Raw genomic sequence first — 57,671 nt, 5'->3', positions numbered from 1 at the left:
GAACTCGCCGACCACGCCTTCACCGGATGACGACCCCGCGGACCGTTTGGAGCCGATCATGATCCCACTGTTCAGCGTGTCGATGTCCGCCGCCGCGCCCGCCGCGGCCGCCCGGGTCCTGGGCAGCGGCCGGATCGGCCAGGGCACCGAGGTCGATGAGTTCGAGCGGGAACTGGCGGGCAGGATCGGCAACCCCAGGGTGGCCACGGTCAACAGCGCCACCTCCGGGCTGCAGCTCGCCGTGCACATGGTCGCGGGCGGCCCCGCGTCCGCGGGTCACGCGCACGACCCCGAGGGCGAGGTGCTGTCCACGCCGCTGACCATGGAGGCCACCAACTGGGCGATCCTGGCCAACGGGCTGCGCATCCGCTGGGTCGACGTCGACCCGGCCACCCTCAACGTCGACCTCGACGACCTCGCCCGGAAGATCTCCCCCCGGACGCGCGCCATCATGGTGGTGCACTTCGCCGGTTACCCGGTCGACCTCGACCGCCTCGCCGCGATCCTGGACGAGGCCGAGGCCAGGTTCGGGTTCCGCCCGGCGGTGATCGAGGACTCCGCGCACGCCTGGGGTGCCACCTACCGCGGCACCCCGATCGGCACCCACGGCAACATCTGCGTCTTCAGCTTCCAGGCCATCAAGCACCTGACCAGCGGTGACGGCGGCGCGCTCGTGCTGCCCACCGACGAGCTGCACCGGCGAGCCCGGCTGCTGCGCTGGTTCGGCATCGACCGCACCGCCGACCGGCTGCGCAACCCCCCGGACGTGCCCGAGTGGGGCTTCAAGTTCCACATGAACGACATCAACGCCGCGATCGGCCGGGCCAACCTGGCCGAGGTCGACCGGGTGCTGGCCCGGCACCGAGACAACGCCGCCTTCTACGACCGCGAGCTCGCCGGGATCCCCGGCCTGGAGCTGACCGAGCGGGCCGGCGACCGCGAGTCGTCCTTCTGGATCTACCCGATGAAGGTCGAGGACCGTGAGTCGTTCATGAAGCGCATGGACGACGCCGGGATCATGGTCAGCAACGTGCACGAGCGCAACGACCTGCACACCTGCGTACGCGAGTACTCCGCGCTGCTGCCCAACCTCGAACGCGTCGCCCCGCGCGTCGTCTGCGTCCCCGTCGGCTCGTGGGTCACCGACGAGCAGCGCGAGCACGTCGTCGAGACGATCAGAAAGGGCTGGTGACGGCCCCCGCGGCGGTGACCGGCCGCACAGCGGGGGCCGGGCACGCAAGGGTGCCCGGCCCCCGGATCCGCCGCCCGACCGGACCCGCCCGCCCCGGATCCCGGCGGGCGGGTGCCCCAGCGACTCCGGCACGGGCGGCCGGCGCGCCGACCCGGTGAGGTAGGTTCACATGTCCATCACCCCCACCACCAAGGGGACCGTGCCCTTCGGCGAGCACAAGACCTGGTACCGGGTCACCGGCCACCCCGGCTCCGGGCGGCCGGCGCTGGTCGCCCTGCACGGGGGGCCCGGCAGCACCCACGACTACCTGGTCGGCCTGACCGCGCTCGCCGAGTCGGGCTGGCCGGTCGTCCTCTACGACCAGCTGGGCAACGGCGGCTCCACCCACCTGCCCGACGCGCCTGCGGACTTCTGGACGCCGCAGTTGTTCCTCGACGAGCTGGACAACCTGCTCGGCAGGCTCGGCGTCGCCGACGACTACGTGCTGTTCGGCCAGTCGTGGGGCGGTCTGCTGGCGGCCAAGCACGCCTCGGCCCGGCCCGCCGGGCTGCGCGGCCTCGTGGTCGCCAACGCCCCCGCCTCCTACCCGCTGTGGCTGCGGGAGATGCGGGTCCTGCGCGACCGGTTGCCGCCCGGGGTCGACGAGACGTTGCGCAGGCACGAGGCCGCGGGCACGACGGACTCCCGGGAGTACTTCGACGCCATGATGGTCTTCTACAACAGGCACGTCTGCACCCTCCAGCCGTGGCCGCGCGAGTTCATGGCCACGTTCATGGAGATCTACAACGACCCCACCGTCTACTACGCGATGAACGGGCCGAGCGAGTTCCACGTGATCGGCTCGCTGCGCGACTGGGGGGTGACCGACTGCCTGCCGGACATCGCGGTGCCGACCCTGCTGATCTCCGGCCGGCACGACGAGGCCACCCCCGCCACGGTGCAGCCCTACGCCGACCTGGTCCCGGACGTGCGCTGGGAGATCTTCGAGAACTCCAGCCACATACCGCACCTGGAGGAGCCGGAGCGCTTCACCGACGTCATGATCGATTTCCTCAAGAGTTTGGGATAGCCATATGGAGACCGGTGCCAACGCCCGCACGGCGATCGTCTTCCCCGGTATGGGGCCCACGCGCTTCGCCGACGTCGCCGCGTTCATGCTCGGCAACCCCTCCGCCCGGCGGCTGGTCGCCCGCGCGGACCGGGCGCTCGGCTACTCGCTGACCGACCACTTCCGCGACTCCGGCACCGACTACACGGAGGCGGCGCAGGTCGCCTTCATGGTCAACTGCCTGGCCCTGGCCGACTGGGCGGGGGAGGCGCTCGGCATCGAACCGCAGGTGTGCGCGGGTCCCAGCTTCGGCGGCAAGGCCGCCGCCGCCTACTCCGGCGCACTGCCGTTCGAGGACGCCGTGCGCATGACCGCCGCGCTGGCCCGCTGCACGGAGGACTACTTCAGCCGCGAGCACACCGACATCGTCACCCACTCCTTCGTGCGCGTCCCCGAGCCCCGGTTGCGCGAGCTGCTGGCGGAGCTGGAGGGCCAGGAGGAGTGGTACGACCTGTCCTGCCGCGTCGACCACGACTTCCACATGGTGTCGCTGCGGGAGGGAAAGGTCGACTGGCTGCAGGCCCGGGTCCGCTCGGCGGGCGGCCTCTCGCTCTACACGATGCGGCCCCCCATGCACTCGGCCGCCTTCGAGCCGCTCCGGCGGCGGGCCGCCGAGGAGGTCCTCGACGGCCTGGAGTTCGCCGACCCGAGGCTTCCGGTCGTCGACGACCACGACGGGACGGTGCTGACCACCGGGGAGGGCGTGCGGACGATGTTGCTGGACGGCTTCGTGCGGGCGCTGCGCTGGCCGGTGGTGGTGGAGACGCTGCTGCGGCTCGACGTGGCGCGTGTCTGCGTCGCCGGGCAGGACAGCCTGTTCGGCAGGGTCCCGGTCACCACGAAGAACTTCACGGTGGTCCCGGTGAACCCCCGGGTGGCGATGGCACCGCAGCCGGTCCGGTCGTCCGGCGTGTGAGCGGGACGGGACGTCGATGACGGGGCCCGCGGACTTCGAGGGGGATGCGTCCGCGGGCCCCGGCGCCGCCGGTCAGGCGACGGGTCTGAGCATCTCCGACAGGGTCTTCCAGAGCGTGCCCGGAGTCCTGAAGGTCTCCATGGTCAGCGCCTCGTCCCGGAAGTGCACGCCGTACTCCTCCTCCAGACAGGAGAGCAGCTCGACGATGCCGAGCGAGTCGAGACCGAGGTCGGACAGGCCCGTGCCCTCCTCGATCCTCTCGTCGGGCGGCAGAAAGGGAAGCTGCCGGCGCAGGATCTCCTCGAACCGATCATCCCACATGGAAATCGATTTCCCTTCTCAGCGGGGAGTTCGTGTGGAAGGGGGCCGCGATCCGCGGGATTCACCCCAGGAATGGCGCCCATGCCGGGCGCGGCTGCGGTATCGGTTCCGCTGCCGTTCAAGCTAGCGCGGCGCCGGGGGGATGTCCACCGTTCCCGATGAAATACAGGAAATTGTTCCATCGCTTTCCGAGGAGGACGCCGAAATGACCGCGGACACTAATCCATATCCTAGGACGGAAATGAACGTGGAAACCTCATGTGCTCTCTACGCGCGTTTCCTGCGCGGTCTCGCGGCCTCCCCCGGCGGGGCGGCCTTCCGGGTGGGTGCCGACACCGCGACCTACGCCGAGGTGCACCGGACGGCGCTGCTGTGGGCCGGCGCGCTGCTGCGCCGGACCCCGGTGCCCCTCGGAGCCGTCGGGGTGCTCGCGGCGAAGGGGGCCACGGCCTACACGGGCCTGCTCGCCGGCCTGTACGCCGGGGTGACCGTCGTACCGCTCCAGCCGGACTTCCCGGCCGCCCGCACCCGGCAGATGATCGAGGCGGCGGGGGTGTCCGCGCTGGTCGTCGACGAGCGGGGCCGGGCACGGGCGGACGAGCTGCGCGCCGTGGGCCTGGACGTCGCGATCCTGGACCCGGCCGCCTCCCCGCCCGACCCCGCGCTCGCGCTCGCCCACCCGCGTCCGGTCGAGGCCGCCGACATCGCGTACGTGCTGTTCACCTCGGGGTCCACCGGCCGGCCCAAGGGGGTGCCGATCACCCACGGCAACACCGCCCACTACTTCGCCTTCCTGGACCGACGCTACGACTTCACCGCGGACGACGTCTTCTCGCAGACCTTCGACCTGACGTTCGACTGCGCGATGTTCGACCTGTTCTGCGCCTGGGGGGCGGGGGCCACCGCGGTCGCCGTGCCACCGCACGCCTACCGGGACCTGCCGGCCTTCCTGCGGGAACAGGAGGTCACGGTGTGGTTCTCCACGCCGAGCGCGATCGCCATGGTCCGCCGGAGGGGCGGCCTGGAGCCGGGCTCCATGCCCGGCCTGCGTTGGAGCATGTTCGCGGGTGAGGCGCTGAAGTGCGCCGACGCCACCGACTGGCAGCGCGCCGCGGACGCCTCGACGCTGGAGAACCTCTACGGGCCGACCGAGCTGACCATCACCATCGCCGGCCACCGCTGGAACCAGGAGACCTCCCCCGGTCTGGGCGTCAACGGCCTGTCGCCGATCGGCGCCGTCAACGACGGGCACGACCACGTCCTGCTCGACGAGGCCGGCCAGCCCTCGGACACCGAGGGCGAACTGTGGATCGCCGGGCCGCAGACCACCCCCGGCTACCTCGACCCGGCGGACGACGCGGGCCGGTTCGCCGAGCGCGACGGACGCCTGTGGTACAACACCGGTGACCGGATCCGCCGCGCGGCCAACGGCGAGCTGGTCTACCTGGGCCGGGCCGACGCCCAGGTCCAGGTGCAGGGCTGGCGGGTCGAGCTCGCCGAGATCGATCACGCCGTGTGCGGCTGCACGGGCGTCACCGACGCGGTGACCGTGAGCAGCACGATCAACGGCGTCACCGAGCTCGTCGTCTTCTACACCGGGACGCCCACGCGGCCGGCGGACCTCGCCGCCGAGCTCCGCAGGGTCCTGCCGCCGGGCATCATCCCCCGCCACTACCGGCACATGGACGAGTTGCCGCTCAACCCCAACCGCAAGGTCGACAGGGCGGGCCTGCGCGACCGGGCCGTCGACGTCCTGTCCGGTGCGGGAAAGGGCGCCTGAGCCGGCCGGAGGGCAGGCGCCCGAGCCGGCAGCGGGGCCGGTGCGGGCTCAGATGCCCGCGCGGGTCGCGGGAAAGGACACCCGACCCGGCCGGGAGAGCACCTTGGGCGGCATTCACGGAACCGTGGAAAGGAAATCGGCGAACCGACCCCGAAAGGTGACCTCCAAAGGCGACCCCAGCGTGATCCGGTGCCGGCCGATTTCTTTAGGGGGGCCTAGGGGTGTGGCTCACGCCAGGGGCCGGGGTAACGTTTCCGTGGATTTGTCTGGCCCCACCCGGTCGTATACGTGTGGGCCGCCGGAGGAAATTCCTTTCTCATTCGGAGACTGGAGAGTCATGGTGGACGGCTTGATTCCCGGGGCGCGGTCCCCGCGGTCGGATCTCATACACCAGTTGCTGGACGACGCCGCGGCCGACCGCCCGGCGGACCCCGCGGTCCGCGACTCGCGAGGCGGGTGGGACTACCGGCGGGTCGTCGAGCTCAGCCACGCCGTGGAGCGCTGGCTGGCGGACAACGGGGTGGACCCCGGCGACCGCGTGATCGTCCAGCTGCCCAACCGGCGGGAGACGGTCCCGATCGTCTACGGCGTCTCCCGGCGCGGTGCCGTCCTCGTGCCGCTGAACCCCGGGATGAAACCTTTCCATCTGCGCTCGGTGCTCGGCGACTCCGAGCCCGCGCTCGTCCTCGTCTCCGGCCAGGCGGGCGACGCGGCGCGGGAGAACGCGACCGTGCCGGTGCACGACATCGACGACGTCTGGGCCGATGTCGAGGCCCGCGTGGAGTCCTCGGGGTCCCCGGGGTCTTCGGGCCCGTCAGGGCGGGACGAGCCGGCCGGGGCCCGGGGCGAGGACGTCGCGATCCTCATCTACACCTCGGGCAGCACGGCCGCACCCAAGGCGGTGGTCTGCCCGCACGCCAGAGTCGTCTTCGCCGCCTCCGCCATCAACGCGGTGCTCGGCTACCGGCCGGGCGACGTGGTCTTCTGCCGGCCGCCGATGTCCTTCGACTACGGCCTGTACCAGATCTTCCTGTCCGCCCTCGGCCGCGCCGAGCTGGTGCTGGCCGGGGACGAGCCGGACCTGGTGCTGCTCAAGCAGATCCGCGAGTGCGGCGCGACGGTCGTGCCGATCGTGCCCTCGCTGGGCAGCATGATCGCGACCCTGGCCCGGCGGGCCCCCGGCTCCGCGCCCGCCGTGCGGATGTTCACCAACACCGGCGCCGCGCTGCCCGCCGCGACCATCGCGAACCTGCACGAGTCGTTCCCGGGTGCGCGGGTGGTGCGGATGTACGGCATCACCGAGTGCAAGCGCGTCACGATCATGGAGCCGGAGCTGGACCGCGAGCGTCCCGGGGCGTCCGGCAGGCCGCTGCCCGGCACCCGGGTGCTGATCCTGGACGATGCGGGACGCCCGCTGCCCGCCGGGGAGGTCGGCGAGATCGTGGTGGACGGGCCGAACGTGATGGCCGGCTACTGGCGCGACCCGGAGCTGTCCGCCCGCGCCTACCGTCCCGACCCGGAGACCGGCCGGACGCGCCTGCACACCGGCGACTACGGCTGGCTCGACCAGGACGGCTACCTCTACTTCGAGGGCCGGCGCGACGACATGTTCAAGCGCAGGGGCACCCGGATGAGCACCGTCGAGATCGAGGCCGCCGCGATGGACATCCCCGGCGTGCGGGCGGCGGTGGCGCTGCCCCCGGCCGGGGAACGCGACCTGGTGGTGTTCGTCGAGGGCGAGCTCGACCCGCACGCGGTCCTGCGCGAGCTGGCCCTGCGGCTGGAACCGCCGAAGGTGCCGGCGGCCTGTCACGTCCTGGACCGTTTCCCGCTGACCCTCAACGGCAAGAACGAACGCAAGCAGCTGACGCTGCTTCTGGAGGGGAGTGCCCCGTGAGCCGCCACGCCGACCTCGTCGCCCGCTACGGTTCCCCGCTGTACGTCTACGACCTCGACCGCGTCACGGCCGCCCGCGACGCCCTGCTGTCCTCGCTGCCGGAGGGCGTCGAGCTCTTCTTCTCCTTCAAGGCCAACCCGCACCCGGAGATCGCGCGGGCGTTGCGGGGGGACGGGCGGAACGGCTGCATGGCGGAGATCAGCTCCACCGGCGAGCTGGCCGCCGCGCTGGAGGCCGGCTTCGACGGCTCCCAGGTGCTCTACACCGGGCCGGGCAAGACCTACGCGGAGATCGAGGCCGCGGTCGACGCCGGGGTGGCCATGTTCTCGGTGGAGTCACCGACCGACCTCCAGCACGTGGGGGAGGTGGCCACCGGTCGCGGCGTGGTGGTCGACTGCCTGCTGCGGGTCAACAGCGCCACGTCGAGCGCGGCCACCAGCATCCGGATGACCGGCACGCCGTCGCAGTTCGGCATCGACAGCGAGACGCTGCCGGAGCTGATGCCCGAGCTGCGGACGGTGCCCGGCACCCGCCTGGCCGGGGTCCACCTGTTCTCGCTGAGCAACTCCAAGGACGAGGAGAGCCTCGTCGCGGAGTTTCGCAACACCATCTCGGTCGCCGCGCGGCTCGAACGGGAGGCCGGGCTGCCCATCCGCTTCCTGGACATCGGCGGGGGCTTCGCCGCCCCGTACCTGACGCCGGGCGAGCGGCCCGTCTACCCCAACCTCCGGGCGGAGCTCTCGGCCATCCTCGACGAGCACTTCCCCGCCTGGCGCGAGGGCACCCCGCGGGTGGCCTGCGAGTCCGGCCGACACCTGGTGGGCGACTGCGGCGAGCTGCTGTCCACCGTCGTCAACATCAAGGAGAGCCGCGGACGCAAGTTCGTCATCCTCGACGCCGGCATCAACACCCTCGGCGGGATGTCCGGCCTGGGCCGGCTGCTGCCGGTGTCGGTCCGCCCGGCCGAGGACGACCTGCCCGAGGGGGCCGGCCCCGCCGAGCAGGAGGTCGCGACCCTGGCCGGGCCGCTGTGCACCCCGGGCGACATCCTCGGCAAGAACGTGCGGCTGCCGGTGCTGAAGATCGGCGACGTGGTGGGCATCCCCAACGCCGGCGCGTACGGGATGACCGCGAGCCTGCTGATGTTCCTGGGGCGGCCCGCCCCCGCCGAGGTCGTGGTGCGCGGAGGCGAGGTCGTGTCCGCCTCCCGCATCGAGTTCGTCCGCACCTACCAGTGAGCGCTCCGGCCCCGGTGTCCCCGGGGCCGGGACGCGCGGAGCGAGACGGCTCGCTCCTCCCCGCCCGGGCCACGTGCCCGGCGCCTCTCATGTGACTTTGCCGTTTTATACGACTTTTCCATACGACGTGGAGTGTACGGATGAGCGAGTCCGAGCAGTTCGTTTCTGGCACCTCCGGCGCCCCGGACGGGGGATGGGGAGAGCCCTCGGCGTTCGCGCTCCGGCTGGCGGAGCTCCCCGCCGAGCGCCGGACCGGTTTCCTGGTCGAGATCGTGCACGACCTGACGGTCGAGATCCTGCGCACCGTGCTGCCGGACGCGCCGGACGCGGTCGATCCCCACCAGGCGTTCCAGGAGCTGGGCTTCGACTCGCTGGCCGCCGTGGAACTGCACGACCGGCTGGCCGAGACGCTCGGCGCCGAACTCCCGATGACCATCGCCTTCGACCACCCCACCCCGGCCGCCGTCGCCGCCTACCTGTACACCGAGGTGCTCGGCCTGGCCGGCGAGGAGACCGCCGAGATCCACGCCGCGGCCGGGTCCGACGAGCCGATCGCCATCGTCGGCATCGGCTGCCGCTACCCGGGCGGCGTCGCCACCCCCGAGGAGCTGTGGCGGCTCGTCGTCGAGGGCGGCGAGACGCTCACCGGGTTCCCCACCGACCGCGGCTGGGACCTGGAACGCCTCTTCGACGACGACCCGGAGACGCCCAACACCAGCTACGCCCGGGTCGGGCACTTCCTGCACGACGCCGCCGAGTTCGACGCCGCCTTCTTCGGGATCAACCCCCGCGAGGCCGAGGCGATGGACCCGCAGCAGCGCCTGGTCCTGGAGACCGCCTGGGAGGCCCTGGAGCGGGCCGGCATCGACCCGCGCTCGCTGCGGGGCAGCCAGACCGGTGTCTTCATGGGCGCCGAACCGCAGGACTACGGTCCCCGCCTGGACAAGGCCCCCGGCGACGTCGAGGGATACCTCGTCACCGGCAACGCCCCCAGCGTGGTGTCCGGGCGTGTCGCCTACACCTTCGGGCTGGAGGGCCCGACGCTCACCGTCGACACCGCCTGCTCGGCCTCCCTGGTCGCCATCCACCTGGCCTGCCAGTCGCTGCGGACCGGTGAGACCTCGCTCGCCCTGGCCGGCGGCGTGACCGTGATGTCCACCCCCGGCACCTACACCGCGTTCAGCCGCCAGCGCGTGATCGCCGCCGACGGCCGCTGCAAGGCGTTCGCGGCCTCCGCCAACGGCACCGGCTTCTCCGAGGGCGTCGGCGTCATCGTGGTCGAGCGGCTGTCGGACGCCCTCCGCCGGGGTCACCCCGTGCTGGGGGTCATCCGCGGGTCGGCGATCAACCAGGACGGCGCCAGCAGCGGCCTCACCGCGCCGAACGGACCGTCGCAGGAGCGCGTCATCCGCCAGGCGCTGGCCAACGCCGGGCTCTCCAGCGGGGACGTCGACGCCGTCGAGGCGCACGGCACCGGGACCAAGCTGGGCGACCCGATCGAGGCGCACGCGCTGCTGGCCACCTACGGACGCGACCGCGGCGACGCCCCGCCGCTCCGGCTGGGCTCGATCAAGTCGAACATCGGCCACACCCAGGCCGCCGCGGGCGTGGCCGGCGTGATCAAGATGGTCATGGCGATGCGGCACCGGCTGCTGCCCCGCACCCTCCACGTGGACGAGCCGTCCCCGTACGTCAACTGGTCGCTCGGCGCGGTCGAACTGCTGACCGAGCACCTGCCCTGGGACAAGACCGGCGCCCCGCGCCGGGCCGGCGTCTCCTCCTTCGGTGTCAGCGGCACCAACGCCCACGTGATCATCGAGGAGCCCGTCGCCCAGGACGAGCCGGCGGCCGGGGAGGCGCCCGCCGCCCCCGCCGGCGTGGCCGTCGCCGAGGGCGAGGCCGTCCCGGCCGCCGGCGACGGGGCACGCCCCGTCGCGGTGCCCGTGGTGGTCTCGGCCAAGGGCAGGCAGGCGCTGCGGGCGCAGGCGGCCCGCCTGGCGGCCCACGTGGCCGCCCGGGAGGACCTGACGCCGATCGACCTCGGCCACTCGCTGCTGACCACCCGCTCGGAGTGGGAGAACCGCGCGGTGGTCGTCGCCGGCGACCGCGAGGAACTGCTCGCCGGCCTGGCCGCCCTGGCGGAGGGGGAGTCCGCCCCCGGCGTCGCCGAGGGGGTCGCCACCGCCGAGCGGCGTCCCGTCTTCGTCTTCCCCGGCCAGGGGTCGCAGTGGGCCGGGATGGCCGTCGAACTGCTCGACTCCTCACCGGTCTTCGCCCGGCGCATGCGGGACTGCGCCGCCGAGATCGAGACCTACGTCGACTGGAAGGTCCTCGACGTGCTGCGCGGTCAGCCCGGCGCGCCGTCCCTGGACCGGCTGGAGGTCCTCCAGCCGGTGCTGTTCGCGGTGATGGTGTCGCTCGCCGCGCTGTGGGAGTCCTTCGGCGTCCGCCCGGCCGCCGTGGTCGGCCACTCGCAGGGCGAGGTCGCCGCCGCGTACGTGGCGGGCGGCCTGACGCTGGCCGACGCGGTGCGCGTGATCGTGTTGCGCAGCCGCCTGTTCGCCGAGACCCTGGTCGGCAAGGGGGCGGTCGCCGCGATCGCGCTGCCGTCCGCCGAGGTCGAGCGGCGGCTCGCCCGCTGGCACGGCAAGCTGTCCGTCGGCGGCAAGAACGGCCCCTTCTCCTCGACGGTGGTCGGCGACGCGGACGCGCTCGCCGAACTGGTCGCCGAGTGCGAGGCCGCCGGGGTGCGCGCGCGGATCGTCCCGTCCACGGTCGCCTCGCACTGCGCGCAGGTCGAACCGCTGCGCGAGCGGCTGCTGGAGATGCTCGCCCCGGTGTCGCCCAAGAGCGGGGACATCCCGTTCTACTCCACGGTGACCGGCGGCCTGCTCGACACCGCGGAGCTGACCGCCGAGTACTGGTTCCGCAACGCCCGCCACCCCGTGGAGTTCCACCAGGTCGTCCAGACGCTGCTGGCCGACGGGCACCGCGTCTTCCTGGAGTCCAGCCCGCACCCGGTGCTGGCGATGAGCGTCCAGGACGCGATCGACGAGACCGGCGTCGAGGCCGCCGCCTCCGGCTCCCTCCGCCGTGACGAGGGCGGGCTCCGCCGCTTCCTCACCTCCGTCGCCGAGGTCTACACCCGCGGCGTGCGGGTCGACTGGGAGCCGGTGTTCGCCCCGTACGGGCCGCGCCGGGTCGAGCTGCCGACCTACGCCTTCCAGCACCGGCGTTACTGGCTGGACGTCGCGACCCCGGTCGGCGACGTCACCTCGGCCGGCCTGGTCGCCGTCGAACACCCGCTGCTGGGGGCGGCCGTGATGCTCGCCGACTCCGACGGCGTGCTCCTCACCGGTCGGTTGTCGCTGCGGACGCATCCGTGGCTGGCTGATCACGCGGCGTCGGGGACGGTGTTGTTCCCGGGGGCGGCGTTCGTGGAGCTGGCGGTGCGTGCCGGTGATCAGGTGGGGTGCGGGGTGGTGGAGGAGCTGACGCTGCGGGCGCCGTTGGTGCTGGGCGAGGGCGGCGGGGTGCGGTTGCAGGTGTCGGTGGGGGCGCCGGACGGGGCGGGGCGTCGTGCGGTGGGGGTGTATTCGCGGTCGGAGGAGGCGGCGGTGGATGCGCCGTGGGTGTGTCATGCGGTGGGGGTGGTGGTGGCGCCGGGGGTGGCGGAGGTGTTCGATCTGGTGGAGTGGCCGCCGGTGGGGGCCGAGCCGGTGGATCTGGCGGGGGTGTATGAGCGGCTGGCGGGGCGGGGGTATGGGTACGGTCCGGTGTTTCGGGGGTTGCGGGCGGCGTGGCGGCGGGGTGGGGAGGTGTTCGCGGAGGTCGCGTTGCCGGAGGGGGTGCGTGGGGAGGCGGAGCGGTTCGGGGTGCATCCGGCGTTGCTGGATGCGGCGTTGCATGCGGAGTCGTTGTTGGAGACCGCGGATCAGGGGGTGAGTCTGCCGTTCGTGTGGTCGGGGGTGTCCCTGTACGCCACCGGCGCCGCCACCGCACGGGTACGGCTCTGGTCGGACGGCCCTGACACGGTGTCGCTGCGGCTGGCCGACGCCTCGGGTGCCGCCATCGCCTCGGTGCGGTCGCTGGTGTCGCGGCCGGTCTCGACCGAGCAACTGGCCGCGGCCTCCGCCGCCCACCGTGACGCGTTGTTCCGTCTCGACTGGGTCACCGTGCCCGCGGTGGAGGAGGTCTCCGCGGGGGGTGTGGCCGTGCTCGGTCCTGACTCCTTCGGTCTGGCCGCCGGGTTGCGGGCGGCGGGGGCGGAGGTCGCGGAGTTCGCCGGTCTGGACGCCCTGGCCGGTGCCGGGACCGTCCCCGGCGTGGTGTTCACGACGTTCGGCACCGGGGACGATCGCGACGACGTGGCGGGTGCGGCGCACGCCGCCACCCGGCGGGCGCTGGAGCTGGTGCAGGGGTGGCTGGCCGAGGAGCGGCTGGAGACGGCGAAACTCGTCGTCGTCACCCGCGGCGCCGTCTCGACCGGCCCCGGCGAGAACGTGCACGACCTGGTGAACGCCCCGGTGTGGGGCCTGCTGCGTGCCGCGCAGTCGGAGAACCCGGACCGGGTCGTGCTGGTCGACGTGGAGGACGGGCCGGTGCCGGGGTCGGCGGTGCGGGCGGCGGTGGCGTCGGGTGAGCCGCAGGTGGCGGTGCGGTCGGGGGCGGTGCTGGTGCCGCGGTTGGCGCGGGCGGCTTCCGGTGGTGGGCTGGTGCCGCCGGCGGGGGTGGCCGAGTGGCGGCTGGACGCTCCGGTGAAGGGCAGTCTGGCGGATCTGGCGCTGGTGCCGGCTCCGGAGGCGGCGCGTGCGCTGGGGCCGGACGAGGTGCGGGTCGCGATCCGCGCCGCCGGGCTCAACTTCCGCGACCTGGTCGTCACCCTCGGCATGGTCCCCGAGAACGACGAGCCGATCGGCGGTGAGATCGCCGGAACCGTGCTGGAGGTCGGGGCGGACGTCGCCGACCTGGCCCCGGGCGACCGGGTGATGGGCCTGCTGGACGGGGCGTTCGGTCCGGTCGGGGTCACCGACCGGCGGCTGCTCGCGCCGATCCCCGACGGCTGGACCTACGAGACGGCCGCGTCCCTGCCCGTCGTCTACCTGACCGCCTACTACGGCCTCGCCGACCTCGCGAAGCTGCGCGCCGGCGAGTCGGTGCTGGTGCACGCGGGTGCGGGCGGGGTGGGCATGGCGGCGGTGCAGCTGGCCCGGCACTTCGGTGCCGAGGTGTTCGCCACCGCGAGCCCGGCCAAGTGGGAGGTGCTGCGGTCGCTGGGGCTGGACGGGGAGCACATCGCGTCCTCGCGGGATCTGGAGTTCGAGGGGCGTTTCCTGGAGGCGACCGGCGGGCGGGGGGTGGACGTGGTGCTGAACTCGCTGGCCCGCGAGTTCGTCGACGCCTCGTTGCGCCTGCTGCCCCGCGGCGGCCGGTTCCTGGAGCTCGGCAAGACCGACCTGCGCACCCCCGGCGACGTCGCCGCGGCCTGCCCCGGTGTCTCCTACCTCCCGTACTCGCTGATGGAGGCCGGCTACGACCGCCTGCACGGCATGTTCGCGGAGGTGCTGGGGCTGTTCGGGCGTGGGGTGCTGGAGCCGTTGCCGGTGCGGTCGTGGGATGTGCGCCGGGCTCCGGAGGCGTTCCGGTTCCTGTCGCAGGCCCGGCATGTCGGGAAGATCGTGTTGACCGTGCCGGGGGTGTTCGATCCGGCCGGGACGGTGCTGGTGACCGGGGGGACCGGGACGCTGGGTGGTCTGGTGGCGCGGCATCTGGCGGGGGTGCACGGGGTGCGGCATCTGGTGTTGACCAGCCGGCGCGGGCATGACGCGCAGGGGGTGGCGGAGTTGGAGGCGGAGCTGGCCGGGCTGGGGGCGGAGGTCACGGTGGCCGCGTGTGATGTGGCGGATCGGGAGGCGTTGGCCGCGCTGTTGGCGGCGGTTCCGGCCGATCGGCCGTTGACCGGGGTGGTGCACACCGCCGGCGTCCTCGACGACGGTGTGATCGGGACGCTCACCGCCGACCGGCTGGAGACCGTGCTGCGGCCCAAGGTGGACGCGGCGTGGCACCTGCACGAGCTGACCCGCGGTCTCGACCTGTCGGCCTTCGTGCTCTACTCCTCGGCCGCCGGGGTCTTCGGCGACGCCGGGCAGGCCAACTACGCCGCCGCCAACGCCTTCCTCGACGCGCTGGCCGCGCACCGCAGGGCCCACGGGCTCCCCGCCACCTCACTGGCCTGGGGCTTCTGGGAGCAGCGCAGCGGCATGAGCACGCACCTCACCGACGCCGACGTGGCCCGCATGGAGCGGTCGGGCGCCCGCGCGCTGTCGTCGGAGGAGGGCATGGCCCTGTTCGACGCAGGCCGCGCGCTCGACGAGGCCCTGCTGGTGCCGATCCACCTGGACCTCGCCGCGCTGCGCACCCGCACCGACACCCTGCCCGCGCTGCTGCGCGGACTCGTCCGCACCTCCACCCGCCGTGAGGTGACGGCATCCGCGACCCCCGCCGACGGCTCCCCCCTGCAGCAGCGGCTCGCGGGCCTGCCCGAGACCGAACGGGACCGCATGCTCGTCTCGCTGGTCCGCGCGCAGGCCGCCACCGTGCTCGGCTACTCCGACACCGACGCGGTGGAGTCCACCCGCGCCTTCAAGGAGCTCGGCTTCGACTCCCTCACCGCCATCGAGCTGCGTAACAAGATCAACGCCGCCACCGGGCTCCGCCTGCCGGCCACCCTCGTCTTCGACTACCCGACACCCGCCGCGCTGGCCGAGCACCTGAAGGAGCGGCTGCTCGGCGCCACCGCCGGCACCACCGCCACCGCCCCCGCCGCGCCGGACGCGCGGGCCGTCACCGCCCCGGCGGACGACGACCCCATCGCCATCGTGGCCATGAGCTGCCGCTACCCCGGCGGCGTCGACTCGCCGGAGGCGCTGTGGCGGCTGCTGGCCGAGGGCGGGAACGCCATCTCCGAATTCCCCACCGACCGGGGCTGGGACCTGGAACGGCTCTTCGACCCCGACCCCACCCGGCACGGCACCAGCTACGCCCGCGAGGGCGGCTTCATGCACGACGCGGGACAGTTCGACGCCGGCTTCTTCGGCATCTCGCCCCGCGAGGCCCTGGCCACCGACCCGCAGCAGCGGCTGCTGCTGGAAGCGTCCTGGGAGGTGCTGGAGCGGGCCGGGATCGCCCCGGACACGCTCAAGGGCAGCGCGACCGGCGTGTTCGTCGGAGCCACCGCCACCGGTTACGCCACCGGGCTGGCCACGCTCCCTGAGGGGGTCGAGGGCTACCTGCTGACCGGCAACTCCAGCTCGGTGATGTCCGGCCGCGTCTCCTACGTGCTCGGCCTCGAGGGACCCGCCGTAACGGTCGACACCGCGTGCTCGTCCTCGTTGGTGGCGCTCCACCTGGCATGCGACTCCCTGCGCCGCGGCGAGAGCACGCTCGCGCTGGCCGGCGGCGTGACGGTGGTGTCCACCCCCGAGCTGTGGGTGGAGTTCAGCCGCCAGCGCGGCCTGGCCCCCGACGGCCGGTGCAAGGCGTTCGCCGAGGGCGCCGACGGCACCGTCTTCTCCGAGGGCGTCGGCATGGTCGTCCTGGAGCGGTTGTCGGACGCGCGCCGCAACGGCCACCCGGTGCTGGCGGTGGTGCGCGGCAGCGCGGTCAACCAGGACGGGGCCAGCAACGGCCTGTCCGCCCCCAACGGCCCCTCCCAGCAGCGGGTCATCCGCCGCGCTCTGGAGAACGCCCGCCTCACCCCCGGCGACGTCGACGCCGTCGAGGGCCACGGCACCGGCACCACCCTGGGCGACCCGATCGAGGCGCAGGCGCTGCTGGCCACCTACGGCCAGGACCGCCCCGCCGACCGGCCGCTCTGGCTGGGCACGGTCAAGTCGAACATCGGCCACACCCAGTGCGCCGCGGGCGTCGCGGGCGTCATCAAGATGGTGCTCTCCATGCGCAACGGCGTGCTCCCGCGCACCCTGCACGTGGACGCCCCCTCCTCCCACGTCGACTGGTCGGCGGGTGCGGTGTCGCTGCTGACCGAGCCGGTCGAGTGGCCCGACAGCGGCCGTCCCCGCCGGGCCGGGGTGTCGTCCTTCGGCATCAGCGGCACCAACGCGCACGTCATCCTGGAGCAGGCCCCGGCCGACGTCCCCGGCGAGGCCGACACCGCCGGGGACGGGCGGCGCGACGGTTCGACCGCCAGGACCGCCGCGACGCCCGCCGCCGAAGAGGCCGCCGCGGAGACCGGGACCGTGCCGGACGGGGCCGTGCCGGACGCGACCGCCGGGCTGCCGCTGCCGGTGCTGGTCTCCGCGCGGACCGAGGACGCCCTGACGGCCCAGGCCGAGCGGCTGCGGGAGTTCGTGACGGAGCGCGGGGACCTCGCGCTCGGCGACCTCGCCTACTCCCTCGCGACCACGCGCACGGCCCTGGACCACCGTGCGGTGGTCGTGGGCGGGGACCGTGCCGGGGTGCTGGAAGGGTTGTCGGCGTTGGCGGGCGGCCGGTCGGGCCCCGGGGTGGTGCGGGGCCGGGCCGGTGAGGGCCGGTTGGCGGTGTTGTTCTCCGGGCAGGGCAGTCAGCGTCCCGGGATGGGCCGGGTGCTGGCGGGGGCGTTGCCCGGGTTCGCCGCGCACCTGGAGGAGGTGTGCGCGCATCTGGACGGGCATCTGCCGCGTCCGTTGCGGGAGGTGATGTTCGCCGATCCGGGTAGCGCGGAGGCGGCGTTGCTGGATCAGACGGTGTTCACGCAGGCGGCGTTGTTCGCGGTGGAGGTGAGCCTGTTCCGCACCCTGCAGGGGTGGGGGCTGGTGCCGGACTATCTGCTGGGGCATTCGATCGGGGAGCTGGCCGCGGCGCAGGTGGCGGGGGTGTTCTCGCTGGCCGATGGGTGTGCGCTGGTGGCGGCGCGGGGCCGGTTGATGCAGGCGCTGCCGGAGGGTGGGGCGATGCTGGCGGTGCGGGCGGCCGAGGCGGAGGTGGCCGGGGTGCTGGCCGAGGTCGATCCCGAGGGGGTGCGGGTCGGGATCGCGGCGGTCAACGGCCCGGCCGCCGTCGTGGTGTCGGGGGATGTGGACGTGGTGGAGCGGGTGGGTGCGCGCTTTGCGGTGTTGGGCCGTAAGAGTCGCCGGTTGCGGGTCAGTCATGCGTTTCATTCGCCGCGGATGGAGCCGATGCTGGCGGAGTTCGAGGCGGTGGCCGCGGGGGTGGCGTACGGGCCGGCGCGGTTCCCGATCGTGTCGAACGTGACCGGGCGGGTGGCGGGGGAGGAGTTGGGCGGCGCGGGGTATTGGGTGGCGCATGTGCGGCGGGCGGTGCGGTTCGCCGACGGGGTCGCGTCTTTGCGTGCGGCCGGGGTGGGGGTGTTCGTGGAGGTGGGTCCGGACGGGGTGTTGTCGGCGATGGGCCAGGACTGTGTCTCGGCCGGGTCCGATACCGAGACCGAAACCGCGGCCGGTTCCGGCCTCGCCGCTGCCGGGGCTGCCGGTGAGGTGGTGTTCGTGCCGGTGTTGCGTCGGGATCGGGACGAGGTGGCGCAGGTGGTGTCGGCGGTGGGTGCGGTGCACGCGGCCGGGCACGCGGTGGACTGGGAGACGTTCTTCACCGAGGTGTCCGGGCCGCGGGCCCCGCGCCGGGTCGAGCTGCCCACGTACGCCTTCCAGCACCGCCACTACTGGCTGGAGACCGGCGGCGCCGTCGCCGGGGACGCGACCGGCTTCGGGCAGGTCCCGGCCGAGCACCCGCTGGTCGGTGCGGTGGTGGCGCTGCCCGAGTCCGGCGGCGCCGTCCTCACCGGGCGGGTCTCGCTGACGAGCCACCCCTGGCTCGCCGACCACACCATCCTGGGCACGGTGCTCGTGCCGGGCACGGCCTTCGTCGAGCTCGCCGTGCGGGCCGGCACCCAGGTCGGCTGCGAGACGGTCGAGGAGCTGACCCTCCACGCGCCGCTGGTCCTGCCGGCCAAGGAGGGGGTCGCGCTCCAGGCGGTCGTCGGCGCCGCCGACGACACGGGCCGCCGCACCCTGTCGCTGTACTCCCGGACGGGCACCGGAGAGGAGTCCTGGACCCGCCACGCCACCGGCGTGCTGGCCCCGGCCTCCCCGGCGCCGTCCTTCGACCTGGCCGAGTGGCCGCCGCCCGGCGCCACCCCCGTGGACCTCACCGGCCTGTACGAGCGGCTCGCCGCCGAAGGCGCCGGATACGGCCCGGCCTTCCAGGGCATGCGCGCGGCCTGGACCCGTGGCGAGGAGGTGTTCGCCGAGGTCGCGCTGCCCGACGACCTCGCCGCCGACGCCGCCGGGTTCGGCATCCACCCGGCCCTGCTGGACGCCGCCCTGCACGCCGTCGAGCTCGGCGGGCAGCCGGCGGAGGATCGGCCGGTGGAGCTGCCCTTCGCCTGGAGCGAGGTCGCGCTGCACGCGACCGGTGCCTCCGCGGCGCGGGTGAGGGTCGTCAGGGACGGGGCGGACGCCGCCTCGCTCCAGGTGGCCGACGGCACCGGTGCCCCGGTGGTCACGATCGGCTCGCTGGCCATGCGTCCCGTCTCCGGCGACCAGCTCGGCGCCGCCCGGGACGCGCACCGCGAGTCGCTCCACCGGGTGCGCTGGACGTCCGTGCCCGCCGGTGCCGCCACCGGCGACTGGGCGATCCTCGGCACCGGGCACACCGGGCACACCGGGGACGTCGGTGACGTCGGGGACGAGCTGGGCCGGGCGTTGCGCTCCGCCGGGTTCGAGGCCCGTTCCGTCGCCGATCTCGACGCGCTGCGCACCCTGCCCGCCCGGCCGGCGACCGTGCTGCTTCCCGTCCCCTCCGGCGGGGACGGCTCCGGAGGGGACGGCGACGCCGCCGCGCCGGAGGCCGCGCGGGCCGCGACACTCCGGATGCTGGACCTGCTCGGCGCGTGGCTCGCCGACGAGCGCCTCGCCGGGACGAGGCTGGCGGTGGTGACCCGCGGCGCCGTCCGCGCCACCTCCGACGACGGCGCGCCGGACCTCGCCCAGGCGTCCCTGTGGGGCCTGGTCCGCGCCGCCCAGGCGGAGAACCCGGGCCGGTTCCTGCTCCTCGACATCGACGGCGGCGACACCTCCTACCACGCGCTGCCCGGCGCGCTGGAGGCCGGGGAACCCGAGCTGGCGCTGCGCGGCGGGCAGGCGCTGGCCCCGCGCCTCGGCCGGGCGACCCCGGAGGGCACGCTGGAACCCCCGGCCGGCGCGGGCGCCTGGCGCCTGGAGATCACCCGGCCGGGCACGCTGGACAACCTCGCCCTGACGCCGTGCGACGCGGCCGACCGGCCGCTGGAGCCGGGCCAGGTGCGGGTGGCGATCCGCGCCGCGGGCCTGAACTTCCGCGACGTCATGATCGCCCTCGGCATGTACCCCGACCGGGCGGACCTGGGCGCCGACGCCGCGGGCCTGGTCGTCGAGGTCGGGCCGGGCGTCACCCGGCTCGCCCCCGGCGACCGGGTGATGGGCCTCATCGACGCGGGCTTCGGCCCGTACGCCGTGACCGACCACCGGATGGTCGTGCGGATGCCGCGCGGGTGGACCTTCGCCCAGGCGGCCTCCGTGCCGGCCGTGTTCGCCACCGCCTACTACGGCCTGGTCGACCTGGCCGGCCTGGAGGCGGGGGAGAAGGTGCTCGTGCACGCCGCCGCCGGCGGCGTGGGCGTCGCCGCGGTGCAACTCGCCCGCCACCTGGGCGCCGAGGTGTTCGGCACGGCCAGCGACGGCAAACGGGACGCGCTGCGCGCGCTCGGCCTGACCGGCGACCGCGTCGCCTCCTCCCGCGACCTGGGCTTCCGGGAGAGCTTCCTGCGGGCCACCGGCGGGGACGGCGTCGACGTCGTGCTCAACTCGCTGGCCGGCGACTTCGTCGACGCCTCCCTGGACCTGCTGCCCCGCGGCGGCCGGTTCGCCGAAATGGGCAAGACCGACATCCGTCGCCCGGAGGAGGTCGCGTCCCGGCACCCCGGCGTCGCGTACCGGGCGTTCGACCTGTCCGACGCGGGACCGGACCGGACCGCGGAGATCCTGGCCGAACTGGTCCGGCTGTTCGAGCGGGGGGCGCTCACCCCGCCCCCCGTCCGGGCCTGGGACGTGCGCCGCGCGCCGGAGGCGTTCCGGTTCATGGCGCAGGCCAAGCACACCGGCAAGATCGTGCTGACCGTGCCCGCGCCGCTCGACCCGGAGGGGACCGTGCTCGTCACCGGCGGGACCGGCGGCCTCGGCGCGCTGGTCGCCCGGCACCTGGTGACCCGGCACGGCGCACGCCGCCTCCTGCTGGCCGGACGCCGCGGCCTGGAGGCCCCCGGGGCCGAGCGGCTCCGCGACGAACTGGCCGCACTGGGCGCCGAGGTCACCGTGGCCGCCTGCGACGTCTCCGACCGGGCCGCGCTGACCGCGCTGCTCGACGGCCTGCCCGCCGGGCACCCGCTCACCGCGGTCGTCCACACGGCGGGCGTCGTCGCGGACGGCGTCGTCGGATCGCTCACCCCCTCCCAGGTGGACGCGGTCTGGCGGCCGAAGCCGGACGCGGCCTGGCACCTGCACGAGCTCACCCGGGAGCTGGACCTGTCGGCGTTCGTCCTCTTCTCCTCCTCGGCGGGCACGCTGGACGGGGCGGGGCAGGGCAACTACGCCGCGGCGAACGCCTTCCTGGACGCGCTCGCCGAGCACCGCGGGATCACGGGCCTGCCCGGGGTCTCGCTGGCCTGGGGCATGTGGGACCCGCAGATCGGCGGCATGACCAGCGCGCTGGGCGAGACCGACCTGCAGCGGCTGCGCCGCTCCGGCCTGCTGCCGCTGTCGGCGGAGGCGGGAACCGCGCTGCTGGACGCGTCGCTCGAACTGGGCGAGGCCGCGCTGGTGCCGATCCGGCTGGACCTCGCGGCGCTGCGCTCCCGGGACGGGGAACCACCGGCGATGCTGCGCGGCCTGGTGACCGCCAGGACCCGCCGGGCGGCCCGCGACGCCACCCCGGAGCAGACCGGCCCGTCGCTGCAGCGGCAACTGGAGGCGCTGCCCCCCGCGGGCCGCGACCGGCTCCTGCTCGACCTGGTCCGCACCCACGTCGCCGCCGTCCTCGGGTACGCCGACGAGAACGCGGTCGACGCGGTCCTGCCGTTCAAGGAGCTGGGCTTCGACTCGCTGACCGCGGTGGAACTGCGCAACCGGCTCGGCTCCGCCACCGGGGTGCGGCTGCCCGCCACCCTCATCTTCGACTACCCGACGCTGGCCTCGGTCGCCGGCCACATCAAGACCGAGCTGGTCGGCGAGGAATCACCGGCGGCGGCGCTGGAGGCGGAGCTGGCCAGGCTGGAGCACGCCATGGAGACGGCCCTGGCGGACCCGGCCGAGCACGACAGGATCACCGCCCGTCTGAAGGACCTCACCTCCCGGTGGGCCGGAGCGCGTCCCGGGGAGCCGGGCGAGCGGGACGGGGCCGAACTGGCCTCGGCGACCGCGGACGAGCTGTTCGACATCCTCGACAGCGAGCTGTGAGGAGCCACGACCGGGGGTGGGCTCCTCGCGTCACGCGCGAGGAGCCCCTTCCCCGGGACAACCGGACCCTCACCACCACCACCCGCCGGAGGAATGAGGTGAATGGCACCTCAGGCCGATGTGATGTCTATGATCCGCTAATTACGCTTCGCCCCATGGACGCCCAAGGGATTCGCACGGAGAACGAAGGAGCCGACGAGATCGTCCGGCTCGACTCGGTACGAAAGACCTACCGGAGCGGCACGGGCCAGGTGGTCGCGCTGGGTGGTGTGACGATCGGCTGCCCGCGCGGCAGCCTCACCGCGATCATCGGGCCGTCCGGGTCCGGCAAGAGCACACTCCTGCAGTGCGCCGCCGGGCTCGACCGCCCGACCTCCGGGACGGTCCTCCTCGACGGGGAGGACCTGACCGGGCTCGACGAGGCGGCGCTGACCAGGCTGCGCCGCGACCGGGTCGGCTTCATCTTCCAGACGTTCAACCTGCTGCCCGCCCTGGACGTGGAGGAGAACGTCACCCTGCCGCTGTCGCTGGCGGGCCGCAGACCCGACCCGTCCCTGCTGGTGGACGTGATGCGGCGGGTCGGCCTGGCCGGTCACACGCGCCACCGGCCGGCCGAGCTGTCCCCCGGGCAGCGGCAGCGGGCGGCGATCGCACGGGCCCTGATCACCCGCCGTACGGTGATCTTCGCCGACGAGCCGACCGGCGCGCTGGACGCCCGCGACAGCGGAGAGATCCTGGACCTGCTGCGGGACACGGTGCGCGAGACCGGTCAGACGGTGCTCATGGCCAGCCACGATCCCCTGGTCGCCTCCTACGCCGACCGCGTCGCCTTCCTGTCCTGCGGCCGCATCATCGACGAGCTGAACCTCCCGATGGACAGGGCCGTGGCCCGGCGGATGACCCATCTCGGCCTCTGGGACCGGCTGCCGGACGAGAAAGGGGAGGATGTCGGCTGATGTGGCGCCTCGCCCTGCGCACCCTGTCGTTCCGCAAGGACCTCTTCACCGCCGTCTTCACCGCGATGTTCCTCTGCGCGGTGATCCTCTCCGCCGCGGGGACCCTCACCGAGACCGGTCTCCGCAAGATCGTGCCGCCCCAGCGGCTGGCCGGCGCGGCCGTCGTGGTGACCGGAGACCCCTCCTACGCCCTGCCCGAGGCCGGCCCGCGCGACGAGGACGTCGAGTGGGTGCGCCTGACCGAGCGCGTACGGCTCGACGCCGTCCTGCTCGACGTGGTGCGCGCGGTCCCCGGCGCGGCCGGCGTGGTCGGCGACCTGTCCTTCCCGGCCACCGTCCTCCGGGGCGAGCGGCCCTCGGGGACCGGCCACGACTGGAGCTCCGCGGCGCTCACGCCGTACGAGCTCGACGTGGGCGTCCCGCCGGCCGGTCCCGGCGAGGTGGTGCTCGACGCCGCCCTCGCCGGCCGGTCCGGCACCCGGCCCGGCGACCGGGTCGAGGTCGCGGTCGGTGGCGTCACCGAGACCTACCAGGTGACCGGCGTCGCCGCACCCGCGACCGGCCGCGCGGTCACCGAGGCCGCGATGTTCTTCTCCGCGGCCGATGCGCGGCGCCTGACCGGGCACCCCCGGTCGGTCGACGCGATAGCCGTGGTGCCCGCCCCCGGCGTCGACGCCGGGGAGCTCCGGCAACGGATACGGGCCGCGCTGCGCGGCCACCCCGCACTGGTGCTGACCGGCGACGACCGCGGCATCGCCGAGTTCCCGCAGGGAAGGGACGGCGGTGACAACCTCCTGCTCATCTCCGGGGTGACCGGGGGGATAACGCTCCTGGTCGCCCTGCTCGTCGTGGCGGGCACCCTGCGGCTCTCCGTCGAGCACCGGATGCGGGAGATGACGCTGCTGCGGGCGATGGGCACACCCCCGGGACGCATCCGCCGCATGGTGCTGGGCGAGGCGGTCACCGTGTCGGCGCTCGCCGTACTGCCGGGCTGCCTGCTCGGCCCGCACCTCGGCCGGTGGCTGTTCGACCGGCTGGTGGCCGACGGGGTGGTCCCCGGGGTGATGCCGCTCCAGCAGAGCTGGATCCCGGTGCCGGTGGCCGCCGCGGCGTGCATGCTCGCCGCGGCCGCCGCCGCCTACCTCCCCGCCCGGCGGGCCTCACGGGCCCCGAACGTCATGGAACCCGGCGGCGCCGTGCTCCGGGACCGCCCACCCGGACCGGTGCGGCCGGCGATCGTCCTGGTCTGCCTCGGCGGCGGCGCCGCGCTTACCCTGTCCGCGGCGCTGGCGCCTCGCCCGCCCGCGGTGAGCGTCGTCTGCCTGACCGTGCTCGCCCTGGCGGTGGGGCTGACCCTCATCGCGTCCCGCATCACCGGGGCGATGACCGAGCTGCTCCGCAGGCCGGTGCGGGCCCTCTTCGGCCAGACGGGACACCTCGCCATCCTCAACGCGCGGGCACGGACCGTCCGCATGGCCGCCGCGATCACGCCCATCATGCTCGTCACCGGGATCGCCCTGTCCAACGTCTACCTCCAGACGACCCAGGCGGACGTGGCCGAGCGCGCCTACATCAAGAACCTGCGGGCCGACGCCGTGCTCACCGCGGAGACCGGCGGGCTGGCCCCCGCCCTGCTCGGCAGGGTCCGGAGCCTTCCCGGTGTCGCGGGCGCCTCGGAGTTCGTGACCGGCACCGCGTTCCTCGAACACCCCCACGACGCCTGGCAGAGCGAGGACGGCTGGCCGGTCCAGGGGATCAGCGGGGAGGACGCCGGGCACGTCACCGCGTTCACCCTCACCTCGGGCACGCTCACCGGCCTGCGCGGCAACACCGTCGCGCTCGCCGAGGGGCACGCGCGCCAACTCGGCCGAGGTCTCGGCGACGTGGTCAGGATGCGCCTGGGCGACGGCCACGCGGTCGACCTGCGGCTGGTCGCCCTGTTCTCGGCACGCCCGGGAGCCGAGACGATCCTGATGCCCGCCGGACTGCTGGCCGCCCACACCACGGCCGGCCTGCCGCCGCAGATCCTCGTCCGCGCGGCCTCCGCCGCCGACGTCCCCGGGGTGACCGCCGCCCTCGCCCGGTCGGTCGCGGCCGTGCCGGGACTGCGGGTGACCGACGGCGGGGTGCTCACCGCCGTCCACACCGACCAGCAGCGCACGCGGGCGTGGGTGAACTACCTGTTCATCGGGACGACCGTCGTCTTCGTCGTGATCTCGGTCGTCACCACCCAGGCCGCGGGGGCGGCGCGCCGGTGCAGGGAGTTCCGGCTCCAGCGGCTGATCGGCTCCAGCCGGGGGCAGATCCTGCGGATGGTGGGGATCGAGGGCGTCCTGGTCGCCGTCATCGGCGTCGGCCTCGGCACCGTCTTCTTCATGCCGGCCCTGCTGCCGTTCACCATCGCCACCAACGGGTCCCCGCTGCCCTCCGGGCCGGTGTGGATCTACGTCATCGCGGTCTGCGCCGCCGCCCTGTCGGCGTTGATGGGGGCCCTGTCACCGACCTGGCTGATCATCCGTCCACGCCCCGCCGCGGCCGGCCCGGCCGACGGGTGACCGGGGGCCCGCGGGGGCGGGTGGCCGGGGGCTCGCGGGGGCCCGCTTTCCAGGGCCCCTCGGGTCCGCCTGCCCGGCCTGCCGGCGGGTGACCGCAGGGGATCCGTCCCCCGGGCCCCTCAGGTCCGCCCTCCCGGCCCGCTCCCCGGCCCGCGCGTAGGGGTGACCCCGTCCCCCTCTTTCCGCCACCCCCTTTCCAGGGGGTGGCTTCCGCGTGTCCGCCCTGCTCCGCCCCGCTCCCGCGGACGGCGCCGCGGGGGCCGGGCCGGGCAGGCCACAGGGGCGGCGCAGGGGTGGCCTAGGGGTCGGTTCCGCGGCCCGCCCGTATGTACCGTGCTAATTGATTCGGCGCGGGAAACGGCGCACGGAAGATTCCCGGGCGGAGTATTCCAGGGCCGTGCCGGAACCCGCGCGGTGAAACGCCGCCGCGGAAAACCACAGCGAATTCGAAAAACGGTCCCGGAATGCGGCCTGACCGGTCGTGCCGACCAACCATCCGGAGGAAAACCGATGCGTGTCCTGTTCACCCTGCACGCCGCGACCGCGCACCTGTTCCTCGTGGTCCCGATCGCGTGGGCGTTGCGGGCCGCCGGGCACGAGGTGATCGTCGCCACCCAGCCGGACATCGTGGAGGAGGTCACCCGGACCGGTCTGACCGCCCTGCCGGTAGGGCAGCCGTCCAACGTGGCCGAGCGGCTGGCGAGCATGGCTCCCGAGGAGCACATCTTCGGCTCCGGCTTCGACATCGCCGAGGAGCGCCCGGAGGTGCTCACCTACGAGTACGTGCGCGACTGCATGGCCGCGTTCGCCTCGCCGCTGGCGCTGGACCTGATCACCGATGAGTCGATGTACGACGACCTGGTCGCCTTCTGCCGCCAGTGGCGGCCCGACCTGGTGGTCTGGGACTCGATCACCTTCCCCGGCCCGGTGGCCGCCCACGCGTGCGGCGCCGCGCACGTCCGCTCCACCTTCGGCCGGGACCACTGGGGACGGATGCGCTCGCTGTTTCTGAGCATGCGCGACCGGCAGCCCGGCGACGTGCGCGAGGACCCGGTGGCCGACTGGGTCACCGCGAAGCTGGCCAGGTACGGCCTCCCGTTCCACGAGGACGCCATCCTGGGCCAGGCCACCGTCGACTCGATGCCCCTGTGGACCCGTTTCCCGGTCGAGCACCACTACCTGCCTGTCCGCTTCGTCCCCTACAACGGCCCGGCCGTCATCCCCGACTGGCTCCGTGAGGCGGGCCCCGACCGGCCCCGGGTCTGCTTCACCCTCGGGGTGTCCGGCCGGGAGATGTGGGGCGGGCACGGCAGCATCCGGGCCGCCGACCTGTTCGACGCCGTGGCCGACCTGGACGTCGAGGTCGTCGCGACCCTCAAGGCCAACCAGCTCGACCCCGACGTGAAGGTGCCGGACAACGTCAGGATCGTCGACTACGTCCCGCTCAACGCGCTGCTGCCCAGCTGCTCGGCGATCGTCCACCACGGAGGCACCGGCACCTTCGGCACCGCCATCGCGCACGGGGTGCCGCAGCTCGTCGTCCCCGCCGCGCTCTACGACGAGGCGGGCATGGCCCGGCAGATCGCCGAGCAAGGTGCCGGCCTGGTCGTCGACCCCACCGACCTGTCCACGCGGACGCTGCGGGAGAACCTGGTGCGGCTGATCGGGGAGCCGTCGTTCCGGGAGAACGCCACCCGGCTGCGGCGGGTGGCGCAGACCACCCCGGCCCCGCGCGACCTCGTGTGCGTCCTGGAGGACCTCGTCGCGCGCCACCGGGCGGGCGGGCCCCGGGACCGCCGGGCGGGGGACGCGGCCCAGGCGTGACGGGTCCCGGAGCGGGCCGGCCCCGTATCGGCCCGCGAAGGTGCCCGGATCCCGGCGCGGCCGGATTCCCGTCCTTTCCGATGTTCCTGCGGCGCGCCTTCACCGGGCACCTTCGCGCCGCTTTCATCGGCGCTTCTCAAAAGCGCCTTTCCGACGCCGACTACCGTGCCGATCGCACACCGGCCCGCGACCCGCGGGGGCACGCATTCGTCTTCTCATCCCGGATGCGGTGCTCGATCGGACAAGCCTTCCCGAGCGGTCTGACACTTCCCGAGCGGTTTGACAGAGGTGACGTGGTGGAGAACGAGGAAAAGATTCTCGACTATCTCCGGCGGGCGACCGCCGACCTGCGGGAGACCCGCCAGAAACTGCGGGACGCCGAACGCAGGGAGACCGAGCCCATCGCGATCGTCGGGATGAGCTGCCGCTTCCCCGGCGGTGCCGACAGCCCCGAGGCGCTGTGGCGGCTGCTCGCAGAGGGGGATGACGCGATCTCCTCCTTCCCCGCCGACCGCGGCTGGGACGTCGACGACCTCTACGACCCCGACCCCGGTCGTCCCGGCAAGAGCTACACGCGTTCGGGCGGGTTCCTCTACGACGCGGCGCAGTTCGACCCGGCCTTCTTCGGGATCAACCCCCGGGAGGCCGTGGCGATGGACCCGCAGCAGCGGCTGCTGCTGGAGACCGCCTGGGAGGCGTTCGAGGACGCCGGGATGGACCCGGTCTCCGCCCGGGGCACCGCCGTCGGCGTCTACACCGGGGTGATCTACCACGACTACGGCTCACGGGCACGCGTCGTCCCCGACGACCTCGGCGGCTACATCGGCAACGGCAGCGACGGCAGCGTCGCCTCCGGCCGGGTGTCCTACGTGCTCGGACTGGAGGGCCCCGCGGTCTCGATCGACACCGCGTGCTCGTCGTCCCTGGTGGCGCTCCACCTGGGGGTGCAGGCGCTGCGCCAGGGCGAGTGCTCGATGGTCCTGGCGGGCGGCGTGACGGTGATGTCCACGCCGAGCACGTTCGTCGAGTTCAGCCGCCAGCGGGGTCTCTCCGCGGACGGCCGGTGCAAGGCGTTCGCCGCGGCCGCCGACGGCACCGGCTGGGGTGAGGGCGCCGGGATGCTCCTGCTGGAGCGGCTGTCGGACGCCCGCCGGGCGGGCCGCGAGGTGCTCGCGGTGATCCGCGGGTCGGCGATCAACCAGGACGGCGCCAGCAGCGGGCTGACCGCGCCGAACGGCCCCGCCCAGCGGCGGGTCATCCGCCAGGCGCTGGCCAACGCCCGCCTGTCGGCCGCCCAGGTCGACGCGGTCGAGGCGCACGGCACCGGCACCTCCCTGGGTGATCCCATCGAGGCCCAGGCGCTGCTGGCCACCTACGGCAAGGACCGCCCCGAGGGCAGGCCGCTCAGGCTGGGCTCGATCAAGTCCAACATCGGCCACACCCAGGGTGCCGCCGGTGTGGCCGGCGTGATCAAGATGGTGCTGGCCATGCGCCACGGTGTCCTGCCCAGGACCCTGCACGTCGACGAACCCTCCCCGCACGTCGACTGGTCGGCCGGCGACGTCGCACTGCTCACCGAGGCACTGCCCTGGGAGACCGGCGGCACCCCGCGCCGGGCCGGCGTCTCCTCCTTCGGCGTCAGCGGCACCAACGCCCACGTCATCCTGGAGGAGGCCCCGCGGCACGAGGAGGCTGAGCCGTCCGCGCCGTCCACCGCGTCCGGCCCGGCCGGGGTACCGGAGACGCCGCGAGCGTCCGGGGCGGACGGGCCGGGCGGGGCTGGCGGGGCGGGCCCCGCCACCGGCGCCGGCTCCGCCCCCGTCGTACCGTGGGTGGTCTCCGGCAAGGGCGAGCGGGCACTCCGGGCCCAGGCGGAACGCCTGGCGGCGCACGTGGACGCGGACGCGACGCTCTCACCGGTCGACGTCGGATACTCGGCGGCCACCTCGCGGACGGCCTTCCAGCACCGCGCCGTGGTCGTCGGCACCGGCCGCGACGACCTGCTCGCGGGCGTGCGCGCCGTCGCCGGGGACACCACCGCGCCGAACGTCGTACGGGGCACGGCGAACCCCGACCCGAGGGTGGTCTTCGTCTTCCCCGGGCAGGGCGCCATGTGGCCGGGTATGGCCGTCGAGCTGATGGACACCTCGCCGGTCTTCGCCGCCCGGATCGCCGAGTGCGGCGACGCCCTGGCGGAGTTCGTCGACTGGAAGCTGACCGAGGTGCTGCGCGGCGAGCCGGGCGCGCCGTCCCTGGAGCGGATGGACGTCGTACAGCCCGCCATGTGGGCCGTCATGGTCGCGCTGGCCGAGCTGTGGCGCTCCCACGGCGTCGAACCCCACGCCGTGGTCGGCCACTCGCAGGGTGAGGTCGCCGCCGCCTGCGTGGCCGGTGCGCTCTCGCTGGAGGACGCGGCCCGGGTGGTCGCGCTCCGCGGCCTGGCCATCACCCGGGAGCTGTCCGGCCGCGGCGGGATGCTGGCCGTCGCGCTCTCGCCCGCGGAGGCGGCCGGGCGGCTGGCCCCCTGGGACGGGCGTGTCTCGGTGGGAGCGGTGAACGGCCCCGGCTCCGTGGTGCTCTCCGGGGAGGCGACCGCCCTGGACGAGGTGCGGGAACATCTGCTCGCCGACGGGGTCCGGGTCAAGAAGGTCCCCATCGACTACGCCTCGCACTCGGTGCACGTGGAACCGATCAGGGACCGCGTCCTGGCCGACCTCGCGGGCGTCTCCCCCCGCTCGTCGCAGGTGCCGTTCTACTCGACGGTGACCGGCGGCCTGCTCGACACCGCCGGGCTCGACGCGGACTACTGGTACACCAACCTGCGGCGGCAGGTCCGTTTCGACGAGGCCGTCCGCACGCTCATCCGGGACGGGCACGGGCTGTTCGTCGAGGTCGGCCCGCACCCCGTGCTGACCATGGGCGTCCAGGAGACCGCGGAGGCCGAGGCCGGCGCCATGACCGGCAGCGTGGGCGGCACTGTGAGCGGCACTGTGGCCGCCATCGGGACGCTGCGGCGCGACGAGGGCGGCATGGCCCGCTTCGTCACCTCGATGGCCGAGGCGTACGTCCACGGTGCTCCCGTCGACTGGGAGCCGGTGTTCGCCCCGCACGGGCCGCGCCGGGTCGCCCTGCCCAAGTACGCCTTCCAGCGCGAACGGTACTGGCTGGAGGCCACCGACACCGTGGACCTGGCCTCCACCGGCCTGACCCCGGCCGGCCACCCGTTCCTCGGAGCGGCGGTGGCCGTGGCCGGCACGGACGAGGTGCTTCTCACCGGTCGGTTGTCGCTGCGGACGCATCCGTGGCTGGCTGATCACGCGGCGTCGGGGACGGTGTTGTTCCCGGGGGCGGCGTTCGTGGAGCTGGCGGTGCGTGCCGGTGATCAGGTGGGGTGCGGGGTGGTGGAGGAGCTGACGCTGCGGGCGCCGTTGGTGCTGGGCGAGGGCGGCGGGGTGCGGTTGCAGGTGTCGGTGGGGGCGCCGGACGGGGCGGGGCGTCGTGCGGTGGGGGTGTATTCGCGGTCGGAGGAGGCGGCGGTGGATGCGCCGTGGGTGTGTCATGCGGTGGGGGTGGTGGTGGCGCCGGGGGTGGCGGAGGTGTTCGATCTGGTGGAGTGGCCGCCGGTGGGGGCCGAGCCGGTGGATCTGGCGGGGGTGTACGAGCGGCTGGCGGGGCGGGGGTATGGGTACGGTCCGGTGTTTCGGGGGTTGCGGGCGGCGTGGCGGCGGGGTGGGGAGGTGTTCGCGGAGGTCGCGTTGCCGGAGGGGGTGCGTGGGGAGGCGGAGCGGTTCGGGGTGCATCCGGCGTTGCTGGATGCGGCGTTGCATGCGGAGTCGTTGTTGGAGACCGCGGATCAGGGGGTGAGTCTGCCGTTCGTGTGGTCGGGGGTGTCCCTGTACGCCACCGGCGCCGACGCTCTCCGGGTGCACCTGTCGCTCGCCGGCACCGACGTGATATCGCTGCGACTGGCCGACTCCTCGGGGGCCGCCGTGGCGTCGGTGGAGTCGCTGGTGTCGCGGCCGATCTCGACCGACCGGCTTCCCTCCGCCGCCCACCACGACGCGTTGTTCCGTCTCGACTGGGTCACCGTGCCCGCGGTGGAGGAGGTCTCCGCGGGGAGTGTGGCCGTGCTCGGTCCCGACTCCTTGGGTCTGGCCGCCGGGTTGCGGGCGGCGGGGGCGGAGGTCGCGGAGTTCGCCGGTCTGGACGCCCTGGCCGGTGCCGGGACCGTCCCCGGCGTGGTGTTCACGACGTTCACCGGGTCCGCGGACCCGGCCGGTCCCGCGGCGACCACGGGGCGGCCCGGTGACGACGCCGCGGCCGGGGAACGGCCCGGCGGCGATGTGGCGGGTGCGGTGCACGCGGCCATGCGGCGGGCGTTGGAGCTGGTGCAGGGGTGGCTGGCCGAGGAGCGGCTGGAGACGGCGAAACTCGTCGTGGTCACCCGCGGCGCGGTCGCGGCGCGGCACGGCGAGGATGTCGCCGACCTGGCCGCGGCCACGGTGTGGGGCCTGCTGCGTGCCGCGCAGTCGGAGAACCCGGACCGGGTCGTGCTGGTCGATGTGGAGGACGGGCCGGTGCCGGGGTCGGCGGTGCGGGCGGCGGTGGCGTCGGGTGAGCCGCAGGTGGCGGTGCGGTCGGGGGCGGTGCTGGTGCCGCGGCTGGCGCGGGCGGCCTCCGGTGGTGGGCTGGTGCCGCCGGCGGGGGTGGCCGAGTGGCGGCTGGACGCTCCGGTGAAGGGCAGTCTGGCGGATCTGGCGTTGGTGCCGGCTCCGGAGGCGGCGCGTGCGCTGGGGCCGGACGAGGTGCGGGTCGCGATCCGCGCCGCCGGACTCAACTTCCGCGACGTCGTGGTGGCGCTCGGCATGGTGCCCGAACGTGACGTGCCGATGGGCGGTGAGGGGGCCGGCGTCGTCCTGGAGGTCGGGGCGGACGTGGCCGACCTGGCCCCGGGCGACCGGGTGATGGGCCTGCTGGACGGGGCGTTCGGCCCGGTCGGGGTCACCGACCGGCGGCTGCTCGCGCCGATCCCCGACGGCTGGACCTTCGAGACGGCCGCGTCCGTCCCGGGGGTGTTCCTCACGGCGTACCACGGCCTGCGGAACGTGGCCCGCCTGCAACCCGGCGAGTCGGTGCTGGTGCACGCGGGTGCGGGCGGGGTGGGCATGGCGGCGGTGCAGCTGGCCCGGCACTTCGGTGCCGAGGTGTTCGCCACCGCGAGCCCGGCCAAGTGGGAGGTGCTGCGGTCGCTGGGGCTGGACGGGGAGCACATCGCGTCCTCGCGGGATCTGGAGTTCGAGGGGCGTTTCCTGGAGGCGACCGGCGGGCGGGGGGTGGACGTGGTGTTGAACTCGCTGGCCCGCGAGTTCGTCGACGCCTCGTTGCGTCTGCTGCCCCGCGGCGGCCGGTTCGCCGAGATGGGCAAGACAGACATCCGTGACGCCGCCGAGGTCGCCGCCACCTGCCCCGGGGTGGAGTACGCGGCCTTCGACCTGATCGACGCCGGTCGCGATGAGATCGCGCAGATGTTCGCGGAACTGCTGGGGCTGTTCGGGCGTGGGGTGCTGGAGCCGTTGCCGGTGCGGTCGTGGGATGTGCGCCGGGCGCCGGAGGCGTTCCGGTTCCTGTCGCAGGCCCGGCACGTCGGGAAGATCGTGTTGACCGTGCCGGGGGTGTTCGATCCGGCCGGGACGGTGCTGGTGACCGGGGGGACCGGGACGCTGGGTGGTCTGGTGGCGCGGCATCTGGCGGGGGTGCACGGGGTGCGGCATCTGGTGCTGACCAGCCGGCGCGGGCGTGAGGCGGAGGGGGTGGCGGAGTTGGAGGCGGAGCTGGCCGGGCTGGGGGCGGAGGTCACGGTGGCCGCGTGTGATGTGGCGGATCGGGAGGCGTTGGCCGCGCTGTTGGCGGCGGTTCCGGCCGATCGGCCGTTGACCGGGGTGGTGCACACCGCCGGCGTCCTCGACGACGGGCTCGTCGAGTCGCTGACCCCGGAACGCGCCGCCGCGGTGCTGCGGCCCAAGGTGGACGCGGCGTGGCACCTGCACGAGCTGACCCGCGGTCTCGACCTGTCGGCCTTCGTGCTCTACTCCTCGGCCGCCGCGGTGCTCGACGGAGCAGGTCAGGGCGGCTACGCCGCCGCCAACGCCTTCCTCGACGCGCTGGCCGCGCACCGCAGGGCCCACGGGCTCCCCGCCACCTCACTGGCCTGGGGCTTCTGGAACCAGCGCAGCGGCATGACGGGCCACCTCGCCGACGCCGACGTGGAGCGGATGGCCCGCTCCGGGATTCTCGGGCTCTCCTCCGAGGAGGGCATGGCCCTGTTCGACGCCGCCCACGCGGTCGACGAGGCCCTACTGGTGCCGATCCACCTGGACCTGGCCGCCCTGCAGGGCGGGACCGGCACGCCGCCCGCGCTGCTGCGCGGCCTGGTGCGCACCCCGGCCCGCCGCGTCGTCCGGGCCGGGACCGCCGCCCCCGCGTCCACCGCCTCCGGGCTGGAGCAGCGGCTGGCGGGCCTGCCCGCGGACGAGCGGCAGGACGCCCTCGTACGGCTCGTCTGCGCCGAGGCGGCGGGAGTGCTCGGGCACGCGAGCACCGACGCGGTGGAGCCGGAACGGGCGTTCAAGGAGCTCGGTTTCGACTCCCTCACCGCCGTCGAGCTGCGCAACCGGCTCAACGCCGCCACCGGGATCCGGCTGCCGACGACCCTGGTCTTCGACTACCCGACCCCGCACGCGCTCGCCGGCCACATCATGGCCGAGATCGCCCCGCCCGCCGTCGACCCGTCCGCGTCCGTGCTCGCGGAGATCGACCGGCTGGAAACCGCGCTGTACGAGGCGGGCGGCGACCACGTCAGGATCACCGCCCGGCTGCGGGCCCTGGTCCGCAAGTGGGACGACACGCACGGCGGACCCGCGGAGGCCGCGCCACGGCAGGACCTTGAGTCGGTCACGGACGACGAGCTCTTCGCGGTCCTCGACGACGAGCTCGGCATCTCCTGACGGCCGGCCCCCATGACCCCATCCCTACTGCCCCGAGGCTGGTTGACGTCCGATGGCGAATGACGACAAGCTGCGCGACTACCTCAAGCGTGCCACCGCCGACCTGCAGGACACCCGACGGCGCCTGCGCGAGGCGGAGGCCAGGGAACACGAACCCATCGCGATCGTGGCGATGAGCTGCCGCCTACCCGGCGGGGTGGACAGCCCGGAGCGGCTCTGGCGGCTGGTCGCGGACGGCGGCGACGCCGTGTCCGGCTTCCCCGACGACCGCGGCTGGGACCTGGAGCGGCTCTTCGACTCCGACCCGGAGACCCCCGGCACGACCTACGCCCGCCACGGCGGCTTCATCCACGACGCCGGCGGCTTCGACGCGGGTTTCTTCGGGATGAGCCCGCGTGAGGCCCTCGCCTCCGACCCGCAGCAGCGGCTGCTGCTGGAGACCTCCTGGGAACTGCTGGAACGGGCCGGGATCGACCCCGGATCGCTCCGGGGCAGCCGGACGGGCGTCTTCGTCGGCGCCGCCTCCAGCGGGTACGGCACCGGTCAGGGCGCCTTCCCCGCCGGCGTCGAGGGTCACCTGCTGACCGGCGGCTCCACCGCGGTGATGTCCGGCCGGCTGTCCTACACCTTCGGGTTCGAAGGGCCCGCGATCACCGCGGACACCGCCTGCTCGTCCTCCCTGGTCACCCTGCACCTGGCGTGCGAGTCGCTGCGGCGGGGTGAGTGCACCCTGGCCATCACCGGCGGCGCCACCATCATCTTCACCCCCGAGATCTTCGTGGAGTTCAGCCGCCAGCGCGGCCTGGCCCCCGACGGCCGGTGCAAGGCGTTCGCCGCCGCCGCAGACGGCACCGGTTTCTCCGAGGGCGTCGGCCTGCTGCTGCTGGAGCGGCTGTCGGACGCGCGCCGCAACGGCCACCCGGTGCTGGCGGTGGTGCGCGGCAGCGCGGTCAACCAGGACGGGGCCAGCAACGGCCTGTCCGCCCCCAACGGCCCCTCCCAGCAGCGGGTCATCCGTGAGGCGCTGGTCAACGCCCAGCTCGTGGCGTCGGACGTGGACGCCGTCGAGGCGCACGGCACCGGCACCATGCTCGGCGACCCGATCGAGGCGCAGGCGCTGCTGGCCACCTACGGCCAGGACCGCCCCGCCGATCGGCCGCTCTGGCTGGGCTCGGTCAAGTCGAACATCGGTCACACCCAGGCCGCCGCGGGTGTGGCGGGCGTCATCAAGACGGTGATGGCTCTGCGGCACGGCCTGCTGCCCAAGACCCTCTACGTCGACGCACCCACCCCGCACGTCGACTGGTCGGCGGGTGCGGTGTCGCTGCTGACCGAGCCGGTCGAGTGGCCCGACAGCGGTCGTCCCCGCCGGGCCGGGGTGTCGTCCTTCGGCATCAGCGGCACCAACGCGCACGTCATCCTGGAGCAGGCCCCGGCCGACGTCCCCGGCGAGGCCGACACCGCCGGGGACGGAAGCCTCGGCGGAACGGCGGCGACCGCGGCCCGGAACGGTTCGCCCGCCGTCGCGGAGACCGACGCCGAGCCGTCGCCGTCGCTTCCGCTGCCGGTTCTGGTGTCGGCGCGCAGCGAGGAGGCGCTGGCCGCCCAGGCCGGACGGCTGGCGGCGTTCGTCGGGGAACACCCGGGGCTCCGGCCTCTGGACGTGGCGTACTCGCTGGCCACCGGCCGGGTCGCCTTCGAGCACCGTGCGGTGGTCGTGGGCGGGGACCGTGCCGGGGTGCTGGAAGGGTTGTCGGCGTTGGCGGGCGGCCGGTCGGGTCCCGGGGTGGTGCGGGGCCGGGCCGGTGAGGGCCGGTTGGCGGTGTTGTTCTCCGGGCAGGGCAGTCAGCGTCCCGGGATGGGCCGGGTGCTGGCGGGGGCGTTGCCCGGGTTCGCCGCGCACCTGGAGGAGGTGTGCGCGCATCTGGACGGGCATCTGCCGCGTCCGTTGCGGGAGGTGATGTTCGCCGATCCGGGTAGCGCGGAGGCGGCGTTGCTGGATCAGACGGTGTTCACGCAGGCGGCGTTGTTCGCGGTGGAGGTGAGCCTGTTCCGCACCCTGCAGGGGTGGGGGCTGGTGCCGGACTATCTGCTGGGGCATTCGATCGGGGAGCTGGCCGCGGCGCAGGTGGCGGGGGTGTTCTCGCTGGCCGATGGGTGTGCGCTGGTGGCGGCGCGGGGCCGGTTGATGCAGGCGCTGCCGGAGGGCGGGGCGATGCTGGCGGTGCGGGCGGCCGAGGCCGAGGTGGCCGGGGTGCTGGCCGAGGTCGATCCCGAGGGGGTGCGGGTCGGGATCGCGGCGGTCAACGGTCCGGCCGCCGTCGTGGTGTCGGGGGATGTGGACGTGGTGGAGCGGGTGGGTGCGCGCTTTGCGGTGTTGGGCCGTAAGAGTCGCCGGTTGCGGGTCAGTCATGCGTTTCATTCGCCGCGGATGGAGCCGATGCTGGCGGAGTTCGAGGCGGTGGCCGCGGGGGTGGCGTACGGGCCGGCGCGGATTCCGGTGGTGTCGAACGTGACCGGGCGGGTGGCGGGGGAGGAGTTGGGCGGCGCGGGGTATTGGGTGGCGCATGTGCGGCGGGCGGTGCGGTTCGCCGACGGGGTCGCGTCTTTGCGTGCGGCCGGGGTGGGGGTGTTCGTGGAGGTGGGTCCGGACGGGGTGTTGTCGGCGATGGGCCAGGACTGTGTCTCGGCCGGGTCCGATACCGAGACCGAAACCGCGGCCGGTTCCGGCCTCGCCGCTGCCGGGGCTGCCGGTGAGGCGGTGTTCGTGCCGGTGTTGCGTCGGGATCGGGACGAGGTGGCGCAGGTGGTGTCGGCGGTGGGTGCGGTGCACGCGGCCGGGCACGCGGTGGGCTGGGAGACGTTCTTCACCGACGCCGCGACCGCCGCGACCACCGGCGCCGCGACTGCCGTGACCACTGGCGCCGCGACCGCCGGCGCCTCCGGGACCGCGGGTGCCGACGGCACCGCCGCCGTGACCTCCGGCGCCGCCGCCGGGGTGACGGCGCCGCGCCGGGTCGAGCTGCCCACGTACGCCTTCCAGCACCGCCACTACTGGCTGCACACCCCCCGCTCCGGCACCGACCCGGAGTCCGCCGGGCTCGGCACGCCCGGCCACCCCCTGCTGGGTGCCGCGGTGGAACTGCCCGACTCGGGCGGGCACCTGCTCACCGCGCGGCTCTCCGCGCAGACGCATCCCTGGCTGGCCGACCACGCGGTGGGCGACGCGGTGCTGTTCCCGGGCACCGGGCTCGTCGAACTGGCCGTCCGCGCCGGTGACCAGGTCGGCTGCGGCAGGATCGAGGAGCTGACGCTGGAGGCCCCGCTGGTCCTGCCCGCCCGGGGAGGCGTCCGGGTGCAGGTCGTGGTGGGCGCCCCCGACGAGTCGCAGGCCCACACCGTCAGCGTGTACGGACGCGCCGAGGACGCCCCGGCCGACGAGCCGTGGACCCGCCACGCCACCGGGCTCCTCACCCCGTCCGCGGCACCCGCCGGCACGGGGCTCGCCGAGTGGCCGCCGCCCGGCGCGGAAGCGGTGGAGGTGGACGGCCTGTACGAGCGGCTCGCCGCTCTCGGACTCCACTACGGCCCGGCCTTCCGGGGCCTGCGCGCGGCCTGGACCCGCGGCGAGGAGGTGTTCGCCGAGGTCGCGCTGCCCGACGACCTCGCCGCCGACGCCGCCGGGTTCGGCATCCACCCGGCCCTGCTGGACGCCGCCCTGCACGCCCTCGCGCTGAGCGAGGTCTCCGCGGAGCACGCCGCGCTGCCGTTCGCGTGGTCCCAGGTGGACCTGCACGCCGCCGGGGCGTCGAGCCTGCGGGTGCGGGTCGCCCCCACCGGCGGCGACTCGCTGCGCCTGGAGGCGGCCGACCCCGCGGGTCACCCGGTGGCGTCGATCGGCTCGCTCGTGCTGCGTCCGGTCGGAGCCGCCGGTGTGCGGGCCGCCCGCCCCAGCGCGGAACGCTCGCTGTACCGGGTCGAGTGGACGCCGGCCGAGACCGGGGCCGGGTCTCCGGGCGGCACCGCCACCGGGACCGCCTCCGGGACCGCGTCCGGGGACGCCACCGGCACCGTGTTCGGGGACGCCACCGGCACCGGTGCGCTGGCCCGTGGCTGGGTGCTGGTCGGCGACGACGCCTTCGGCCTCGGCGCGGCCCTGGCCTCGGCGGGGACTCCGGTGGAGTCCCACGCCGGCCTGTCCGACCTGCTCGCGGCCGTCGAGTCCGGAACCCCGGCCCCCGTGGTCGCGGTCGCCGTCTCGGACGTCCCTTGCGGCGACCCCGGCGTCCCCGGCGACCCCGGGGATCTCGGCGACTCCGGCGGCGATCCCGGCGGCGAGGCGGTCGCCGGCGCCGTCCGGTCGGCCGTGCACCGGATCCTCGACCTGGCGCGGGCATGGGCGGCCGACGAGCGGCTCGCCGACTCGCGGCTCGTCGTCGTGACCCGGGGTGCCGTCGCGGCGGGACCCGGTGAGAGCGTCCCGGACCTGGCCGGCGCCTCCGTCTGGGGCCTGGTCCGCGCCGCCCAGGCGGAGAACCCGGACCGGTTCGTCCTGGCCGACCTCGACGGCCACGCCGCGTCCGCCGCCCTGCTGCCCGCCGCCGTCGCGACCGGCGAACCACAGCTCGCGATCCGCGAGGGCAGGGGAGTGCTGGCCGCCCGGCTCGTCCGCGCGACCGGCGCCGTCCTCACCCCGCCCGAGGGAGCCGCCTCCTGGCGGATGGACAGCCGGGACAAGGGCACCCTGGAGAACCTGACCCTCCTGGACGCCCCCGAGGCGGTGGCGCCGCTCGGCCCGGGGCAGGTCCGGGTGGCGCTCCGCGCGGCCGGCGTGAACTTCCGCGACGTGCTCAACGCGCTCGGCATGTATCCGGGCGAGGCCGGCGCGATGGGCCTGGAAGGCGCGGGTCTCGTCGTGGAGGTCGGCCCCGGGGTCACCGCGTTCGCCGCGGGCGACCGGGTGATGGGCATGTTCGACGGCGGCGCCTTCGGCCCGCTGGCCGTCACCGACCACCGCCAGCTGGCCACCGTGCCCGAGGGGTGGACCTTCGCCCAGGCCGCCTCGACCCCGGTCGCCTTCCTGACCGCCTACTACGCGCTGGTGGACCTGGCGGGCCTGAAGGCGGGCGAGAGGGTGCTGGTGCACGCCGCCGCGGGCGGCGTGGGCATGGCCGCCGTGCAGCTGGCCCGGCACTTCGGCGCGGAGGTGTTCGGCACGGCCAGCACCGGCAAGTGGGACGTCCTGCGCTCGCTCGGTCTGGACGAGGCGCACATCTCCTCCTCGCGCACCCTCGACTTCGAAGGCGCCTTCCTCGCCGCGACCGGTGGGGACGGCGTCGACGTGGTGCTCAACTCGCTGGCCGGCGACTTCGTCGACGCCTCTCTGCGGACGCTGCCGCGCGGCGGCCGGTTCGTGGAGATGGGCAAGACCGACATCCGCCCGCCGGAGGCCGTGGCCGCCGCCCACACCGGGGTCCGCTACCGCGACTTCGACCTGGTCGAGGCCGGGTACGACCGGATCGGCGAGATGCTCGGCGAACTGGTGACGCTGTTCGAACAGGGGGCGATCCGGCCGCTGCCGGTGACCGGCTGGGACATCCGCCGTGCCCCGGAGGCGTTCCGCTTCCTGTCGCAGGCCAGGCACGTCGGCAAGGTCGCGCTGACCATGCCGGTCCCGTTCGACGCGGGCGGCACGGTGCTCGTCACCGGCGGCACCGGCGGGCTCGGCGGGCTCGTCGCCCGCCACCTGGTGACCGCGCACGGTGCCCGCAACCTGCTGCTGACCAGCCGCCGCGGCCTCGCCGCCGAAGGCGCGCGCGAACTGCGCGAGGAGCTCACCGCGCTGGGCGCCGACGTCGAGATCGCCGCCTGCGACGTGTCCGACCGGTCCGCCCTGGCGAAGCTGCTCGCCGCGGTGCCGGCCGGACGCCCGCTCACCGCCGTGGTGCACGCCGCCGGTGTGCTCGACGACGGTGTGCTCGCCTCCCTCACCGGGGAACGGGTGGACGCCGTGCTGCGTCCCAAGGCCGACGCCGCGCTGCACCTGCACGAGCTGACCCGGGACTTCGACCTGTCGGCGTTCGTGCTGTTCTCCTCGGTGGCCGGCACGCTCGGCAGCACCGGGCAGGGCAACTACGCGGCGGCCAACGCCTTCCTGGACGCGCTGGCCGCCTGGCGCCGCGCCAGGGGGCTGCCGGCCCTGTCGCTCGCCTGGGGGCCCTGGGCACAGTCCGGCATGCTCGGCACCCTCACCGACGCCGACGTCAGCCGGATGGCCCGCGACGGGATCGTGCCGCTCTCCCCCGACGAGGGGCTGGCCCTGTTCGACGCCGCCGCCGGGCGTCCCGATCCCGTGCTGGTGCCCATCCGCCTCGACGCCAAGGCGCTGGCCGCCCGGGGCGAGGGGCTGCCGCCGCTGCTGCGGGGCGTGGCGCGCGCTCCCGGCCGCCGCGCCGCGGCGGCCTCCGCGGGCGGGGACGCCACCGCCGGCCTGCACGCCAGGCTGGCGGCGCTGCCCGTCGCCGACCGTCACCAGGCGCTGCTCGACCTGGTACGGGCGGAGGTCGCCGCCGTGCTCGGACACTCCTCGGCCGACCAGGTGGAGGCCGACCGCGCCTTCGACGAGATGGGCTTCGACTCGCTCACCTCGGTCGAGCTGCGCAACCGGCTCAACGCCGCGACCGGGCGGCGGCTGCCCGCCACCCTCGTGTTCGACTACGCGAACCCGTCCGCGCTCGCCGCGTACCTGCGTTCGGAGCTGGTGCCGGACGAGGGACCGACCGAGACCCAGGTGCTCCAGGAGCTCGACCGGCTGGGCCGGCTGCTCGCGGAGGTCACGCCGGACAAGGAGACGCGCTTCACCGTCGCCACCCGGCTGCGGGGCCTGCTGGCGCAGTGGCAGGGCGACGGCACCGGCCAGGACACCGGCGGCGGCGCCGCCACCGGTGACGGCGTGGAGTCGGCGAGCGCCGACGAGCTGTTCGCGCTGATCGACAAGGGGCTCTGAGCCCGATGTCTCTCCGTGATCGACGATCTGTCCGCGCCGGCCGCCCCGGTGGGCGTCCGGCACGGCATATGGGGAAGGTGACGTGACGTGGCGGACGAGCAGAAGCTCCTCGGCTATCTCCGGCGGGTGACCGCGGACCTGCAGAACGCCCAGCAGCGGCTGCGCGAGGTGGACGCCCGGGACCGCGAACCGATCGCGGTCGTCGCCATGGGCTGCCGGTTCCCCGGGGGGGTCCGCACCCCCGAGGAGCTGTGGCGGCTCGTCGCGGACGGCCGCGACGGCATCTCGGCGTTCCCGGACGACCGCGGCTGGGACCTGGACGCCCTGTACGACCCGGACCACGCCAGGCCGGGCACCAGCTACACCCGCGAGGGCGGGTTCCTCTACGACGCCGGTGACTTCGACGCGGCCTCGTTCGGCATCTCGCCGCGCGAGGCGCTGGCCACCGACCCGCAGCAGCGGCTGCTGCTCCAGGTCGCCTGGGAGGCGTTCGAACGGGCCGGGATCGATCTGACGACGCTGAAGGGCAGCCAGACGGGCGTGTTCGTCGGCGCCTTCTCCAGCGGGTACGGCACCGGTCTTGTGACACCGCCGGAAGGGGTTGAGGGCCACCTGCTGACCGGTGGCTCCACGGCCGTGATCTCCGGCCGGATCGCCTACGTCTTCGGGCTCAAGGGCCCGGCGCTCACCGTCGACACCGCGTGCTCGTCGTCCCTGGTGGCGCTGCACCTGGCGTGCGAGTCGCTGCGGCGTGGGGAGAGCACGCTCGCGCTGGCCGGAGGGGTGACCGTCATGGCCACCCCCGAGACCTTCGTGGAGTTCAGCCGCCAGCGCGGCCTGGCCGCCGACGGCCGGTGCAAGGCGTTCTCCGACGACGCCGACGGCACCGGCTGGGGAGAAGGCGCCGGCCTGCTGCTGCTGGAACGGCTGTCGGACGCCCGCCGCAACGGCCACCCGGTCGTCGGCCTGATCCGCGGCTCCGCCGTCAACCAGGACGGGGCCAGCAACGGCCTGTCCGCCCCCAACGGCGTCTCCCAGCAGCGGGTCATCCGCCGCGCGCTGGCCAACGCCGGCCTGGCCGCCTTCGACGTGGACGCCGTCGAGGCGCACGGCACCGGCACCACCCTGGGCGACCCGATCGAGGCGCAGGCGCTGCTGGCCACCTACGGCAAGGACCGCCCCTCCGACCTGCCGCTCTGGCTGGGCTCGATCAAGTCGAACATCGGCCACACCCAGGCCGCCGCCGGCGTGGCCGGTGTGATCAAGATGCTGATGGCGCTGCGCGGCGGGCTGCTGCCCAGGACGCTGCACGTCTCGGAGCCCTCGTCCCACGTGGACTGGTCGGCAGGGAACGTCCGCCTGCTCACCGAGCCCGTGGCGTGGCCCGAGAGCGACCGGCCCCGCCGCGCCGGGGTGTCGTCCTTCGGCGTCAGCGGCACCAACGCCCACGTGATCGTGGAGCAGGCGCCCGCCGGGGATCCCGCCGAGGCGGCCGAGCCCGTTCCCGCCCCAGCGGCGGGCACCTCCGCCGTGCGGGCGGGCACCTCCGCACTGCGGGCCGGATCCCCCGGCCCCGCCGGGCACGGGGCGGGACCGGCCGCGGACCCCGGCCGGTCCGGGACGCCGGGCGACGCCGGGCGACCGGCCGCGGCGGCCTGGACGGTCTCGGCCAGGAGCGCACCCGCGCTGCGCGCGCAGCTCGACCGGCTCCGCGCGCACGCCGAGGAACACCCCGGCCACTCGGCCGCCGACATCGGTCTCTCCCTGGCCGCCTCCCGCACCGCCTTCCCGCACCGGGCCGTCGTCGTCGGCCGCGACCGGGAGGAACTGCTGGCCGGGGTGCGCGGGCTGGCCGCGGGCGACGAGACCGCCTGCGCGGCCACCGGCGTGGCGTCCGGAGCGCCGGGCAAGACGGTGTTCGTCTTCCCCGGCCAGGGGTCGCAGTGGGCCGGGATGGCCACCGAACTGCTCGCCGCCTCACCGGTCTTCGCCGCCCACATCGGCGACTGCGAACGCGCTCTGGCGCCGTTCGTGGACTGGTCGCTCACCGGGGTGCTGCGCGGGCGGCCGGACGCCCCCTCGCTGGAGCGGGTGGACGTGGTCCAGCCCGTGCTGTGGGCGGTCATGGTGTCGCTGGCCCGGCTGTGGGCCGAGTACGGGATCAGGCCGGACGCCGTGATCGGCCACTCGCAGGGTGAGATCGCCGCCGCCACGGTGGCCGGCGGGCTCTCCCTCGACGACGGCGCCCGGGTGGCGGCCCTGCGCAGCCGGGCCATCGGCGAGGTGCTGGCCGGCCGCGGCGGGATGGTCTCCGTCGGCCTGCCCGCGGAGGAACTGGCCGGGTGGCTGGAACCCCGGCGGGGGGCGATCTCCCTCGCCGCGGTCAACGGGGCCCGCTCGGTCGTGGTCTCCGGTGAGCCGGACGCCCTCGACGAGCTGACGGCGGCCCTCACCGCGCAGGGCGTGCGGGCCAGGCGGGTCCCGGTCGACTACGCCTCGCACTCCGCCCAGGTCGAGGAGCTGCGCGAACGCCTGCTGCGCGACCTGGGACCGGTCGCGCCGCGGTCCGGCGACGTGCCGATGATCTCCACGGTCACCGGGGACTGGATCGACACCTCCGCTCTCGACGCCGAGTACTGGTACACCAACCTGCGCCGCACCGTCGGCTTCGACCCCGCCGTCCGTGCCCTCGCCGCGCAGGGGCACGGCGTGTTCGTCGAGACCAGCCCGCACCCGGTGCTCACCATGGGCATGCAGGAGACCCTGGACGCCCTGGGCCGCGACGCGGTGGTCACCGGCACCCTCCGCCGCGACGACGGCGGGCCGGTCCGGCTGCTGACCTCCGCCGCCGAACTGCACGTCCGGGGTGTCACCGTGGACTGGTCCGCCCCGCACTCCGGGGGACGCCGGGTCGACCTGCCGACGTACGCGTTCCAGGAACGGCGCTACTGGCTGGAGTCGGCCCCCGCCGCGAAGCGGGCACAGGACGCCGACCCGGTGGACGCCGCCTTCTGGGAGGCGGTCGAGCGCGGAGACGCGACCGGCCTGGCCGGTGACGACGGAGCCGACGCCGCCGCCCTGGGCCGGCTGCTGCCGGCGCTGTCGTCGTGGCGGCGGCGCATGCGGGAACGCGCGGCCGTCGACACGTGGCGCTACCGCGTGTCCTGGCGGCCGGTCGCCGACCCGCCCGCCGCCGCGCTGACCGGCACGTGGCTGCTCGCGCTGCCCGAAGCCGGCGACGCCGCCCCGGTCACCGGCGACGCCGCCCCGCACGCCGGGCCGGCCGGCGCCGCCCACGCCGCCCACGCCGCCCACGCCGCCCTCGTCGAGGCGGTCGCCGAAGGGCTCGGCCGCCACGGCGCCCGGGTCGTCCCGATCCGGGCGGCCGGGCGGGACCGGGCCGGGCTCGCCGCGGAACTGCGCGAACTGCCGGCGGACGAGCAGCCGGCCGGCGTGCTCTCCCTGCTCGCGCTGGACGAGCGTCCGCACCCGGTGCACCCGGCGCTCTCCCGCGGCACCGCGGACACCGTCACGCTGGTCCAGGCCCTCACCGACGCGGCCGTCACCGCCCCCCTGTGGGCGGTGACCTCCGGCGCGGTGGCCACCCGGTCCGCGACGCCGCAGGAGCCCTCCGAGGACGCCAGCCCGTTCCAGGCGTCCGTCTGGGGCATCGGCACGGTGCTCGCCCTCGACCACCCCGGCACCTGGGGCGGCCTGGTCGACCTGCCCCCCGCCCCGGACGAGCGGGCCGTCGCCCGGCTGTGCGGCGTGCTGGCCGGATCCGGCGGCGAGGAACAGCTGGCGGTCCGCGACACCGGGATCCTCGCCCGGCGCCTCGTCCGTGCCCCGCTCGGCGACGCCGCCCCCGCCCCCTCCGGGACGGCTCCCGGTGCCCGGGGCACGGCGCTCGTCACCGGAGGCACCGGAGGGGTCGGCGCGCACGTGGCGCGCTGGCTGGCCCGCCGGGGAACCGGGCACCTGGTGCTCACCAGCCGTCGCGGGCCCGCCGCCGCCGGCGCCGAAGAGCTGGAGGCCGAGCTCACCGCGCTCGGCGCGAAGGTCACGATCGCCGCGTGCGACGTCGCCGACCGCGAGCAGCTTCGCCGGCTGCTGGACTCCCTGCCCGCCGAGCTCCCGCTCACCACGGTCGTGCACGCCGCAGGCGTCGTCGGCGACGACGTGCCGCTGGCCGACACCACACTGGAGGAGTTCGCCGAGGTCGGGCGGGCCAAGGTCGCCGGTGCCCACCACCTGGACGAACTGCTGGGCGACCGCCCGCTGGAGGAGTTCGTGCTGTTCTCCTCCGGCGCCGCCGTGTGGGGCCAGGGAGGGCAGGCCGCCTACGCCGCCGCGAACGCGTTCCTGGACGCGCTGGCCGCCCGCCGCCGTGCCCGAGGGCTCGCGGCCTCCTGCGTCGCGTGGGGCGCCTGGGGCGGCGGCGGCATGGTGGACGAGTCGATCGGCGCCCGCCTGCTCCGCCTGGGCGTACGTGTGATGGAGCCCTCCGCGGCCACCGCCGCGCTCGGCCAGGCGCTCGACCGCGGCGAGCACCACCTGGTGGTGGCCGACATCGACTGGACCCGTTTCGCCCCCGCGTACGCCCTCGCCCGACCCAGGCCGCTGCTGCGCGCGCTGCCCGAGGTCACCGCGATCCTGGCCGGCGGGTCGGACCCCGGCGACGAGGAGGAGGGCGGCGCCGCGCCGCTCGTCGCCCGGCTGGCCGGCCTGCCGGAGGAACGGCGGCTGGACGAACTCCGCGAGGCGGTGCGCGCGCACGCGGCCAGGGTGCTCGGCCACCCCGGGCCCGAGGCGGTCGACGCCGACCAGAACTTCCTGGAGGCCGGCTTCGACTCGCTCACCTCGATGGAGCTGCGCAACGCCCTCATCAAGGCGACCGGCCTGCGGATGCCCGCGACCGTGGTCTTCGACTACCCCAACCCCGCGGACCTGGCCAAGCACCTCCTGGGCGAGCTGGACGCCCGCCTCGCCGGCCCCGGAGCCGAACCCGCGCGCGGCGGGGCGGACCCGGCGGACACCCCCAGCGCGCTGCTTCACGAGGCGGCGCTGAAGGGGAAGATGCACGAGGGCATGGCCATGCTGCGGGCCCTGGCCGACCTGCGGCAGTCGTTCTCGTCGCCGGAGGAACTGGAGGAGATCCCGCCGCCGGTGAAGCTGGCGGCGGGCCCCGGCAGGCCCAGCCTGTTCTGCTTCAGCACCCCGATGGCGCTGGGCGGGGCGACCCAGTTCGCCCGCCTCGCGGCGAACTTCCGGGACGTGCGGGACCTGTTCGCGCTCCCGGTCCTCGGCTTCGCCCGGGAGGAGAGCCTGCCCGCCACGGTGGACGCCGCGGTGCGGACCTGGGCGGAGTCCGTGCGGCGCGCGGCCGGCGACGAGCCGTTCGTCGTCCTCGGGTACTGCGCCGGGGGGATCTTCGCGCACGCCGCCGTCGGCTACCTGGAGAGCCTCGGCGTCAACCCGGCCGGTCTCGTCCTGCTGGACACCTTCATGCCGGACGACAAGGTCATCGACGACCTCGGGACGCAGATGGTGCAGGGCATGTTCGACCGGGAGGCGTCCTTCGGGCCGTTCACCAGCGCGCGACTGGGGGCGATGGGCCGCTACTACAAGCTGTTCCGCGAGTGCGCGGTCGGAGAGGTGAAGGCCCCGATCCTGTTCCTGCGTCCCGACACGCCGCTTCCCGGCCCCGGCGGCGAGCCTCCGGCGACGGAGGACTGGCGTGCCTCGTGGCACACCGACCACGTCGCGCGGGAGGTGGAGGGAGACCACTTCACGATGCTGGAGGACAGGGCCCCGTCGATGGCCCGCGCCATCGAGGACTGGCTGGCGTCGCTGGACGCCGGCCGCTGAGCGTCCCGCGGCCGGGAACCCTCCCCTCCCGGCCGCCGGGCACGGCCCCCGCCGCCCGGACGGGCTCCCGGCCGCCCCGGTGCCCCCGGTAGGGCTAAGTCTCGGGTGTAGACCGTCCTGGGGGAAGGATGGCCCTACCGGGGGAGTCTCAGCCCACCGGATGGGGCGCGGGCCGAAGGTCGTGAACCTGGACGACCAACTGCGTGGCCAGCGCGTAGGGAAGCAGCGTCTCGTCCTTCAGACTGATCTCAACGTTGTGCTCGCCCGTGTGGACGGCTCTCCCGTTCGGCCCGGGGGTGAACATGTCCGCCAGCACGGCGGCGGGCTCGCTGCGCGCGGCAGTGCAGACGGCCGACGAGATGTGGAGTTGGGGGCAGGTGGCCAGCGCTTCGGGGATGCACGCCTCGCAGGTGGGGGGAGCGCTGGTCAGGCCCCCGGTGGGGTCGTCGGGAAGCTCGCGGAACGCGGTATCCGTCATGATCCACGGGATGCGCCCCGAGGCGGGATCGGTGGCCGGCTCGCCGCAGACCTGGCACAGGTGCCGTTCCATGCACCGCCACTGCCGCAGCGTGTTCAGCATCCGCCACTGCGGTGCCCCCTGCCGGGTGCCCCGGACCCGCACGCGCAGCACCCCGTACGCCTCATCACCCCGGCGCGGGTCGTCGTAGGCGAGCCGCAGCCCACCGAGCGGACGACGAACGAACCGAAGGCGCTGAGGTACGGCCTCGCCCGCGTGAGCGATGACGTAAGGGATACGAAGTCGTGTCGCCACAGGGCCCTTCACGCCGTCCCCTCCCTCGGCGAGGGGACGGAAGCGGCCCAGATGCTCCGGGCGATCCGCTTGGCGATGCACCGCACCTCAAGATCCCCGAACGTCTCGGCGGTCACGTCGGCGGGAGCGGTCTGCGAGGTGTCCGTGAACCGGGCCTCAAAGGTGCCGTCAGGTCGTTCGATCACATCGAACTCGAAAATCGGCCGCATCGCCATGACCCGGCCCCCGAGCAGTCCGAAAGGATGAGATCTACAACCTGCTGAGGTCCTCGCACCGGCTGAAGGCCGATGCCGTTGCGAGACACCAGGTAGCAGCCGGTCCGCGGTCCCACGGCCACCGTGGCGACCATCCGTCCCGCGTCGCTGTAGGCGACGAGTTCGGGGACGTACCGCTTGTGTTCCCCCCGGGGGAACGGCCTGCCGTCACCGGACAGCTTCAAGCTGATCGTGTGAACGGCGTACGCGCGAACTCGCCGGTCTCTCAAGAGGCGTTGCACGACGGCCAACGCCCTGTCGTGTCGCTCTGCCGTTGCGTCGGTCACTTCGTTGTTCCCGGGTCCCTCGCGGGGCTCTGCTGCTGTCTGTCCGGTCGCCATGCCTCAGACCGTAGAAACGGCGGACACGGCCCCTCAATGAACTTGTACGAACTTGCACGGATTAACTAAGCGCACCGATCGCAGCAGTGATCAAGGAACGTGCTTTGTTGCCGTAGACGGCTTGGCCGGCCAGCTCGCTGAAACCCTTGAGGTAGAGCGCGATCTCCCGTGGTTGAGTGACCGTCACGCCTGCTGACAGCAACTCCACAAAGACACGTTTGTCGTCGTAGATCGAAAAGGTCTCCATGGTCCACAGCTTGCGGCGGGTGCCGGACGGGATGATGCCGAGCGAGACGGACGGCAGGGACATCCCCTCAAGAAGCTGACCGAGTTGACCCGCCATGACATCGTCGTCGGCGATCCGATCGTGGAGTACCGACTCTTCCATCACCATGGCGAATCGGTGGTCGCCTTCGTAGAGCAGGCGGCTTCGGGCAGACCGTGCGGCAATCGCCTCGTCGATGTCGCGTGGTGCGTCGTGGAAGTCGGCAAAGGCCGACAGCACGGCTCGCATGTAACCGGGCGTCTGGAGTGGCCAGGGCATGAACTGTGAGCAGTAGAAGCGGAATAGCCGGGTTTCCTCGTACAGGGACACCCGGGTTTCTTGCAGCCGCCTCATGCCGCTGCGCTGCAACCGCCTCCACTCCACGTACATGCTGTCGGCGTCGCGAGTCGCGGCGATCAGGTCGGGGATCTCGTTTTCTGCATTGCAGATCCGGCACCAGACGCGAATGTCGTCATCGGATGGCAGCGTGCGGCCGTTGATGAGACGAGAGCATTTGGACTCGTCCCACCCGGCCGCATGTGCCAGTGCCCGAGCGGTAATGCCGGAGTCGCGCAGGATGTCACGAAGCCGCCTGCCGATGGCTCGGCGGGCCTGCTGGGCGCTGGAAGATGGAGAGGCGGACACGCGCGGAGGTCAGGTGGGCCGGTACTCGGCGTGATCGACGCCGCGTTCCCAGACCCCTTCAAAGGCCGTTACGCATAGCTTCACCACCGCTGGATCTTCGGACACTTCGTAACCGGCGGGTTCGCCGTCTCCGGAGTGGAAGGCGAAGCGCACCAGCCGACCGTCGAAGAGCCAGAAGTCGTTACCGGGCAGCGCCAGGTCGGATGCCTTCTGGCGCGGCAACCAGCGAACTTGCTCACCTCCGGCGAGGTTGGCGTAAGGCGTGGCCGAGTGCTCGTAACGGATGTAGTCGCTCACGGGCTCAGAGATGATTCGGGCACGGCATACCACGACACCGCGCTCAACGGTGTCCCTGATCAGGTTGACCCATGGCGCGTCGAAGTCGGTCCGATCGAAGGGGACGCCTTCGCGCCACGCGCGGAACCCAGGGCTCGAATTGCCGTAGCCGTCGCGCATCTCCAGGTGCAGCGCGGAGCGCTCGCAGTGTTGAAACAGCTCATCCAACGTTGGGTTCGCGCTCACCGCACGCCTCCAGTAAGTAGCCACGCATTCGCGCAGGAAGCCTAACGATCATCTCATCCGGCGCGAGCGGACTCCGGGTGACGACTTGAGTCAGCTCGTCTGGATCGGTGACCACGATCCCCTGAATCACGAAGCTTCCGTCGATGTCATCGACCCAGACCGAGGGGCACCCTCCGTGCTCGCTTCCTGTGTCGATGCCGATGAACCGTAGCGTCATGGTCGCCTCCGAGGCTGCGAATGTGCGCGGACTTGCACACACGCGAGCCTGACCGGAGGTTGTAGTGCCGTCAAGCGGTTCAGCAAACCATGTGATCCCCCTACTCAGGCATGGGTGCGCCGACGGGTCAGCACAACGTCAGCACCGGTGCTGACAACATCGATGATCAACCCGGAACAACAAGAAGCCCCAGTCTCTCGGCATGCGCCGTGAGCTGGGGCTTTGCCTCCTGCTTGACCAGGTCAGACCTGGTCTGCCAAGGAGCCTGGTGGACGATACTGGGATTGAACCAGTGACCTCTTCCGTGTCAGGGAAGCGCTCTCCCGCTGAGCTAATCGTCCTCGCTGAAAACCAGAGGTGGAGACGGGATTTGAACCCGTGTACACGGCTTTGCAGGCCGTTGCCTCGCCTCTCGGCCACTCCACCGAGTGAGGGCCGTAGCCCCTTTCCGAGCGGAAGACGGGATTCGAACCCGCGACCCTCACCTTGGCAAGGTGATGCTCTACCACTGAGCCACTTCCGCGTGTGTCTCCGGGATCGCCCCGGACTCACTGTGAGAACTCTAGCGAATCCCCGGCGACTCCCCAAACCGAATACCCGGGTATCTTGTGATGTAAGGGGCCAACCCGGGGGGTACCAGTTACCCATGCTCGACTACGCGAGAGAGTGACACCATGCGCGACAACGAGGTCGTGAACATCGGGCCGGAGCCGCTGAGCTTCGACGAGGTCGTCAGGGTGGCCAGGCACGGCGCCCCCGTCCGTCTCACCGACGACGCGGTGGCCGCCATGGCCGCCGCCCGGACCCGGGTGGACGAGCTCGCCGAGAGCCCCGTCCCCGCCTACGGCGTTTCGACCGGGTTCGGTGCCCTCGCCACCCGGCACATCGACCCGTCGCTCCGCGCGCAGCTGCAACGCTCCCTGGTCCGCTCGCACGCGGCCGGATCGGGCCCGGAGGTGGAGGTCGAGGTCGTCCGGGCGCTCATGCTGCTGCGCCTGCGCACCCTGGCCACCGGCCACACGGGGGTCCGCCCGCAGACGGCCAAGGTGTTGCAGAGCCTGCTCAACGCGGGCATCACCCCGGTCGTGCACGAGTACGGCAGCCTGGGCTGCTCCGGCGACCTGGCCCCGCTCTCGCACGTGGCCCTCACGATCATGGGTGAGGGTGTCGTCCGCGACGCGGCGGGCGACCGCGTCGACGCGGCGGAGGCGCTCAAGCGGGCGGGCGTCGAGCCCGTCGAGCTCGCGGCCAAGGAGGGGCTCGCGCTCATCAACGGCACCGACGGCATGCTGGGGATGCTGATCCTGGCCATGGACGACCTCGCCCGGCTGTTCACCACCGCCGACGTCGGTGCGGCCATGAGCGTGGAGGCGCTGCTCGGCACCGACCGGGTCTTCGCCGCCGACCTGCAGGCCCTGCGACCGCACCCGGGCCAGGCGGCCAGCGCCGCCAACCTGCGGGCACTGCTGCGCGACTCGCAGATCATGGAGTCCCACCGGGACGGCACCTGCACCCGCGTCCAGGACGCCTACTCGCTGCGGTGTGCCCCGCAGGTGGCCGGCGCCGCCCGCGACACCCTCGCGCACGCCGCCGCGGTCGCCGGCCGGGAGCTCGTCTCGGCGATCGACAACCCGGTGGTCCTGGCCGACGGCCGGGTGGAGTCCAACGGCAACTTCCACGGTGCCCCCGTCGGCTACGTGCTCGACTTCCTCGCCATCGCGGCCGCGGACATGGCGAGCATCTCCGAGCGCCGCACCGACCGCATGCTGGACGTGGCCCGCAGCCACGGCCTGCCCGCCTTCCTCGCCGACGATCCCGGGGTCGACTCGGGGCACATGATCGCCCAGTACACCCAGGCCGCGATCGTCTCCGAGCTCAAGCGCCTGGCCGCGCCCGCGAGCGTCGACTCCATTCCCAGCTCCGCCATGCAGGAGGACCACGTCTCCATGGGCTGGTCGGCGGCGCGCAAGCTGCGCCGCGCCGTGGACGGCCTGACCCGGGTGCTCGCGGTGGAGATCCTCACCGCGGCGCGGGCCCTCGACCTGCGTTCCCCGCTCCGCCCCGCCCCGGCGACCGGGGCTGTGACGGCCGCGCTGCGGCAGGCCGTCTCCGGTCCGGGGCCGGACCGTTTCCTCGCCCCGGAGATCGAGGCGGCGGTCCAGCTGGTCGCCTCGGGCGGGGTCGTCGCCGCCGCCGAGACGGTCACCGGCCCGCTGGCGTGACCTGCTGAGCCCGCTCGCAGTCCTCCCCGGCCACCGGCGCCCGTGGGCGTGACCTGCCGCGCCCGCGGACCGTCGTCCCAGGTCACCGGCCCGCCGGTGGGAACCGCCACGCCCGCGGGCCGGACCCCGGCCGGCCCGCACTCCGGTGCGTCTCCTGACCGGCGTGGCGGGACAATAGGCGCGTGCATGACTCATTCGCGCATGTCACCGGATATCTGGCCACCGGGCTGCGTGACGTGACCACCGACCTGGCCGCGCTCGACGGTGAGGGATGGTGGGCCGTCGTGGCCGACTACGAGGGCAAGGTGACGTGCGCCAGGTTCGGCGACGTCCGCCGGGCGCCGTTGCCCGCGCCACGTGGTCCCTGGCGCGGCCCGCACCGGTCGGCGTGGCGCAGCTCACTCGACCGGGACGCCTACGAGGACGGGGTGCGGCGCATCCGCGCCTACATCGAGCGCGGCGACGTCTACCAGGCCAACCTGTGCCGGGTGCTGAGCGCGCCGCTGCCGGAGGGCACCGAGCCCGACCCGCGGGCGCTCGCCGCGCGGCTGGCCGAGGGCAATCCCGCCCCCTACGCCGCCACGGTGAGCCTGCCGGGCCTGGGGGTGGTCTCGGCCTCCCCGGAGCTCTACCTCTCCAGGGACGGCGACGTCGTGGAGTCCCGGCCGATCAAGGGGACCGGGGCCACCGTGGCCGACCTGATGGAGAAGGACTACGCCGAGAACGTGATGATCGTCGACCTGGTCCGCAACGACCTGGGCCGGGTCGCGGAGGTCGGCTCGGTGAGCGTGCCCGCGCTGTGCGAGGTGGAGGAGCACCCCGGTCTCGTCCACCTCGTCTCCACCGTCCGGGCACGCCTGGCGCCCGGGGCCGGGTGGCCGGAGCTGTTCGCCGCGACCTTCCCGCCGGGGTCGGTGACCGGCGCCCCGAAATCCTCGGCCCTGCGCATCATCGATGAGCTCGAACCCGAGCCCCGCGGACCCTACTGTGGAGCCGTGGGCTGGGTGGACGCCGACCGGCGCCGGGCGTCGCTGGCCGTGGGGATCCGCACGTTCTGGTTCTCCTGCGGGGAGATCCGCTTCGGCACGGGCGCGGGCATAACCTGGGGCAGCGACCCTCGGCGCGAGTGGCACGAGACCGAGCTGAAGGCCTCCCGGCTCATCACGCTGGCTTCCACGTCTGGTTCAGAAGGAGTTACATGAAAGTACCCGTATGGGTCAACGGTGCGCTGATCCCTCCAGATCAGGCCACCGTCTCGGTGTTCGACCACGGCCTGATGGTCGGGGACGGGGTGTTCGAGACCGTCAAGTGCGTCAACGGCGTCCCTTTCGCGCTCACCCGCCACCTCGACCGGCTCAGGCTCTCGGCGCAGCGGCTGGACCTGCCGGAGCCGGACGTCGAGGAGATCATCGCCGGTGTGCGCGCCTGCCTGGCCGAGGCGCCCGCGTGGCCGCTGGGCCGCATCCGGATCACCTACACCAGCGGCCCGGGGCCGCTCGGCTCCGACCGGGGCGACCAGGGCTGCACTGCCATGGTGATCGTCGCCGAGCAGAAGCCGTTCCCGGCCACCGCCGACGTCACCGTCGTGCCGTGGCCGCGCAACGAGCGCGGCGCGCTCGCCGGGGTGAAGAGCACCTCCTACGCCGAGAACGCCAAGGCCCTGTTCCACGCCAAGGCCAGGGGCGGCGGTGAGGCGATCTTCGGCAACGTCGCGGGCGACCTGTGCGAGGGCACCGGCAGCAACATCTTCATCGTCCGCGACGGCCGCCTGGTCACCCCCACACTCGCCTCCGGCTGCCTGGCCGGGGTCACCCGCGGCCTGACGCTCCAGTGGTGCGGGGGAGTGGAGGAGGACGTCCCGCTGTCGGCCCTGTACGAGGCCGAGGAGGCGTTCCTGACCTCCACCACCCGGGATGTCCAGCCGATCCGCGCCGTCGACCAGACCGTGCTCCCGGCCGCGCCCGGCCCGGTCACGGCCAAGGCGATGCGGGTCTTCGCCGAGCGTGCGGCGGCCGACCTCGACCCCTGAGCGGGCCGGACGACCTCCCGTGCGGCCCGTGCGGGCCGCACGGGAGGTCGTCACGACGAGTCCCCGCCGTGCTGGAGAGCCAGCGCCGCGAGGTCGCCGACGGTGCGGCGTTGCAGGAAGACCGCGACCGGGAGGTTGATCTCCAGGTCGGCCGCGATCCGGTTGCGCAGCTGGACCGCCATGAGGGAGTCGATGCCGAGCCGGTGCAGACGCTGGGACGGGTCGACCTTCTCCCGGGGGAGGTGGACGACGGCGGCCACCTGGGAGCACAGGTAGGTCGCGACGAGCCGCCGGGCCGTCTCCTCGTCCGTCCCGGCGAGCATGTCGCGTGTCAGCTCCGGCTCGGCCGTCCGCTGCCCGCCGCCCTCCCCGGTGTCCTCCCCGGCGAGCTCGCGGAAGAGCGAGGACGATCGCAGGGCCGGGAAGAAACGCGTCCAGACGGCGGGTGTGAAGGACATGATCCCAGCCTGGGCGGGTGGGTCGCCGAGCAGCCGGCGGAGGGCCGTGAAGGCGTCGGCGGGGGCGAAGGCGGCGAAGCCGCGCTCGTCCAGGCGGAGGTCCCTGCCCGCCTTCGCCACCTGGCCGGTGCCGGCCCACTGCCCCCAGTTCACGGTCAGGGCGGGAAGGCCGTTGGCCCGCCGATGCCGGGCCAGGCCGTCCTGGTAGGCGTTGGCGGCGGAGTAGTTGCCCTGGCCGGGTGAGCCGATGAGGGAGGCCGCGGAGGAGTAGAGGAGGAAGAAGTCGAGGGGCAGGTGCCGGGTGAGCTCGTGCAGGTGCCACGACCCGTCGACCTTCGGGGGCATCGGGGCGAAGAAGCGGGTGCGGTCGAGCTGGGCCAGCGTGCCGTCGTCGAGGACGACGGCGGAGTTGACGACGCCCCGGAGAGGGGGCATGCGCCGGGCGATCTCGTCGAGGAGACCGGCCAGCTGGGGACGGGAGGTGATGTCCGCCCCGGCGACGAGGACCTCCACGTCGCCGGCCGTCATCGCCCTGATCCGCTCCTCGGCCTTGGGCGTGGCGCCGCGCCGGCCGACGAGGACCAGATGACGGGCGCCGTGCCCGATCAGCCACTCGGCGGTCAGCAGCCCCACGCCGCCCAGGCCTCCGGCGATCAGGTAGGTGGCGTCGGAGCGGACGGGCACCGGCCGCTCGGAGGGGAGCCGCTGCCGCCTGAGCCGGCTCGCGTACCTGCGGCCGTCCCGCAGGGCGATCTCGGTCTCGGTTCCCCCGGCGGTGATCTCGGCGCGCAGGGCGGCGAGCGCGGCCGGGCCAGGCCGCGCCGGAAGGTCGATCATCGAGCATCGCAGCTCGGGGTGCTCGTAGGGGATCACCCGGCCGAGCCCCCACACGGCGGTCTGTTCGGGGTCGACGTCACCGGAGCCGAGCGGAGCCTGGGCGGCGGTGGTGACCAGCCAGAGACGAGGGGGGTTGGGGTCGCCCGCGGTCAGGGCCTTGACCAGGTTCAGCACGTGGAAGCAGCCCTCGAGCGTCCGCGTTCCGGCATCGGAGGCGGCCGGCAGGTGAACGACCCCCTCCGGGGGCCACGTCCCTGCCGCGGACTGCTCCTTGACGAGCTTCTTCCAGTCGTCCTCGGAGGCGGGGTCGAGCAGGCAGTGGTCAGGACCGGCCCGGTGGTAACCGGAGCCCGACTGGACGAGAAGTGCCCGGCCCCCGTTCTCGGTGAGCTGGGCACACAGTTCGGGGCCGAGCGGCGAGTCGGTCACCACGAGCCAGCGCGCCGCGTCGGGCCGCGAGGGGGCCGGCGGCTCCAGTTCCGTCCACTCGACGCCGTACAGCAGTCTGCGCGTCCGGTGTTCGACGACCTCCGGCGGTTCGGAGGACAGGCGCCTGAGCTGGAAGCCGGTGATCGCGGCGATCAGCCGTCCGCCGTCGTCGGTGATCAGGACGTCGCCTTCGACCAGGTCCTTCTCCTGAGGTGGTGAGGTGCGCACCGCGTGGGACCACAGCCGCTTCCCCGCTTCGGGCCGGCCGTACAGGCGGAGGCGTCCGGTCCGTACCGGCAGGTAGGTGTCCTGGTCCACGCCGGTGACGTCGAGCAGGGTCATCAGCGGCTGGAGGGCCGAGTCGAGCAGCGCGGGATGGAGCAGGTACCGGCCCAGGCCGGCGACGATGTCGCTGTGCACGGCCAGCTCGGCGAGTACGGCGCCGTCCTCGCGGTGCAGAGCCGCCACTGCCTGGAAGGGACCTGACTGTTCGATGCCGCGGCGCCGGGAGGCGGCGTAGTGCTCGGCGACGTCCACCGGCTCCCGGTACGCGGCGGGGTCGGGAACGTCGATCGCGTCGTCGTGCGGGGGGCACGGTCTCAGCGACGCGGTGGCGATCTCGGCCCAGCCCGCGTCCTCGCCCCCGGTCGCGTCGGCGGTGAAGGCGGTCCAGCGGCGGCTTCCGTCGTCTCCGGCCGCGTCCAAGCAAACCTGGACGCGCTGGACGGTCTCGGAGGTCAGGAACAGGGCATGCCGCAGGCACAGGTTCTCCACCTCGAAGGGCCGGTCCGGGTACGCCTCCGTCCCGGCCGCCAGCGCGAGCTCATGGTAGGCCGCGCCGGGCAGCACCGGCATCCCGTGCACGCGGTGCTCGGCGAGGTAGGGCAGCCGGTCGAGGTCGAGGTCGAAGTCCCAGACGAACCGGTCCCCCGGCGCGAGCCGCAGGGCCTCGCCCATGATCGGGTGGCCGGAGCCGGTCGCGCCGCGCTTCGCGCCGGTCTTCCCGGGGGTCTTCCAGTACCGCTCGTGCTGCCAGGGGTAGGAGGGCAGGCGGACGTCGTGACGGTCGTACGGCTGGATCAGCCCGAAGTCGACCCGGCGGCCGGTGACGAACAGCTCGGCCACGGCCTCCAGCAGGGCGGTACGGCCCGGGACGTCCCTCGCCAGCACGGTGACGACGGTACCGTCCGCACCCGCGTGCCGCAGGTTCCGCTGCACGGCGCGGGCGAGCAGCGGGTTCGGGCTGAACTCGACGAACGTGTCGAACCCCTCCCCGGCCAGACGCTGCACCGCGTCGGCGAACAGCACCGGCTCGCGCAGGTTGTCCACCCAGTACGCGGCGTCCATCTCCGGGCCGCGCAGGAAACGCGCGGTGACCGTCGAGAACACCGGGACCGTCCCTGGCCGGGGACGCAGGGGTGCCATGAGTTCCAGCAGGGGCCCGCGCAGCGGGTCCATCTGCGGGCTGTGCGAGGCGAAGTCCACCTGCACCCGGCGGCCGAAGACG

Annotated in this window: 24 protein-coding genes and 3 tRNA genes (2 of these 27 cut by a window edge); 17 read left to right on the top strand and 10 right to left on the bottom strand. The window is 74.0% G+C overall.

Annotated features, from left to right (window positions below):
* The 4 genes from rfbC to F4562_RS05800 all read left to right on the top strand — a co-directional run.
* Positions 1–30: the end of a dTDP-4-dehydrorhamnose 3,5-epimerase gene (gene rfbC / locus F4562_RS05815; RefSeq protein WP_184544064.1), read on the top strand. The gene continues 582 nt to the left of window position 1, outside the view; 30 of the gene's 612 nt are visible here — the last part of the coding sequence; the start codon falls outside the window, past its left edge; its stop codon occupies positions 28–30.
* A gap of 28 nt (positions 31–58) precedes the next feature.
* Positions 59–1,192: a DegT/DnrJ/EryC1/StrS family aminotransferase gene (locus tag F4562_RS05810; RefSeq protein ID WP_184544066.1), complete on the top strand. Its 1,134-nt coding sequence runs from the start codon at positions 59–61 to the stop codon at positions 1,190–1,192.
* Positions 1,193–1,361: 169 nt separating this feature from the next.
* Positions 1,362–2,261, top strand: coding sequence for a proline iminopeptidase-family hydrolase (locus F4562_RS05805; RefSeq protein WP_184544068.1), 900 nt, complete (start codon positions 1,362–1,364; stop codon positions 2,259–2,261).
* Between the two features lie 4 nt (positions 2,262–2,265).
* Positions 2,266–3,216, top strand: a complete 951-nt coding sequence (locus F4562_RS05800) for an ACP S-malonyltransferase (protein WP_184544070.1) — start codon at positions 2,266–2,268, stop codon at positions 3,214–3,216.
* Positions 3,217–3,288: 72 nt separating this feature from the next.
* Here F4562_RS05800 and F4562_RS05795 read toward each other — a convergent pair whose 3' ends face one another.
* Positions 3,289–3,537 carry an acyl carrier protein gene (locus F4562_RS05795; protein ID WP_184544072.1) on the bottom strand — a complete coding sequence of 83 codons (249 nt, stop codon included), beginning with the start codon at positions 3,535–3,537 and terminating at the stop codon, positions 3,289–3,291.
* A 241-nt stretch (positions 3,538–3,778) separates the two neighbouring features.
* On the opposite strand from F4562_RS05795, the gene F4562_RS05790 reads away from it, so the two are divergent.
* The 10 genes from F4562_RS05790 to F4562_RS05745 all read left to right on the top strand — a co-directional run bounded on the left by F4562_RS05790 (position 3,779) and on the right by F4562_RS05745 (position 47,173).
* Positions 3,779–5,317 (top strand): AMP-binding protein, encoded by a 1,539-nt coding sequence (locus F4562_RS05790; RefSeq protein WP_184544074.1) that lies wholly within the window; start codon positions 3,779–3,781, stop codon positions 5,315–5,317.
* Between the two features lie 394 nt (positions 5,318–5,711).
* Entirely contained in the window at positions 5,712–7,214 is a 1,503-nt protein-coding gene (locus tag F4562_RS05785) for an AMP-binding protein (RefSeq protein ID WP_246473357.1), read from the top strand.
* Complete coding sequence (locus F4562_RS05780; RefSeq protein WP_184544078.1) at positions 7,211–8,452, top strand: type III PLP-dependent enzyme domain-containing protein; 1,242 nt, start codon at positions 7,211–7,213, stop codon at positions 8,450–8,452. The genes F4562_RS05785 and F4562_RS05780 overlap by 4 nt, the downstream gene beginning before the upstream one ends.
* Before the next feature lie 140 nt (positions 8,453–8,592).
* On the top strand, positions 8,593–21,960 hold the full coding sequence (locus F4562_RS34635) for a type I polyketide synthase (RefSeq protein ID WP_184854763.1): 13,368 nt from the start codon (positions 8,593–8,595) through the stop codon (positions 21,958–21,960).
* Positions 21,961–22,115: 155 nt separating this feature from the next.
* Complete coding sequence (locus F4562_RS05770) at positions 22,116–22,916, top strand: ABC transporter ATP-binding protein (protein WP_184549009.1); 801 nt, start codon at positions 22,116–22,118, stop codon at positions 22,914–22,916.
* On the top strand, positions 22,916–25,471 hold the full coding sequence (locus tag F4562_RS05765; protein WP_184549011.1) for an FtsX-like permease family protein: 2,556 nt from the start codon (positions 22,916–22,918) through the stop codon (positions 25,469–25,471). Before F4562_RS05770 ends, F4562_RS05765 begins: the two co-directional genes overlap by 1 nt.
* Before the next feature lie 510 nt (positions 25,472–25,981).
* Positions 25,982–27,295: an activator-dependent family glycosyltransferase gene (locus tag F4562_RS05760; RefSeq protein WP_184549013.1), complete on the top strand. Its 1,314-nt coding sequence runs from the start codon at positions 25,982–25,984 to the stop codon at positions 27,293–27,295.
* Between the two features lie 296 nt (positions 27,296–27,591).
* The gene (locus F4562_RS34630) at positions 27,592–34,299 is read left to right on the top strand and encodes an SDR family NAD(P)-dependent oxidoreductase (protein WP_312872080.1); all 6,708 of its coding nucleotides are present in this window, start codon (positions 27,592–27,594) and stop codon (positions 34,297–34,299) included.
* A 52-nt stretch (positions 34,300–34,351) separates the two neighbouring features.
* Positions 34,352–41,305, top strand: a complete 6,954-nt coding sequence (locus tag F4562_RS05750; protein ID WP_184854761.1) for a type I polyketide synthase — start codon at positions 34,352–34,354, stop codon at positions 41,303–41,305.
* An 87-nt stretch (positions 41,306–41,392) separates the two neighbouring features.
* Positions 41,393–47,173: a type I polyketide synthase gene (locus tag F4562_RS05745; protein ID WP_184547892.1), complete on the top strand. Its 5,781-nt coding sequence runs from the start codon at positions 41,393–41,395 to the stop codon at positions 47,171–47,173.
* 148 nt (positions 47,174–47,321) lie between these two features.
* On the opposite strand, the gene F4562_RS05740 is transcribed toward F4562_RS05745, so the two are convergent.
* From F4562_RS05740 to F4562_RS05705, 8 genes are all read right to left on the bottom strand, one after another.
* A complete protein-coding gene (locus F4562_RS05740) occupies positions 47,322–47,957 on the bottom strand; it encodes a hypothetical protein (RefSeq protein WP_184547890.1) in 636 nt (211 codons plus the stop codon).
* On the bottom strand, positions 47,954–48,154 hold the full coding sequence (locus F4562_RS05735) for a hypothetical protein (protein WP_184547888.1): 201 nt from the start codon (positions 48,152–48,154) through the stop codon (positions 47,954–47,956). Before F4562_RS05735 ends, F4562_RS05740 begins: the two co-directional genes overlap by 4 nt.
* 447 nt (positions 48,155–48,601) lie before the next feature.
* On the bottom strand, positions 48,602–49,450 hold the full coding sequence (locus tag F4562_RS05730; protein WP_184547886.1) for a helix-turn-helix domain-containing protein: 849 nt from the start codon (positions 49,448–49,450) through the stop codon (positions 48,602–48,604).
* 9 nt (positions 49,451–49,459) lie between these two features.
* A complete protein-coding gene (locus F4562_RS05725; protein WP_311734276.1) occupies positions 49,460–49,972 on the bottom strand; it encodes a DUF6879 family protein in 513 nt (170 codons plus the stop codon).
* Positions 49,947–50,189, bottom strand: coding sequence for a hypothetical protein (locus F4562_RS05720; RefSeq protein WP_184547884.1), 243 nt, complete (start codon positions 50,187–50,189; stop codon positions 49,947–49,949). The genes F4562_RS05725 and F4562_RS05720 overlap by 26 nt, the downstream gene beginning before the upstream one ends.
* A gap of 266 nt (positions 50,190–50,455) precedes the next feature.
* Positions 50,456–50,530 (bottom strand) — tRNA-Val (locus F4562_RS05715).
* 14 nt (positions 50,531–50,544) lie between these two features.
* Positions 50,545–50,615, bottom strand: a tRNA-Cys gene (locus F4562_RS05710).
* Between the two features lie 25 nt (positions 50,616–50,640).
* A tRNA-Gly gene (locus F4562_RS05705) sits at positions 50,641–50,712 on the bottom strand.
* A 151-nt stretch (positions 50,713–50,863) separates the two neighbouring features.
* On the opposite strand from F4562_RS05705, the gene hutH reads away from it, so the two are divergent.
* From hutH to F4562_RS05690, 3 genes are all read left to right on the top strand, one after another.
* A complete protein-coding gene (gene hutH / locus F4562_RS05700) occupies positions 50,864–52,411 on the top strand; it encodes a histidine ammonia-lyase (protein WP_184547882.1) in 1,548 nt (515 codons plus the stop codon).
* A gap of 182 nt (positions 52,412–52,593) precedes the next feature.
* Complete coding sequence (locus F4562_RS05695; RefSeq protein ID WP_184547880.1) at positions 52,594–53,613, top strand: chorismate-binding protein; 1,020 nt, start codon at positions 52,594–52,596, stop codon at positions 53,611–53,613.
* Entirely contained in the window at positions 53,610–54,440 is an 831-nt protein-coding gene (locus tag F4562_RS05690; RefSeq protein WP_184547878.1) for an aminotransferase class IV, read from the top strand. Before F4562_RS05695 ends, F4562_RS05690 begins: the two co-directional genes overlap by 4 nt.
* Before the next feature lie 50 nt (positions 54,441–54,490).
* Here F4562_RS05690 and F4562_RS05685 read toward each other — a convergent pair whose 3' ends face one another.
* Positions 54,491–57,671: the 3' portion of a type I polyketide synthase gene (locus tag F4562_RS05685; protein WP_184547875.1), read on the bottom strand. 2,165 nt of this gene lie beyond the right edge of the window; only the last 3,181 of its 5,346 coding nucleotides appear in the window; the start codon falls outside the window, past its right edge; it ends in the stop codon at positions 54,491–54,493.

Source organism: Streptosporangium becharense (genome assembly GCF_014204985.1).
Taxonomy (GTDB): Bacteria; Actinomycetota; Actinomycetes; order Streptosporangiales; family Streptosporangiaceae; genus Streptosporangium; species Streptosporangium becharense.
This window is presented reverse-complemented; position numbering and strand designations above follow the sequence as displayed.

Excerpts from the sequence above, each read along its gene's own strand:
- F4562_RS05690 (WP_184547878.1), top strand. The coding sequence starts at position 53,610 with ATGAAAGTACCCGTATGGGTCAACGGTGCGCTGATCCCTCCAGATCAG.
- F4562_RS05720 (WP_184547884.1), bottom strand. The coding sequence starts at position 50,189 with ATGACGCTACGGTTCATCGGCATCGACACAGGAAGCGAGCACGGAGGG.
- F4562_RS05805 (WP_184544068.1), top strand. The coding sequence starts at position 1,362 with ATGTCCATCACCCCCACCACCAAGGGGACCGTGCCCTTCGGCGAGCAC.
- F4562_RS05800 (WP_184544070.1), top strand. The coding sequence starts at position 2,266 with ATGGAGACCGGTGCCAACGCCCGCACGGCGATCGTCTTCCCCGGTATG.
- F4562_RS05795 (WP_184544072.1), bottom strand. The coding sequence starts at position 3,537 with ATGTGGGATGATCGGTTCGAGGAGATCCTGCGCCGGCAGCTTCCCTTT.
- F4562_RS05750 (WP_184854761.1), top strand. The coding sequence starts at position 34,352 with ATGGCGAATGACGACAAGCTGCGCGACTACCTCAAGCGTGCCACCGCC.
- F4562_RS05770 (WP_184549009.1), top strand. The coding sequence starts at position 22,116 with ATGGACGCCCAAGGGATTCGCACGGAGAACGAAGGAGCCGACGAGATC.
- F4562_RS05810 (WP_184544066.1), top strand. The coding sequence starts at position 59 with ATGATCCCACTGTTCAGCGTGTCGATGTCCGCCGCCGCGCCCGCCGCG.
- F4562_RS05765 (WP_184549011.1), top strand. The coding sequence starts at position 22,916 with ATGTGGCGCCTCGCCCTGCGCACCCTGTCGTTCCGCAAGGACCTCTTC.
- hutH (WP_184547882.1), top strand. The coding sequence starts at position 50,864 with ATGCGCGACAACGAGGTCGTGAACATCGGGCCGGAGCCGCTGAGCTTC.
- F4562_RS05790 (WP_184544074.1), top strand. The coding sequence starts at position 3,779 with ATGAACGTGGAAACCTCATGTGCTCTCTACGCGCGTTTCCTGCGCGGT.
- F4562_RS05735 (WP_184547888.1), bottom strand. The coding sequence starts at position 48,154 with ATGCGGCCGATTTTCGAGTTCGATGTGATCGAACGACCTGACGGCACC.
- F4562_RS05760 (WP_184549013.1), top strand. The coding sequence starts at position 25,982 with ATGCGTGTCCTGTTCACCCTGCACGCCGCGACCGCGCACCTGTTCCTC.
- F4562_RS34635 (WP_184854763.1), top strand. The coding sequence starts at position 8,593 with ATGAGCGAGTCCGAGCAGTTCGTTTCTGGCACCTCCGGCGCCCCGGAC.